Genomic DNA, 55,117 nt, shown 5'->3' on the forward strand with positions numbered 1-55,117 from the left:
CGGGCGCCTCGACGCCGGCGGCCACGTAGACCACCACCGGCACCACCGGACGGCCGAGGACGCGCTGCAGGCGCGCGGCGTTGTCGACCCCGTTCTGCAGGCTCAGCACCACGGCGTGCGGCGCCAGGTGCGGCCGCAGCGCGGCGCCGGCGGTCTCGGTGTCGCCGGACTTGACGCACACCAGCACCACGTCGGCGTCGCGCGCGGCCGCCGCGTCGTCGTCGGCCGCCACGGCGATGCGCTCGTCGAACGCCGCGGTCTGCAGGCGCAGGCCGCCGGCGCGCACCGCCTGCACGAAGGCTGGCCGGCCGATCAGCCACACCGGCACGCCGGCGCGCGCCAGCATGCCGCCGTAGTAGCCGCCGACGGCACCGGCGCCGAACACCGCGAAGCGCGGCCAGGCTCTGGCGTGTGCGGGCGCGGGGGAGGCGGAGTCGGATCGGGTCATGACGGTCGGGGCTGCGGGTGCGACGGGAAAGGATAATCGCGTCGGGCCCCCGGTGCACGCCGGGGTGGCGCGGGAGGCGGCGCCGGTGCGCCGGTGGCCGTGGCAGGACACGAGGAGCGGACGTTGGACACGACGACGATGGAGCCGGATGCGGCGCCGCTGGAGGTGGTGGTGCTGGCCGCCGGCAAGGGCACGCGGATGAAGAGCCGCACGCCGAAGGTGCTGCACCGGCTGGCGGGGCGGCCGCTGCTGGCGCACGTGCTGGCGCGCGCCGCCCGGCTGGGGGCGCGCGCCGTCTGGGTGGTGACCGGTCACGAGGCCGGAGCGGTGGAGGCCGCGCTGCCGGCGCTGGTGCCGGGCCTGGCGGTGCGGCCGGTGCGCCAGCAGCCGCAGCTCGGCACCGGGCACGCGGTGCAGCAGGCCATGCCGCACGTCGGCGACGACGCGGTGGTGCTGGTGCTCAGCGGCGACGTGCCGTTGACCGAGGACGCCACGCTGCGCGCGCTGCTGGCCGCGCGCGCCGATGCCGGCCCGGACGCGCTGGCGCTGCTGACCGTCACGCTGGCCGAACCGACCGGCTACGGCCGTGTGCTGCGCGCGGCGGACGGCACCATCCGCGCCATCGTCGAGGAGAAGGACGCCACCGACGCGCAGCGCGCGCTGAAGGAGGTTTACAGCGGCATCCTGGCCGCGCCGGCGCGCCGGCTGCGGGGGTGGCTGGCGCGGCTGTCCAACGCCAACGCCCAGGGTGAGTACTATCTGACCGACGTCGTGGCGTACGCGGTGGCCGACGGCGTGCCGGTGGTGGCGCACCGCCTCGACGACGCGCTGCAGGTGGCCGGCGTCAACAGCCCGGCGCAACTGGCGGCGCTGGAGCGCGCGTACCAGCGCCGGCTGGCCGAGGCGCTGCTGGCGCAGGGCGTGCGGCTCGCGGACCCCGGCCGGCTCGACGTGCGCGGCGAGCTGGTCTGCGGGCAGGACGTCGAGATCGATGTCGGCTGCGTGTTCGAGGGGCGTGTCGAGCTCGGCGACGGGGTGCGCGTCGGCGCCCATTGCGTCATCGCCGACGCGCGCATCGAGGCCGGGGCCGAGATCCTTCCGTTCACCCACATCGATGGTGCGGGTGGCGCGGTGGTCGTCGGCACGCAGGCGCGCGTCGGGCCGTTCGCGCGCCTGCGCCCGGGCGCGGTGCTCGGGCCCGAGGTGCATGTCGGCAACTTCGTCGAGGTCAAGAACAGCACGCTGGCCGCCGGCGCCAAGGCCAACCACCTGGCCTACCTGGGCGACGCCACGGTGGGCGCGCGCGTCAACTACGGCGCCGGCAGCATCACCGCCAACTACGACGGCGCGCGCAAGCACCGCACCGTGATCGGCGACGACGTGCACGTGGGCAGCAACTGCGTGCTGGTGGCGCCGGTGACGCTCGGGGCGGGCGGGACCATCGGCGCCGGCAGCGTCGTCACCAAGGACACGCCGCCCGGGGCGCTGACGGTGGCGCGCGCCAAGGCGGTCACCGTCGCCGGCTGGCGGCGGCCGTCGAAGGAGGCCGCGCCGCCGGGTGGCGAGCCGCCAGCGGGCGGTTGAGAGGAGGCAGGCCGCGCGGACTCACCAGCCCCACAGGTGCTCGGCCGCGGCCCATACCGGCTGGCCGCCGGGGCCGCGCAGCTGCACCCAGTCGCCGGCGCGGCGCAGCGTGGGCAGCACGTCGCCGTAGCGCGCCACCGCCACCACCGGATGGTCGGTGCCCGGGCCGGCGCGCAGGTTCAGCGTGCGCACGCGCACCACGTGGTGGCGCTGCGGCCCGGTCAGGCGGGCCGCGATCCAGCCTTCGTCGCCCTCGAAGTCGCGCACGCGCAGCCAGTCGCCGTCGCGCTGCAGCACCTGCAGCGGGTAGCCGGCGCGCAGCTGCCACAGCACCTCGCTGGCGGTGCCAGGGCCGGCGCGCAGGTTGGCCACCGCGCCGCGCACGCTGACCAGCTCCTGCGCCGCGGCGCCCAGCGTCAGTCCGGCGAGCAGCCACGGCAGCAGCCAGCGGGTGATGCGGGTGACGACGGGGCCCATCGCGCGTGCCTCCTGCAGGGTCGGTCGGGTGCCCGCATCATACGGCAGCCGGGCCGGCCGTGGGCAGCGGCAGGCGCGGGTGGAACTTGGCGCGCCGCACGCTGAAGTAGGCCTTGACCGCACGCACCTGCAGCGCCGCGGTGAACAGCCGCTGCGCCAGCGCGTGGTAGGCCGGCATGTCGGCCACGGTGAGGATCAGCACGAAGTCCGGCCCGGCGCTGACGCGGTAGCACTGCTGCACCGCGTCCTCGGCGCAGGCGTGGCGCTCGAACGCCTGCAGCGTGGCGGCGTCCTGCCGCTCCAGCGCCACCTCGACGAGGGCCGTCAGGCCGTGGCCGAGCGCGGCGGCCAGTGCCTCGGGGCGCAGGATCGCCACGCGCCGCTCGATCAGCCCGGCGGCCTCGAGCCGGCGCACGCGCCGCAGCGCGGTCGGGGCCGAGACGCCGGCACGCCGTCCGAGCGCCGCCCACGACAGGCTGGCGTCGTCCTGCAGCGCGGCCAGCAGCGCAAGGTCCACGGCGTCGATGGAAGAATCGTTTGTCATCAGGCCTATCATGCAATGAAATGCTGCAACAGGCCAGCACTGCACGAAACGTTCACGTAAAACAAAAAATCAAAAGTCCGTTACATCGACGCCGCGCTAGGCTCACGGCTGCATCGTCATCCGAAGCGAAAGGGCCTTCGATCATGTGCGGCATCGTCGGCGCGGTGGCCTCCACCGACATCGTCAGCGTGCTGCTGCAGGGGCTGCAGCGGCTGGAATACCGTGGCTACGACTCGTGCGGCCTGGCGCTGCACCTGGGCGCGCCGGTGGACGGCGCGCTGCCGCCCGGCGGCGGCCTGTGGCGTGCGCGCAGCACCGCGCGCGTGGCCGAGCTCGCCACCCAGGTGCAGGGCAAGCGCGGCGCCACCGGCATCGCGCACACGCGCTGGGCCACGCACGGCGCACCGACCCCCGCCAACGCCCACCCGCACGTCAGCCACGGACCCGGCGCGCCCGGCGCGGGGCGGCCGCCGCGCGTGGCGCTGGTGCACAACGGCATCATCGAAAACCACGACGAGCTGCGCGCCGAGCTGCTGGCGCGCGGCTACGCGTTCGAGAGTCAGACCGACACCGAGGTCATCGCGCACCTGATCGACAGCCTCTACGACGGTGATCTCGCGGAGGCGGTGGTGCGCGCCGCGCAGCGGCTGCACGGCGCCTACGCGATCGCGGTGCTGCATCACGACGAGCCGCAGCGGCTGGTCGGTGCGCGCGCCGGCTCGCCGCTGGTGCTGGGCATCGGCGCGACGACCGAGGGCGCGCCGGCACCGCTGTTCGTGGCCAGCGACGCGCTGGCGCTGGCCGGCGTGGCCGAGCGCTTCGTCTTCCTGGCCGAGGGCGACGTGGTCGACGTGCAGCTTGGGCGCTGGCGCATTCTCGACGCCAGAGGAGCGCTGCTGGACGCGCAGGCACGCCCGGTGCGCACGCTGGAGCTCGGCAGCCAGGACGTGACGCTGGGCCCCTACCGCCACTACATGCAGAAGGAGATCTTCGAGCAGCCGCGCGCGCTGGCCGACACGCTGGAGGGCGTGGAGGGCATCGTGCCGGAGCTGTTCGACGACCACGGGATCCGCTCGCGCGCGGCCTGGCGCGTCTTCGCCGACATCGACCGCGTGCTGATCCTGGCCTGCGGCACCAGCCACTACGCCGGCTGCGTGGCGCGCTACTGGCTGGAGGCGATCGCCGGCGTACCCACCGTGGTGGAGATCGCCAGCGAATACCGCTATCGCGCAAGCGTCCCTGACCCGCGCACGCTGGTGGTGGTGGTCAGCCAGAGCGGCGAGACCGCCGACACGCTGGCCGCGCTGCGCCACGCGCAGGCGCTGGGCATGCGCCAGACGCTGGCGATCTGCAATGTGGCCACCAGCGCCATGGTGCGCGAGTGCGAGCTGGCCTACGTCACGCGCGCCGGCGTGGAGATCGGCGTGGCCAGCACCAAGGCGTTCACGACGCAGCTGGCGGCGCTGTTCCTGCTGACGCTCGCGCTGGCGCAGGCCAAGGGGCGCCTGAGCCCCGAGGACGAGGCGCGCCACCTGCGCGCGCTGCGCCACCTGCCGGCGGCGCTGCAGGCGGTGCTGGCGCTGGAGCCGCAGGTCATCCGCTGGGCCGAGGACTTCGCCGCCAAGGAGCACGCGCTGTTCCTCGGCCGCGGGCCGCACTACCCGATCGCGCTGGAGGGCGCGCTCAAGCTCAAGGAAATCAGCTACATCCACGCCGAGGGCTACCCGGCGGGGGAACTCAAGCACGGGCCGCTGGCGCTGGTGACCGGCGCGATGCCGGTGGTGACGGTGGCGCCCAACGACGCGCTGCTGGAAAAGCTCAAGAGCAACATGCAGGAGGTGCGCGCGCGCGGCGGCGTGCTGTACGTGCTGGCGGATGCCGGCACGCGCATCGCCAGCGGCGAGGGCCTGCACGTCATCCGCATGCCGGAGCACTACGGCGACCTGAGTCCGATCCTGCACGTGGTGCCGCTGCAGCTGCTGGCCTACCACACCGCCTGCCTGCGCGGCACCGACGTGGACAAGCCGCGCAACCTGGCCAAGAGCGTCACCGTGGAGTGACGCGGCGGTTCGCATGCCGCATCGCCCGGCAGGCGCGGGTGCATCGTCGGTTCGGCGCCGGCACCGAGATGTGCGACCGGTGCGGCCGGCGAAGGGGGCTTGACGGCTTCGCTAAGCTGGAAGCGGGACCGGCGGCGGGCGCGTACCGCGCCCGCTCGCCACCCGGATGTCGCGAACCGTTGCACGAGGAGGACAGCACATGCCGCGATCCGCCATGGATGCCCACCGCCGCCGCGCCCTGCGCGCGCTGCTGGTTGCCGGCGCCAGTGCCTGGGTGTTGCCAGCCGCCCCGACCGAAGCGCCGCTGCCGGTGGTGGCCAGTTTCAGCCTGCTGGCCGACTGGGTGCGTCAGGTCGGCGGCGAGCGCGTCGCGGTGCACGCGCTGGTCGGCCCGGAGGCCGATGCCCATGTGTTTCAGCCGAGTCCGGCCGACGCGCGCCGCGTCGCTGCCGCGCGGCTGGTGTTCGCCCACGGCCTGGGCTACGAAGGCTGGATGGAGCGGCTGCTGCGCAACGCCGCCTATCGGGGGCAGGTGGTGCGCGTGGCCGACGGGCTGCCCGAGCCGCTCAAGGCCGATCATCGCCACGGCCATGGTCACGGCCACGGGGGGCACGACCATGGCGCCTTCGACCCGCACGCCTGGCAGGACGTGCGCAACGTGGTGCACTATGTGGCGCGCATCGAGCAGGCGCTGTGCGCGGCCGACCCAGCCGGCTGCGAGCTCTACCGCGAGCGCGCGGCGCGCTACGCGCGCGAGCTGCAGGCGCTGGACGCCGAGATCCGCGCCGCGTGGGAGCCGATCGCGCCGGCGCAGCGCAAGATCGTGACCTCGCACGAGGCGTTCCGCTACTACGGGCGCGCCTACGGCGTGACGTTCCTCGCGGCGCAGGGCGTCAGCACCGCCAGCGAGCCCTCCGCCGCCGGCGTGGCGCGGCTGATCCGCCAGATCCAGGCCGAGGGCGTGCGCGCGGTGTTCGTCGAGCGCCTGACCGACCCGCGCCTGGTGGAGCGCGTCGCGCGCGAGGCCGGCGTGCGCCCCTCACCGGTGCCGCTGTATTCCGATGCGCTGTCGAAGGCCGACGGCCCGGCGCCGGACTACGTCAGCCTGATGCGCCACAACACGCGCGCGCTGGTGCAGGCCGTCCGCGGGCAGTGAGGCGCGTGCGCCGCGTCAATGCACGCGCAGCGTGGGCGCCGCCGCGGCGGGCGCGGCCATGCGCCCGATCACCCAGCCGGGCTGGCCCTGCGCCTGCGTGAAGGCGGCCTGCACCGCCTCCAGCGCATCGGGCGCGCAGGCCACCAGCAGGCCGCCGCTGGTCTGCGGGTCGGTCAGCAGCGTCTGCCACGTCGCGCGCTCGGGGTCGGGCAGGGCCGCCAGATCGACCTCGTGCCCGTAGCTGGCCCAGTTGCGCGCGGACGCTCCTGTTGCGATGCCCTGCGCGACGAAGGCGCGGCTGATCTCCAGCACCGGCACCGCCGCGGCCTGCACGTGCGCGTCCAGCCGCGCCGCGCGCGCCATCTCCAGCAGATGCCCGGCCAGGCCGAACCCGGTGACGTCGGTCAGGGCGTGCACCTGCGGCAGCGCCGCCAGCGCTGAGCCGGCGCGATTCAGCAGCGTGGTCCAGCGCCGCATCTGCGCGTAGCCGTCGGCGTCCAGCAGGCCTTTCTTCAGCGCCGCCGACAGCACGCCGATGCCCAGCGGCTTGCCCAGCACCAGCACGTCGCCGGGCTGCGCGCCGGCGTTGGTCTTGACCTGCCGCGGGTGCGCGCTGCCGATGGCCACCAGCCCGTAGATCGGCTCGACGGTGTCGATCGAGTGCCCGCCGGCCAGCGCCACGCCGGCGGCGCGGCAGGCCGCCGCGCCGCCTTCCAGCACGCGCGCGATCACCTCGTGTGGCAGCTGGTTGACCGGCATGCCCACCAGCGCCAGCGCCAGCAGCGGCTGGCCGCCCATCGCGTACACGTCCGACAGCGCGTTGGTGGCGGCGATGGCGCCGAAGTCGAACGCGTCGTCCACCACCGGGGTGAAGAAGTCGGTCGTGGCCACCAGCGCCAGGTCGTCGCGCAGCTGCCAGACGGCGGCGTCGTCGCTGGTGGCGGTGCCCACCAGCAGCTGCGGCGGCGCCAGGTGCGGCGGCACCTGCGCCAGCAGCCGCTGCAGCACCGCCGGGGCGATCTTGCAGCCGCAGCCGCCGCCGTGGGCCCATTGCGTCAGTCGGTTCGGGTCGCGTGGGGGTTCGTGCGTCATCGGCTCGTTCCGGGCTAAAGTCGGGTGCATGGCCACCAAGCCCGATATTGTGACGCTGGAGGCGCTGGACGCCTTCGACGCGCTGATCGACGCGCGCAGCCCGAGCGAATACGCCGAGGATCACCTGCCCGGCGCCGTCAGCTGCCCGGTGCTGGACGACGACCAGCGCCGCCTCGTCGGCACGCTCTACAAGCAGCGCGGTCCGTTCGAGGCGCGGCGCATCGGCGGCGTCTGGGTGGCGCGCAACATCGCGCGCCACGTCGAGGCATGGATGCAGGACAAGCCGGCGCATTGGCGCCCGCTGGTCTACTGCTGGCGCGGCGGGCAGCGCAGCGGCGCGTTCGTGCTTTGGCTGCGCCAGATCGGCTGGGCCGCCGCGCAGCTGCAGGGCGGCTACAAGGCGTACCGCCGCTGGGTGGTGCAGCAGCTGGCCGAGCTGCCGCCGCGCCTGGCCTGGCGCGTGCTGGCCGGCCCCACCGGCAGCGGCAAGACGCGCCTGCTGCACGCGATGGCCGCCGCCGGCGCGCAGGTGCTGGATCTGGAGGGGCTGGCGCGCCACCGTGGCTCGATCCTGGGCGCCTGGCCGGATGGCCGGCCGCAGCCGAGCCAGAAGGCGTTCGACACGGCGCTGGTGGCGGCGCTGCGGCGGCTGGATCCGGCGCGCCCGGTATGGGTGGAGGCCGAAAGCCGCAAGATCGGCCTGGTGCAGCTGCCCGAGGCGCTGCATCGGGCCCTGCTGCAGGCCCCGCGCGTGCAACTGCAGGTGCCGTTCGAGGCGCGGCTGGCGCTGGTGCTGCAGGACTATGCGTGGCTGGGCCGCGACCCGCAGGCGCTGGCGCAGCGGCTGCAGGCGCTGCGCGGGCTGCAGCCGGGCGAGGTGCTGCGGCGCTGGCAGGATTGGGCGCGGGAGGGCCGGTTGCCGGAGCTGTTCGCCGAGCTGATGACGCGGCACTACGACCCCCTGTACCAGCGCCACCTGCGCCGCGACGATGCGCGCGTCACGACGCTGGCGCTGCCGGCGCTGGACGAGGCCACGCTGGCGCGGGCGGCCGGGCGGCTGCTGGCGCAGCCGCCCGGCACGGGCTCGCCTTGAGGTTCGTCGCGCTTCAGAAGGTGGTTTGATACGCCAGCCAAAGCGAGCGGCCAGGTCCGGGTACTGCGGTGCCCCACTGCGGCACGTTGGGCGGCGGGGGGTTGGTCATGGTGGTACCTTGGCCCACATACGCCCCGCCAGTGGGCAGGGCATAGAACCGGTCGAACACGTTGTCGATGCCGAACTCCAACTTGCCGCGGCCCAGCCGGTAAGCGGCGCGCACGTTGAGCAGCCCGTAGCCCGGTGTCGGCACTTCATTGCGCACGCTCGAAACATCCGTCTTGGCCTTGACCGCCACCCATTCCACGGTGCTTTCCCATGCGCCCGTTTGGTGCGTCAGGCTCAGGCGGGCATTGAGCGGCATGATGGCGTAGAGCCCGTCGCCGCTGCGGCGGTTGCGGCCCTTGAGGTGGCTGAGCTGGCCGCGCAGCTCCCAGCGGCTGGCGGGGGAGCTGGCCAGCAGTGCGCGACCCGAGAGATCCAATCCATACAGACGGGCTGGCACGTTGGCGTAGCGCAGCAGCACGAAACGCCGCTCACCGGACTGGCCTGGCAGCCGCTCGGCGTCGATGAAGTCGCGCACCTCGGTGACATGCGGCTCGACCTTGATCGCCCAGGCGTCGTCGGCGGCCTTCCACTGAGCGCTGGCCGAGGCGGTGTAAGCGCGCTCAGAGCGCAGGTTCGGGTTGCCGACGTAGCCGTTGCCGTCGCCGACGAAGTTGTTCATCAGCGCCGCCATCTGCCACGTGGACCATGGGTAGAGCTCATACAGGCCCGGGGCGCGCTCTCGACGCGCCAAGCCGAACTCGAGCTCAAACGTGGAGCGCGGCTGGTGGCGCGCCGACAGCACCACATCGTGCGTGTTGAAGCGCCGCCGTCGATCCATTGCGTTGAACGCCTGCGCGTCTTGCGTTTGCCGGCCCATGGCATCGGGCGCGGTGCTGTAGCCTTGCACCGGCCCGGCATCGGTGCGCACGCGCTCGACGCGCAGACCGGCTTGCGCGCTCCACAGCGGTGCAGGGCTCCACTGCACCTCGGCGTAGAGCGCGTGGCGGTCGCGCTGGCCATCGCGGATGTTCCAGAAGGTGCCGGGCCACATGCCGCCGCCCGACGGCGGCCAATAGTCGTCCAACCGGAAGCGGTGCAGCTCGGCGCCGGCGCGCACGACCGTCTGCTCGCCCATGGCCCATTCGGCCTGCACCTTGGCGCCGGTGGTGGTGCTGTCGGTCAGCATCGGCATGCCCGCGGCGCACTGCGGCCCCAGCGGGCTGCACGGGCGACCGTCCACGCTGGAGCTGCCGCCCGAAGCCATGCCATACCAGTAGCGCTTGTCCGGGCCGAAGTCCATGGTGTGCTGCACCTTCTCGTGCCAGAGGCGGGCTTGCCACTGACCCCACGCGGTGCGCTGCTGGTACCGCAGGTTCAGCTTGGTGCTGTCGTTGTCCAGCAGATCCATGCGCTGGTTGGGGTAGAGCTGATACGGCATGTCCTGCACATACAGCTTGGCTTCCCACAGGTGCGCGCCGTCCTGCCAGGCTGCGCCGAGGATGTGGTTGCGCGTGCGGTAGGCGCTGGAGCCCACTTCATCGCGCGGCAGGGTGTGGCCTGCGCGCCCGGTGAAATCGTAGGTTTTGAATGCCCCGCCGGCGCGGTAGTTGTCCGCTTCTGCTGCGGCCAAGCGGTAGCTGAAGTGCCAGTGCTCGCTGGCGTGCTGCGCGCCCAGGCGCAGACCCCAGGCGTGGCCGTTGCTGCGGGCGTAGAGCCCGACTTCGCCGCGGGTATCAGTCTGCCCCGCACCGGCAAACGTGGGCGCGGGCGTCTGCGCCGCCACCACGCCTCCGATAGCGTCGCCGCCGGCCGACACCGGGGCCAGGCCGGCCCACACTTGCAAGCGCTCCACCTGGCCGGGGTCGAGGTAGGACAGCGGTGTGTTCATGTGGTTGGGGCAAGCGGCATACAAATCCATGCCATCGATTTGCAACCGCAGCCGCTCATCGCCCAGGCCACGCAGGACGGGCAAGCGTGACAGGCCGCCGGCTTCCAGCGTGTAGGCGCCGGGCACTTCCGCGAGCGCTTCACTGACGTCGGCGCTGACCGGGCGCGCGCGGCGGGGTTGCACTGCCTGTCCACGGGGCAGGTCGGTCTCGCGCGGCGCATGAACCTGCACGTCGGGCAAAGCCGCATCGGGCTGCGCCTGCGCCCCAGCGGCGGGGCTCCAGGCCAGCGCGGCGCTGGCGACTGCGGACATCAACACCGCCCCGTGCGGCGCTGGCCAGCCGATGGCGTGGGGCTTTGTCGGCACCTTGGTCTCCTCCTTCGCAACACCGAGGGTTGAACGTTTGGCGTGCGAGTGTGCGGCGACCGTGCCGTCGGGTCAAACCCGTTGATTTCGATCAAGTGTTGGCGGGCCGGTTCGGCCCCAGGGTCTCCACCTCGTCGGTGATGATCGCATCCAGCCCCCAGCCGAGCAGCGTCTCGGCGTGTGCGGCGTCGTTGACGGTGTAGGCCAGCGTGCGCCAGCCCGCCGCGCGCTGCTGGGCCAGCAGCTCGGCGCTCCAGAGACGGTGGTTCAACACCACCGCCACGCAGCCCAGACTGCGCGCCACGGCCCAGCAGCCGGGCCACAGGCGATCGAGCAGCAGCCCGCGCGGCAGGTGTGGCGCGGCCTGCCGCGCCGCCTGCAGGGCGGCGGGTTGAAACGACGTCAGCAGCGGCCACGCCGGCCCGCCGGGCTCGCCGGCGCCGTGCGCGCGCCACAGCGCCGCGGCAGCGCGCGCCACTTCGGCCCCGGTGACGGCCTCGGCGCCAGGGCTGGGCTTGATCTCCAGGTTCAGCCACGCCCCGCGCGGCAGCGCCCACTCGGCCAGCCGGTCCAGCCGCAGCAGCGGCTCGCCGGCGTAGGCCGGACTGTGCCAGCCGCCGGCGTCCAGCCGCGCCAGCTCGTCCCAGGTGCGCGCACCGGCTGCGCCGCGGCCGTCGGTGGTGCGCTGCAGCGTCGCGTCGTGCAGCAGGAACGGCACGCCGTCGGCGGAGAGCTTGACGTCGCACTCGAACGCCCGCCAGCCCAGCCGCCAGCCGAGCTCGAAGGCGGCCAAGGTGTTTTCCGGCGCCAGCTTGCCGGCGCCGCGGTGCGCGATCCAGCGCGGGAAGGGCCAGGGGAGGGTTGCGGGGTTCATCGGCGGTGTGGCCGGTGCGTGCCGGGATCGGGAGGGGGCTGCGCGATGGCGCCTTCGCGGCGGCGCGTTACGATCGCGCCGAGCCCGCTTGCGTCGCGGTGCGCCGTCCGTTTTTCGGCGGGTGCGCCGGGTTTGGCGGGAGGCCGGACGACGGACACGATCATGGACCTGCTGCTGGCGCTGGATCAGGGTACCACGAGCTCGCGTACGCTCGCGTTCGACCGTGAGGGCCGCGTCGTCGCGCAGGCACAGCGCGAGATCACGCAGCATTTTCCGCAGCCGGGCTGGGTCGAGCACGATGCCGATGAAATCTGGCAGACCCAGCGCGCCACGCTGGTGGAGGTGCTGCGCCGGCTCGGTCCGGCGGTGCGGCGGGTGCGGGCGCTGGGCATCACCAACCAGCGCGAGACCACCCTCGTGTGGGAGCGAGCCACGGGCCGGCCCGTGCACCGCGCCATCGTCTGGCAGGACCGCCGCGCGGAAGAGGCGTGCGCGCGCTGGCGGGCGCAAGGTCTGCAGCCGCGCGTGCAGGCGCTGACCGGGCTGCGGCTGGATGCCTATTTTTCGGCCGGCAAGCTGCGCTGGCTGCTGGACCACGTGCCGGGGTTGCGGGCGCGCGCCGAGGCGGGGGAACTGGCCTTCGGTACGGTGGATGCGTGGTTGCTCCACCGCCTCACCGGCGGGCGGGTGCATGCCACCGACGTCAGCAACGCCGCGCGCACCCTGCTGTGGGATCTGCGCGCCGGATGCTGGAGCGAGGAGCTGCTGCGGTCGTTCGAGCTGCCGTCCGCCTGGCTGCCGACGGTGTACCCGCCCAGTCATCCGTTCGGTGAGCTCGACCCCGCGGTGCTGCAGGCGTCCGATCTGGACCTGCCGCCGCTGCCGATCGCGGGCATGGCGGGCGACCAGCAGGCCGCGCTGTTCGGACAGGCGTGCTTCGAGGCCGGGCTGGCCAAGAACACCTACGGCACGGGCTGTTTCATGCTGCTGCACACCGGGGCGCGGCCCGCGGCCTCCCGGCACGGTTTGCTGACCACCGCCGCGGCGCAGCCGCCGGGACAGGGCGCCGCGTTCGCGCTGGAGGGCAGCGTCTTCGTCGGCGGCGCGGTGGTGCAGTGGCTGCGCGACGGGCTGCGGGCGATTCGCGCCAGCGCCGAGGTGCAGGCGCTGGCCGAGAGCGTGCCGGACGCGGGCGGCGTGGTGCTGGTGCCGGCCTTCACCGGGCTGGGCGCCCCGCACTGGCAGCCGCACGCCACCGGCGCGCTGGTGGGGCTGACCCGCGGCACGACGATGGCGCACATCGCGCGCGCGGCGCTGGAGTCGATCGCGTTCCAAAGCGCCGAGCTGCTGCAGGCCATGCATGCCGACGCCCAGGCCGACGGCGCCACGGCGGTGCGCGAGCTGCGCGTGGACGGCGGGGCGGCGGTCAACGACCTGTTGATGCAGTTCCAGGCCGATCTGCTCGGCATCCCCGTGTTGCGACCTGCGGTGACCGAGACCACGGCGCTGGGCGCGGCGTGGCTGGCGGGCCTGCAGGTGGGCGTCTACGCCGGGCTGGACGAGCTGCGCGCGCTGTGGCGGCTGCAGCGCCGTTTCGAACCGCGGCGCAGCCGCGATTGGGCCGAGGCGGAACTGGCGCGCTGGCGGCGTGCGGTGCGGCAGGTGCTGGCCGGCGTCGAGCCCGCCGCACCGGGCGCCGGCGCCTGAACGCCGCGGCCGGCCGCTGCGCTACCATCCCTGCACCACCCGGCCCGCCTGGCTGCCATCCGTTCATCCACCGCCGTATCGCCATGCCCCGCTTCGCCGCCAACGTCTCGATGCTGTTCACCGAGCGTCCGCTGCTGGAGCGCCCGGTCGCGGCGGCGCGCGCGGGCTTTGCGGCGGTGGAGGTGCAGTTTCCTTACGATGCGTCGGTGGAGGACTGGCGGGCTGCCTTGCGCGAGGCCGGCGTGCCGCTGGTGCTGCACAACCTGCCGGCCGGCGACTGGGCCCGCGGCGAGCGCGGCATCGCCTGCCACCCGGATCGGGTGGCCGAGTTCCGCGACGGCGTGGCGCGCGCGCTGGACTGCGCGCGCTCGCTTGCGGTGCCGCGCCTGAACGTCATCGCCGGCCTCGCCCCGCCGCACGTGCCGGCGGTGGAGGCGCGCCAGGTGCTGGTGGACAACCTGCGCTGGGCGGCGCGCGCGCTGCAGCCGCACGGCATCCAGCTGCTGCTGGAGCCGATCAACACCTTCGACGTGCCCGGCTTCTTCATCCACCGCACCGCGCAGGCGCTGGAGGTGCTCGACGCCGTCGGTGAACCCAACGTCGCGCTGCAGTACGACGTCTACCACGCGCAGCGCATGGAAGGCGAACTCATCGGCACGCTGCGGCGCCACCGGGTGCGCATCGGCCACGTGCAGATCGCCGACAACCCGGGCCGCCACGAGCCGGGCAGCGGCGAGATCGCGTGGGAGGCGGTGCTCGGCGAGCTGGACCGGCTGGGCTACGACGGCTGGGTCGGCTGCGAATACCGCCCGCGCACGACGACCGAGGAGGGGCTGGGATGGCGGGCGCGCTGGGCCTGAGCGACGCGCAGGCGCGCGCGCTGCTGCGGCGCCTGTTCGACGCCGCGGTGCGGCGCGCGCAGCCGCAGGCGCTGCTGCCGGCCTGGCTGCCGGCGCCGCCGCGCGGGCGCACGGTGGTGGTCGGCGCCGGCAAGGCCAGCGCGGCGATGGCCGCGGCGCTGCAGGCGCACTGGCCCGCCGACCGGCCGCTGCACGGACTGGTGGTGACGCGCTACGGCCACACCCCGCCTGGTGCTGCGGGCGGGCGCATCGAGATCGTGGAGGCGGCGCACCCGGTGCCGGACGAGGCCGGCTGGCACGCGGCGCAGCGCATGCTCGCGCTGGTGCAGGGGCTGACCGCCGACGATCTCGTCATCGCGCTGATGTCGGGCGGCGGCTCGGCGCTGCTGCCGCTGGCGCAGCCGGGCGTGACGCTGGCGGACGTGCAGGCCATCGCCCGCGCGCTGCTGCGCAGCGGTGCCACCATCGACGAGATGAACGGCGTGCGCAAGCACCTGTCGGCGATCCAGGGCGGGCGGCTGGCGGCGGCGTGCGCGCCCGCCAAGGTGGTGACGCTGGCCATCAGCGACGTGCCGGGCGACGACCCGGCGGTGATCGCCAGCGGGCCGACGGTGCCGGACCCCACCACCTGCGCCGACGCGCTGGCGGTGGCGCGCCGCTACGGCGTGGCCCTGCCGCCGGCGGCGGAGCAGGGGCTGGCCAGCGGCGCGTGGGAGACGCCCAAGCCGGGCGATGCGCGCCTGCGCGGCCACGAGGTGCACGTGATCGCCACCCCGCGCGCCAGCCTGCAGGCCGCTGCCGAGGCCGCCCGCGCGGCCGGACTGGCCGCGCACGTGCTGGCGGACGACCTGGAGGGCGAAAGCCGCGTCGTCGGCCAGCTGCACGCGGCGCTGGCGCGCTCGGTGGCGCGCCACGGCACGCCGTGGGTGGCGCCGTGCGTGCTGCTGTCGGGGGGCGAGACGACGGTGACGGTCCGCGGCGCCGGCGGCCGCGGGGGCCGCGCCACCGAGTTCCTGCTCGGCGCCGCGCTGGCGCTGCGCGGCGAGCCGGGGGTGTGGGCGCTGGCGGCCGATACCGACGGCATCGACGGCAGCGAGGACAACGCCGGCGCGTTCGTGGCGCCGGATACGCTTGCGCGCGCGCAGGCGCTGGGCCTGTCGGCGCGCGCGCACCTGGACGGCCACGACGCCTACACCTTCTTCGCGCGGCTGGGCGACCTGCTGGTGACGGGGCCGACCTACACCAACGTCAACGACTTTCGCGCGCTGCTGGTGAGCCCGGCGCGCTGAGGTGCCCGCGCCCGGGTGCCGGCGCACCTTCCTTCATTACCTTGGGCGATAAGAAAACGACAAAAAAGTCGTTTGGGTTTCGAGCAAGGCCGCCTACATTGCGGGCCCATGACGATCGAATGGGCCTACATCCTCGGGGGTGCGGTGGTCGGTTTCATCGTCGGGCTGACCGGCGTGGGCGGCGGCTCGCTGATGACACCGCTGCTGATCTACGGTTTCGGGGTGCAGCCGCACCTGGCGGTGGGTACCGATCTGCTGTTTGCGGCCTGCACCAAGGGCGCCGGGGCGGTGTCGTTCGCCCGCCATGGCCTGGTGCCGTGGCGGGTGGTGGCGCAGCTCACCGGTGCCGGCGTGGCGGGCGCCGGCCTGATGCTGCTGCTGCTGGCGCGCGTGGGCACGGCCGACCCGGCGGTGCACGCGGCGATGAAGGTGACGCTGGGCATCATGCTGTGGCTGACCGCTGCGGCCACTGCCTACAAGGTGCTGCGCGCCGGCTGGTGGTGGCGCAGTTCGGCCGGCCCGCAGCGTGCCGTCGTGCACGCCGACGTGCCAGAGGATGAGCAGCAGCGCCCCCGCTGGCGCTGGGCGCCGCTGGTGCTGGGCGCCCTGATCGGCGCGCTGGTCACGCTGACCTCGGTGGGGGCCGGCGCGGTGGGCGTGGCCGTGCTGATGCTGCTCTATCCGCACCTGCCGCTGGCGCGCCTGGTGGCCGCCGACGTCACCTACGCCGTGCCGCTGACGCTGGTCGCAGGCCTGGGCCACGCGACCCTCGGCTCGGTGGACTGGGGGCTGCTCGCCTGGTTGCTGGCCGGCTCGCTGCCGGGCATCTGGCTGGGCAGCCGGCTGGTGCAGTGGGCGCCGGTGACACTGGTGCGTTCGCTCCTGTCGCTGCTGCTGACCTGGGTCGGCTTCAAGCTGGTGCTGGCCTGAGCGTGGCCGCGCGGCGGCGGCCGGGATGCGCTAAGGTAGGCGTGGCGGCCGCGTGCTGCCGCGATCGACATCCCAGGAGACGACCGTGCATCTCGCCCAACAGCTGGTGCGGCAGGCCCGTCTGGCCGGCGACATCGGTGCGCTGGACGAGGACGGCTTTCTGACGCTGAAGGACCGCAGCAAGGATCTGGTCATCAGCGGCGGCTCCAACATCTACCCGCGCGAGGTGGAGGAGGTGCTGCTGACCGACCCGGGCGTGGCCGAGGTCGCCGTGGTCGGCGCCCCCGACCCGGAGTGGGGCGAGGTGGTGGTGGCCTTCGTCGTCGCGCAGCCCGGCGCGGTCCTGAGCGCCGAGGCGCTGGATGCGCACTGCCTGGCGCACATCGCGCGCTTCAAGCGACCCAGGCGCTATGTCTTCCTCGACGCGTTGCCCAAGAACCACTACGGCAAGGTGCTCAAGACCGAATTGCGGGCGCGGCTGCGCGGCGCCGCCTCAGTCTGAGCCGCCTGGTCGGTGCACGACGGTGTGGTGGTGCCTTCGGCGGCACCGGCGCCGACCACCACCACGGTCGGGCGGCCGCCGTGCCAGACGCTGGCCTGCGCCAGCGTCGCCAGCGTGTGCTGGGAATGGAGGGCATCGGGCCAGCCGGCGCGCGAGACCACCAGCACCGGCGTGGCCGCCGGCCAGCCGGCGGCCCGCAGGCGCCGCGCCAGTGCCGGCAGCTGGCGGCCGGCCATGTAGAACACCTCGGTGTCGGCGTGGCATCCCGCCTGCAGCTCATGCTCGCGCGTCATCGCCGTGGTCAGGGCCACGCTGCGGCCGTGTCCGCGCCGCGTCAGCGGACGCTGCGCGTCGGCGGCGGCGGCCAGCGCCGCGGTGACGCCGGGCACGACCAGGGTCGCGTGGCCGGCGGTGCGCACCACCGCCAGCTCTTCCTCCAGCCGCCCGAAGACGCTCGGGTCGCCACCCTTGAGCCGCACCACCAGCCGGCTGCGCGCCGCGTGGCGCAGCAGCAGCGCGTGGATCACGTCCTGCGCGGTGGCGCGACCGAAGCCGCGCTTGCCGACGTCCAGCCAGCGCGCCTGCGGCGCCAGCTCGCGCAGCGCCGGGTCGGTCAGCGCATCGGCCAGCACCACGTCCGCCTGCGCCAGCAGGCGCGCCCCGCGCAGCGTGATCAGGTCGGCGGCGCCGGCGCCGGCGCCGACGAAGGCCACGGTGCCCATGGCCTCATGCCACCAGCAGCGCCGCCAGCGTGCGGTGCGTGCCGGGATCGACCATCAGCAGCGCGCCGTGCTCGGGCCCGTCGCTGGCAAACGGGCGCAGCGGCAGCGGCTCGGCAGCCTCCACGACGATGCGGCCCAGGTCGTTGACCGCCAGCTGCGCATCCTGCGCCGGCTGCAGGGTGTCCAGATCGAGCCGGTGCTCGATGGCGGCGATGCGCGCCTGCACCCAGCGGTGGCCGTGGCGCAGCCAGGCGCGCTGCCCCACGGCGGCCGGCTCACCATCCAGCCACGCCGCGGTGGCGGCAAAGCGCCGCTGCCCTTGCAGCGCCTGCGGCGCCCCCAGCCAGTCGCCGCGCGAGACGTCCAGCGCCCGATCCAGCACGACGCCGACCGACTGGCCCGCGTGCGCCTGCTGCAGCGCCACGCCGCCGTGGTGCCACAGCGCCGCCACGTGCGCGCGCTGCCCGCCGGGGTGCACCTGCACCGCGTCGCCCAGGCGCACGGTGCCGGCGGCCAGCCGCCCCCAATGGATGCGGGCCTGCTGCCCGGTGCCGTCGCCGTCGCGCTGCACCCACTGCACCGGCAGGCTCCAGGGGCCGTCGCGCCGCGGCTGCGGCACCGGCAGCGCCTCCAGCAGCTCCAGCAGCGCCGGGCCCCGGTACCACGGCACCTGCAGGCGGCGCGTGACGTTGTGGCCGTGCAGCGCCGAGATCGGCAGCACGGCCGCTGGTTCGAGCCCGGCCTGGGCGCTGAAGGTCTGCAGCGCCTCGGCCACGGCGTGGAAGGTGGCGGCCGGGTCGGCCACGGCGTCGATCTTGTTGACCGCCAGGATCAGGTGCGCCACGCCCAGCCGGTGCGCCAGCAGCAGGTGGCGCCGCGTCTGCGGCAGCAGCTGCAGCGGCCGCCGCGTCAGGTCCAGCTTGGTGGGGTCCACCAGCACGATGGCGGCGTGGCTGCCGGCGGCGGCGGTGACCATGTTGCGCGTGTACTGCTCGTGGCCCGGCGCGTCGGCCAGGATGAACTTGCGCCGCGGGGTGGCGAAGTAGCGGTGCGCGACGTCGATGGTGATGCCCTGCTCGCGCTCGGCCTCCAGGCCGTCGGTCAGCAGGGCCAGTTCCAGCGCGTCGCTTGCGGCGCTGCGGCGGTGCAGCGCGTCGAGCTGGTCGGCCATCAGCGCCTGGGCGTCGAGCAGCAGGCGCCCGATCAGGGTGCTTTTGCCGTCGTCGACGCTGCCGGCGGTCAGCACGCGCAGCGCGGCGTGGGTGGCAGGGGTCGGTTCCTGGGGCATGGCGGTCAGCGTTCTCAGCGATGAGGGTTCAGAAGTAGCCTTCGCGCTTGCGCCGCTCCATGGCGGCGTCGCTGGCGCGGTCGTCGATGCGGGTGGCGCCGCGTTCGCTGATGCGGCTGGCCAGCGTTTCGCGCACGATGGCCTCGGCGTCGGCGGCGCGGCTTTCCACCGGGCAGGTGCAGCTCATGTCGCCGACGGTGCGAAAGCGCACCGACAGCGTCTCCACGGTCTCGCCTGGCTGCGGCGGCGTCAGCGGCGTGACCGGCACCAGCAGGCCGCCGCGGCGCACCACGGCGCGCTCGTGCGCCCAGTACAGGCTGGGCAGCGCGATGCGCTCGCGCGCGATGTAGGCCCACACGTCCAGCTCGGTCCAGTTGCTGATCGGAAAGGCGCGCATGTGCTCGCCCGGGTGCAGCCGGGTGTTGAACAGCGTCCACAGTTCGGGCCGCTGGGCCTTGGGCTGCCACTGGCCGAAGGCGTCGCGGTGACTGAACAGCCGCTCCTTGGCGCGCGCCTTCTCTTCGTCGCGGCGCGCCCCGCCGATGAGCACGTCGAGGCGGTGCGCCTCGATCGTTTCCAGCAGGGTGACGCTTTGCGCGGCGTTGCGCGAGGCGTGCGCATCGGCCAGGCGCACGCTGCCGCGGCGCAGGGAGTCCTCCACGTGACCGACGATGAGCGCATCGCCGTGCTCGGCCACCAGCGCGTCGCGAAAGGCGATGACCTCCGGGAAGTTGTGCCCGGTGTCGATGTGCAGCAGCGGCAGCGGCAGCCGGCCCTGCCAGCGGCCGTCTGCGCCGCGGCGCTGAAACGCCTTGCGCGCCAGGTGCAGCACGACGCAGGAATCCTTGCCGCCGGAAAACAGCAGCGCCGGGCGTTCGAACGCCGCCACCGCCTCGCGCAGCAGGAAGATGGCCTCCTCCTCCAGCGCATTCAGGTGGCGCCAATCGAGGGCGGGTTGCAGGGTTTGCGGATGGACGGGGGCGTTCATGGCTGGCTCTCGGCAACGGAAAGGGGCAGGGGGGTGGCGGCGGCGCCGCTCAGGTGCAGGCCGCACTCGCGCCGTGGGTCGTCTTCCCACCACCAGCGGCCGGCGCGAAAGTCCTCCCCGACGGCGATCGGCCGCGTGCACGGCGCGCAGCCGATGCTGGGCATGAAGGCGTCGTGCAGCGGGTTGTAGGGCACGCCGTGCGTCTGCAGGTAGTGCCACACATCGGCCCAGCGCCAGTCGGCCAGCGGGTTGACCTTGGCGCGGCCGGTCTCGTCAAGGTCCAGCAGCGACACCCCGGCACGCTGGCCGGACTGTTCGCGCCGCAGCCCGGTGATCCAGGCCGTGCGGCCCGCCAGCAGGCGCCGCAGCGGCTCCACCTTGCGCAGGCCGCAGCAGGCGTGGCGCAGCGCCGGGCTGCGGTACATGGCATCGGCGCCGTGCTCGGCCTCGAAGGCGCGCACCTCCGCGGTGTCGGGCTGCCACACCTCCAGGGCGATGCCCCAGTGCGCCATGGCGCGCTGGCGCAGCGCCAGCGTCTCGGCATGCAGGCGGCCGGTGTCGATCACCGCCACCGCGACGGGCAGGCGGTGGCGCACGATCAGGTCGGTGATGACCATGTCTTCGGCGCCGAGGCTGCTGGCCTGCACGATGCGGCCGGCGTGCGCGCACGCGGCCTGCTGCAGCGTGGCCACGGCCTGCTGCAACCGCTCCTCGTAACCGGGCAGGCGCTGCGCGTACAGCGCAAACGCCCGTCCCGGCAACGGCGGCTCGATGCGGATCGGGGGGATGCGGGTCTCAGCCATGCCGCAGCTCTCCTTCGGGCTGACGCACGTCGGGTTGAGGGATGGTGTCGAACCAGCGCAGCGCCGCCTGCGCCACCACCGGAGACTGGCCAGGCCGCAGCTCGGCGGCGTCGAAGCCGCAGCGCCACAGCTGCAGCACCTGGTCGGCCAGCACGTCGCCGACGGCGCGGATCTGGCCACGGAAGCCCCAGCGGCCGCGCAGCAGCCGCGCCTGGCTGTAGGCGCGTCCATCGGTCCAGACCGGAAAGTGCAGCGCCACCAGCTCCAGCCGCGCCAGATCCGGCCGCAGCGGCTCCACCGGTTGGTCGTTGGGCCACAGCACGCCCACCGGCAGCTCGGCCGGCCAGCGTGTGCGCACCGCCTGCCACTGCGCGGCCTGCAGCAGCAGGCCGGCGCGCGGCGCGGGCGCCGGATCGTCGGGGGCGGCGCGGCGCCACGGATCGTGGCGCGGGTCGACGAGGTGAAAGACGGGTTCGGTCTTCATGCCAGGGAAGCCTCCAGCGAAGCGGCGCTGCGCTGGCGCACCGCGTCGGTGGCGGCGCGAAACGGCGCCAAGCCCACCCGTTGCACCGTGTCGAGCAGCCGCTCGTGCGGCAGCCGCAGCTCCAGATAGGTGTCGAGCACCGCCTGCAGCGCGTCGGCGATTTCGTCGGCGGCAAACGCCGGGCCCACCACGCGTCCGGGCCGTGCCGGGCCGTGGCGCGTCTGGCCGTCGGAGCCGCCCAGCGTCAGCTGGTACCACTCCTGGCCGTCCTTGTCGACGCCCAGGATGCCGAGGTGGCCGCTGTGGTGGTGGCCGCAGGAGTTCATGCAGCCGCTGATGTGCAGCGCGATGTCGCCCAGCGCTTCCAGCTCGTCGGGATCCTGGTAGCGCTGCAGCACCTGCAGCGCGATCGGCGTGGTGCGCGCGTTGGCCAGCGCGCACAGGTCGCCACCGGGGCAGGCGATCAGATCGGTGAGCAGCCCGTGGTTCGGCTGCGCCAGGCCCAGCGCCCGCGCGGCCTGCCAGAGCTGGGGCAGGTCCTGCTCGCGCACCCAGGGCAGCAGCAGGTTCTGCTCGTGCGTGACGCGCGCTGCGCCGGCGCTGAAGCGGTCGGCGAGGTCGGCCACGGCGTCGAGCTGCTCGGCGCTGACGTCGCCGGGCGCCCAGCCGGGGCGCTTCAGCGACAGCGTCACCGCCGCCATTCCGGGCAGGCGGTGCGCGTGCACCTGGCGGGCGCGCCAGCGCGCGTAGGCGGGGTCCGTGATCGCCTCCTCGCGCGCAGGCTGCGCCGAGGCGACCCAGTCGCGCGGCGGCTCGAACCACGCGGCCACGGCCTCCAGATCGCGCTGGCGCAGGCGCAGCGCCGCGCCGAGCGCGTCGTCGTCGCGCAGCGCCCGGTACTCGGCGTGCACGGCGTCGACGAACGCCTGACCCTCGGCCTTGACCAGGATCTTCAGCCGCGCCTTGTAGAGGTTGTCGCGCCGCCCGTAGAGGTTGTAGACGCGCACGATGGCCTCGAGGAACAGCACGATGTCGGTCCACGGCACGAAATCGGCCAGCACGGGCGCGATCAGCGGCGTGCGCCCCATGCCGCCGCCGGCGCGCACGCGAAAGCCCACCGCGCCTTCGGCATTGCGGTGCAGCTGCAGGCCGATGTCGTGCCAGGCAAGGGCGGCGCGGTCGTCCGGGCTGCCGGTGACGGCGATCTTGAATTTGCGCGGCAGGAAGGCGAATTCCGGGTGCAGCGTGCTCCAGCGCCGCAACAGCTCGCAATACGGCCGCGGATCGACCTCCTCGTCCGGGGCGATGCCGGCCAGCGCGTCGCTGGTGATGTTGCGGATGCAGTTGCCGCTGGTCTGGATGCCGTGCAGGCCGGCTTCGGCCAGCACGTCCATCACGTCGGCGGCGCGCTCCAGCGGGATCCAGTTGAACTGGATGTTCTGTCGGGTGGTGAAGTGGCCGTAGCCGCCGCGACCGGCATGGGGGCCGTCGGTGGTGCGGTCGAACTCGCGTGCCACGCGCGCCAGCGTGCGCAGCTGGTGGCTGTCCAGCTCGCCGTAGGGGATGGCCACGCGCAGCATCGGCGCGTGGCGCTGCAGGTACCAGCCGTTCTGCAGCCGCAGCGGCTTGAAGTCCTCGGCGCTCAACTCGCCGCGCAGGTGGCGCTGCAGCTGGTCGCGGAACTGCGCGGCGCGCTGGCGCAGCAGGGTCAGGTCGGCGTCGCGGTGGGGCTTCATCGGGGCGGATCGGCAACGATGCGTCAGGCCCCGGATTGTGATGCTTGGTTATGAAAAAACAAACGAAAAGATTGTTTTATATCTATAACGGGCGGTCATGAGGCGCCCGGATCAGCAGTCGGCCCGCCAAGGTGCTGCAGCGCGATCGTCGCCAGCGCCCGCACCAGCCGCTCGTCGTCGCCGATGGCCGGCGCCAGCGTCCAGCGCACCGCCGGGTGGGCGGCGGTCAGCGCCGCCAGCTGCGCCGGCACGTCGCGCCGCACATGGCCGCCGGTGCCGAGGAAGAGCGGCAGCACCACCACATGGCGGCAGCCGTTGGCGGCCAGCGCGGCGCCGGCTCCCGCCAGATCCGGCGCCATGCCTTCGAGGAAGGCCAGCGCGACCGCCGCCTGCGGGCGGGCCGCGCGCACCAGGGCGGCCACGCGCTCGAACGGCCGGGCCCAGGCGGGGTCGCGCGCGCCGTGGGCCAGCAGGATCAGGCCGTCGACCGCCGCCGCTGGTGCGCCGGCCTGCGTGGGGGATTCCGTCAGCGCCGTCATGGCGCGCATAATGGCACGAGTGGCGCACCGCCCGGAAGCCGACGCGGCGCGGGCGCACCCCGCCGAGGCGCATCGCCTGCGGCCCGGCCCTTCGTCCCGATGCGAGAGGTAGCGATGAACCTGTCCGACACTCCGGCTGGCGTGCCCGCCGCGCACGCCACCCCGACCAGCGCCGAGCTGCAGCCCGGTGGCGCCGACTGGATGGCGGCGCACTGGATGCCGTTCACCGGCAACCGCCAGTTCAAGGCCGACCCGCGCCTGATCGTCGCCGCCGACGGCGCCTACCTGATCGACCGCGACGGGCGGCGCGTCTTCGACGGCCTGTCGGGCCTGTGGTGCACGGGGCTGGGCCACGGGCGGCGCGAGATCGTCGAGGCCGTGCAGCGCCAGGTCGCCACGCTGGACTACTCGCCGGCGTTCCAGTTCGGCCATCCGCTGTCGTTCGAGCTGGCCAACCGCATCGTCGAGCGGCTGCCGGCCGGGCTGGACCGCGTGCTGTTCACCGCCTCGGGCTCGGAGGCGGCGGATACGGCGCTCAAGATCGCGCGCGCCTACTGGCGGCTGCGCGGCCAGGCCGGCAAGACGCGGCTGATCGGGCGCGCCAAGGGTTACCACGGCGTCAACTTCGGCGGCATCGCGGTGGGCGGCATCGTGGGCAACAGGAAGCTCTTCGGCGCGACGCTGGAGACCGACCACCTGCCGCACACCCAGCCGCCGGCGGGCGCGTTCTTCCGCGGCCAGCCGCCGGCCGACGGCGGCGGGCTCTACCCCGGCGCGGCGCTGGCCGACGAGCTGCTGCGCCTGATCGAGCTGCACGACGCCTCGACGATCGCGGCGGTGATCGTCGAGCCGTTCTCCGGCTCGGCCGGCGTGGTGGTGCCGCCGGCGGGCTACCTGCAGCGGCTGCGCGAGATCTGCACGCGGCACGACATCCTGCTGATCTTCGATGAGGTCATCACCGGCTTCGGGCGCTGCGGCGCCTGGACCGGGGCGCAGGCCTTCGGCGTCGTGCCGGACATGATCAACTTCGCCAAGCAGGTGACCAACGGCGTGCAGCCGCTGGGTGGCGTGGCGGTGCGGCGCGAGATCCACGACACCTTCATGGCCGCCGGCGGGCCCGAGTACGCGCTGGAGCTGCCGCACGGCTACACCTACTCGGCGCACCCGGTGGCCTGCGCGGCGGCCCTGGCGTCGCTGCACCTGCTGCAGCAGGATGCGGCGATCGAGCGCGTGCAGGCGCTTGCCCCTGTCTTCGAGGCCAAGGTGCACGGCCTGCGCGGGGCCAGCCCCCACCTGCTCGACATCCGCAACTACGGTCTGGCGGCGGGGCTGACGCTGGCCGCCGTGCCGGGCGAGCCGCTCAAGCGCCCGTTCGAACTGGCGATGCGGATGTGGGCCAAGGGCTTTTACGTGCGCTACGGCGGCGACACCGTGCAGCTGGCGCCGCCGTTCATCAGCACCGAGGCGGAGCTCGACCGCCTCATCGATGCGCTGGGCGAGGCGCTGCGCACGCTGCCGTAAGAGGCGCGGCGGGCGGCAGGCGGCGCCGCAGCACGGCGAACGGTCGGCCCAGCAGCGGCGCCAGCAGGGCCGACCATGGATCGGGCCACGGGTCGGGGCGGGCGGCGGAGGCCGAGGTGGCGGTGGCCGGACGGGACGGCGTGATCGCGGGCAGACGCATGATCGCTCCTCCTTCCTGAAGGGGCGCCCGACCTCGTTCGGGGGCGCGCTGCCATGATCGCGCGGGGGGCGGGGCGCCGGTGCGCCGATCAGCGGCGGAGGTGGCCGCCAATTCCGCGTTTGCCGGCCTCGATCAGCGCTGCGTCAGCTTGAACACCGCGGTGCTGGCCAGCAGGTTGGGCCAGCGCCGCACCACGCGGCCGTCGTCGTCGATGCCGAAGGCATCCTCCACGTGCAGGCCCAGGCGCTGCGCCAGCACCTCGAAGTCCGCGAACGTGCCGACGCGGATGTTGGGCGTGTCGTACCACTGGTAGGGCAGCCGCTTGGTCACCGGCATGCGCCCGGCCAGCACGCGCAGGCGGTTGGGCCAGTGCGCGAAGTTGGGAAAGGCGACGATCGCGCTGCGGCCCACGCGCGCGGTCTCGCGCAGCATCGTCTCGGCGTTGCGCAGGTGGGGCAGCGTGTCGATCTGCAGCACGACGTCGAAGCTGTCGTCGGCGAACATCGACAGCCCTTCCTCCAGGTTGAACTGCAGCACGTCCAGCCCGCGCTTCAGGCACGCGAGCACCAGGGCGTCGTCCAGCTCGATGCCGTAGCCGTGGCAGCCGCGCGCCTCGCGCAGGTGCGCCAGCAGCGCGCCGTCGCCGCAGCCGAGGTCGAGCACGCGCGCACCGTGCGGCACCAGGCCCGCGATCAGGTGCTGGATCTGGCGGTCGCTCATGCGGCACCTCCGGCGGTGGGCGTCGGCAGACCGGCGCCGACGCGGTGCTCGAAGTAGGCGCGCACGGCGGCGTGGTAGCGCGCGTCGTCGAGCAGGAAGGCGTCGTGCCCGTGCGGCGCGTCGATCTCGGCGTAGCTGACGGCGCGCCGGTTGTCCAGCAGCGCCTTGACGATCTCGCGGCTGCGCGCCGGCGCAAAGCGCCAGTCGGTGCTGAACGAGACGACCAGGAAGTCGGCCTGCGCCCGCGCCAGCGCCGCCGACAGGTCGCCGTCGAACTCGCGCGCCGGGTCGAAGTAATCGAGCGCGCGCGTGATCAGCAGGTAGGTGTTGGCGTCGAAGTATTCGCTGAACTTGTCGCCCTGGTGGCGCAGGTAGCTTTCGATCTCGAACTCGATGTCCTGCGTCGTGTAGCGGTAGGCCAGCCGCTCGGCGGCTTCCGTGTCGCCCGCGCGCAGCGCCTGCGCGAGCGGGCGCAGGCGGCGGCCGAACTTGCTGTTCATCACGTCGTCGCTCAGGTAGGTGATGTGGCCGATCATGCGCGCGATGCGCAGCCCGCGCCGCGGCTTGGTGCCGTGGCGCAGGTAGTGCCCGCCGTGGAAGTCCGGGTCGCTGACGATGGCGCGGCGCGCCACCTCGTTGAAGGCGATGTTTTCCGCCGTCAGGTTGGGCGCGCTGGCGATGACGATGGCGTGGCGCACGCGCTGCGGATACTGCAGCGTCCAGCTGAGCGCCTGCATGCCGCCGAGGCTACCGCCCATGACGGCGGCCAGCCGCTCGATGCCCAGCGCATCCAGCAGCCGCGCCTGCGCCTCGACCCAGTCCTCCACCGTCACCACGGGGAAGTCCGCCCCCCACGGCTGCCCGGTGGCGGGGTTGACGTGCGTCGGCCCGGTGGAGCCGAAGCACGAGCCGACGTTGTTGATGCCGATGACGAAGAAGCGGCGCGTGTCCACCGGCTTGCCGGGACCGACCATGTTGTGCCACCAGCCTTCGCTCTTCGGCAGCGGCTGGCCGCGTTCGTCGGCGTACTGCCCGGCGACATGGTGGCTGGCGTTGAGCGCGTGGCAGATCAGCACCGCGTTGTCACGCGCGGCGTTGAGCTGACCGTAGGTCTCGTAGACGAGCTCGAAGGACGGCAGCACGCCGCCGCTGCGCAGGCGCAGCGGCGAGTCGAAACGGTGGCGCTGGGGGGTGACGATCACGGTGTCGATCCTCTGGGCGCGCCGCGACCGCGAACCTGTGGAGCCGGCGCGGCCACCGACCCCTCCTCTTTAGCGGCATTTGTCAAGCGCCCGCAAGCGGGACCCAAATCGGCGCTGGTCACAGTATAAAGGCATCCGATCCCCAACGAGAGCGGAGGTCCCGATGTCCGAACTGTATGGCTCCGACGCCTACGCCCCGCGCGAAGTCGCCCAGCGCATCGAGACCGTGGGCGTGGCCAAGGCGCGGCTGGCCACCGTGCCGCTGCTGATGCTGGGGGTGCTGGCCGGCGCCTTCATCGGGCTGGGCTCGCTAGCCTTTCTCGTCGTACGTGCCGACGCCTCGCTCGGCTGGGCCGCGGGCCAGTGGCTGGGCGGCGGGGTGTTCGCGCTCGGCCTGCTGCTGGTGGTGGTGGCCGGCGCCGAACTCTTCACCGGCAACAACCTGCTGGCCATGGCCTGGGCCGACGGCCAGATCGGCACGCGCGAGGTGCTGCGCAACTGGGGCTGGGTGTGCCTGGCCAACTTCGTCGGCGCGGCGGGGCTGGCGCTGCTGGTCTTCCTGAGCGGGCAGACCGCGCTGCACGGCGGTGCGCTCGGGCAGGCGGCGGTCAAGGTGGCGCTGGCCAAGCAGGCGCTGCCGTGGCACGAGGCGTTCTTCCGCGGCGTGCTGTGCAACGTGCTGGTGTGCCTGGCGGTGTGGATGGCGATGGCGGGCCGCAGCGTGGTGGACAAGGCGGTGGCGATCGTGCCGCCGGTGGCCACCTTCGTGGCCGCCGGCTTCGAGCACAGCATCGCCAACATGTTCTTCTTCCCGCTGGCGATGCTGGTGCAGGCGAGCGAGGCCGCACCGGCGGCGTCCGTCACCTGGGGCGGGATGCTGGGCAACCTGCTGCCGGTCATCGCCGGCAACCTGCTGGGCGGCAGCGTGCTGGTGGGGCTGACCTACCACGTGATCTACCGCCGCGAGCGCTGAACGCTGCGGTGTTGTTTTTCCACACTTGCGGGCTGGCGCGGTGCGCGCCGTCACACACGCTCGGCGCAATCGGCGTATGATGCGCGCAGCCTCCGTCATGCGCGACGGGGGCGGCAGTCAGGTGATCGGTTGGTTTCGCGCGCAGCAGTTGGTTGGTGTGCCGTCGGGGCTCCGTCGCTCGAGTCAGTGTGTTTTTGTCAAGGAGTCCCGTGATGGGCAACAAGTTGTACGTCGGCAACCTTCCGTATTCGGTGCGCGACGGTGACCTGCAGCAGGCCTTCAGCGCCTACGGCCAGGTGGCCAGCGCCAAGGTCATGATGGAGCGCGACACCGGCCGCTCCAAGGGTTTCGGCTTCGTCGAGATGGGCAGCGACGCCGAGGCGCAGGCCGCCATCGCCGGCATGAATGGCCAGTCGATGGGGGGCCGCAACCTGGTCGTCAACGAGGCGCGTCCGATGGAGGCCCGTCCGCCGCGCAGCGGCGGCTTCGGGGCCGGCCGTCGTGAAGGCGGCTTCGGCGGTGGCGAAGGCCAGTTCCGCAGCCCCTACGGCGGTCCGCGCCGCCGCGAGGGGGGCGGCTACGGCGGCGGCTACTGAGTCGATCGCGCCCCGGCCGGGCGCGGCGCCAGCGTGGCGCGCACCCGGCCCTCGAATTCGGCCAGCCCCAAGCGCTCGTCGTAGCGCATGCGGTTGGCCGTCAGCACGTCCGCGTCCCGCGTCAGCCGTACCGGCGTGTCGCTGACGAGCAGCTGGCGCTGCGCGTCCCACACGAGGCGCTCGGCTTGCAGGGTGAGGCGCGCACCACGCCGATCCGCCAGCGGCACGCGCTCATAGCGCGCATCGCCCTCGAAGGTATAGTGCTGGCGCTCGTCGTCGGCGCGCAGCCGTGCCGCCTGCCCGGTGCTGCGCCACCCGGTCTGCGGTTCGATCCGCACCAGATGGGCCTGCCGCACTTCGCTGAGGCCGTCGGCCGGGTAGTGGGCCAGCGTGTCCCCACGCAGCTCCTGCACCAGACGGCCCTGCGGGTCGTGCCGCCGCAGCACGAAACCGTGCAGCGTGTAGTCGGCCTCCCCGGCGGCGAGTGACCGCGCGCGGGGGGACGCCGGCTCGAGCGGACGCTGCACGATGGTCCAGGTCACCAGCGCCAGGGCCGCCATCAGCGCCACCGGCAGGTACAGCGAGACGGCGTCCCAGGCGCGTGCCCACCACGGCAGCGGTGCGGCCTGCGCGGGGCGGCTGGCGGCCGCGGTCTTCACGCCAGCGCCTCCTGCAGCAGCGCACGGTAGCGCCCGGCGGCCACCAGCAGCAGGTCGCAGAATTCGCGCGCCGCCCCGGCACCGGCCGGTGCGCGCGTGACGTGGTGCACGCGCGCACGCACTTCGGCATGGGCCCCGGGCGGCGCGGCGCTGAAGGCGCAGCGGCGCAGCACCGGCAGGTCCGGCCAGTCGTCGCCGATCGCGGCGGCCTGGCTCCAGTCCAGCCCCAGCTCGGCCAGGATGGCCTCGGCGGCTGGGCGCTTGTCCTCGGTGCCGAAACGTGCGTGGCGCACGCCCAGCGCCTGCAGGCGCGCGCGCAGCGCCGGCGCGTCGCGGCCGGTGACGACGGCGGGCTCGATGCCGCCGCGGCGCAGCAGCTTCAGGCCGTGGCCGTCCAGCGTGTGGAAGCGCTTGAGCTGCTCGCCGTCGGGGCCGTAGAACAGACCGCCGTCGGTCAGCACGCCATCGACATCGAAGAAGGCCACGCGCACGTCCTGCGCGCGCAGCAGCAGTTCGGGCGTGAAGTCGAGCACCGGCGTCGTCATCGTCAGATCACCTTGGCCCGCATCAGATCGTGCGAATTGAGCGCCCCGGTCAGCCGCCCCTCGTCGTCGACCACCAGCACGCTGGTGATGCGGTGGCGCTCCATCAGCTCGGCCGCCTCCACCGCCAGCGCCTGCGCGCGCACGGTGTGGGGCCGCGGGTGCATCACCTCCGCGGCGGTCAGCGCCCGCAGATCCGCGCCCGGACGCGCCTCGATCAGGCGGCGCAGGTCGCCGTCGGTGAAGATGCCGGCCGGCCGGCCATCGTCGCCGACGACGGCCACCGCGCCGAGCCCGCCGGCGCTCATCGCGTGCATCATCTGCGGCAGCGTGGCCGCTGCCGTGACGCAGGGGGTACGCTCCAGCGGCCGCATGACGTCGCGCACCAGCGTCAGCAGCCGCCGCCCCAGTGCGCCACCGGGGTGCGAGCGCGCAAAGTCGTCCGGCTGGAAGCCGCGCGCGCTCAGCAGCGCCACCGCCAGCGCATCGCCCATCGCCAGCTGCGCCGTCGTGCTGGCGGTGGGGGCCAGGTTGTGCGGGCAGGCCTCGCGCGGCACGCCGGTGTCCAGCACCACGTCGGCGTGCCGAGCCAATGTCGAATCGGGGCGGCCGGTCAGCGCCACCAGCGGCACGCCCATGCGCTTGATCAGCGGCAGGATGGTGGTCAGCTCCTCGCTTTCGCCGCTGTTGCTGATGCCCAGCACCGCGTCCGCGGGGGTGATCATGCCGAGATCGCCGTGGCTGGCCTCGGCCGGGTGGACGAAGAAGGCGGGCGTGCCGGTGGAGGCCAGCGTCGCGGCGATCTTGCGGCCGATGTGGCCGCTCTTGCCCATGCCGGTGACGACGACCCGGCCCCGGCAGGCCAGCAGCAGCCGCACCGCCTGCGCGAAGCGGACATCCAGCCGCGCGGCCATGGCCTGCAGGCCGGCGATCTCGATGGTCAGCGCCTCCCGCGCCAGCGCGATCAGGCCGGCGTCATCGGGGGCGGGGGAGGAAGGTGGTGCGGTCGTGGTCATTCAGCTTCCATCCATCATCGGATGCGGCGTGCGCGCCACCTCCCACCCCACGATCTGGTGCTTGGCGCGGCTGAACTCGACGCCGAGCTCGATCACTTCCGTGATGCCCGGCGCGCCGCGGTGCTTGGCGGCGTAGTCGCGGGCCTTGAGCTGCCGCATGGCCTCGCCGGTGGGAGATTCGCCGTCGATGACCTTGAACTCGATCACCCAGGCGCGGCCGGCATGGCGGATGACGAGGTCGCATTGCCCCGGGTTGGAGACTTCCTCCGGCACGATGTCCAGGCCGAGGCTGGCCAGGTGGCTGTAGAAGACACTGGCGTAATAACCCTCGTACTGCGCGATGGGGTTGTTGCGATACCAGTCGTGGGGAATGCTGGCGTAGAGACGCTCGAAGTGCGCGCGCAGGCGCTCGGCCTGGCCGTCGGTGAGCAGGTCGTACAGGTCGCTGGCCAGACGGCTGACCAGCGAGGCATCGGGCATCCAGGCCTTGAGCAGCCGGTCGTTGAGGGCGTAGCGCACCTCCATGTTGGGCACGCGCAGCGTGTAGACGGTGCGGCTGGCCTTGCGCTGCTGGCTCTCGATGGTGAGATAGCCGGTCTGCCACAGCAGCGCCTCGGGCTCGATGCGCTCCACGTCGAAGGCGGAGAGCAGGTCGTCGTCCGCGATCAGCCGCTCCAGCTGCGGCGTGAAGAAGCCGCGGCTCTTCAGCCACTCCACCAGGAAGGTGGGCGTGCCGGTCTCGAACCAGTGCGCGCGGAACTGCCGCTCGGCCAGCAGCAGCAGCACGTCAAAGGGGTTGTAGACGCTGGTGGGCCCCCAGCGGTAGCCGTTGTACCAGCGGCGGATCTCCTCCCGATCCAGCGGCTGGCCCTCGGCTGCGGCGGCCTCGAGCTCCGCCGCAAACACCGTGTCGATATCGCCGTCGGTGTAGCCGCAGAGCGTGCCGTACTCGGGGGAAAGGGTAATGTCGCGCAGGTTGTTCAGGCCCGAGAAGATCGAGACCTTGCTGAACTTGGACACGCCGGTCAGCAGCACGAAGCGCAGGTCGGCGTCTCTGCCCTTGATGACGCTGTAGAGGTTGCGCAGGCCCTCGCGCATGGCGCGGGCGATCTCAGGCGCTTCGAGGTTGTCGAGGATGGGCTTGTCGTATTCGTCGACCAGCACCACGGCCTGCCGGCCGTGGGCTGCGGCGCTGCGGCCGATCAACTCGGTGAAGCGGATGTGCGGGTCCTCACGGGCCGGCGGCAGGGTCACCCCCAGCCGGGCGGCGTTGGTGTCGAGCTGATGGTGGATGTGGGCTTCGAGCTTGGCGCCTTCGGCCAACCGTCCTTCGGCAAAGCTCAGGCGAATCACCGGGTGCGGCCTGGCCCAGTCCCAGTGGTCGGCCAGGAACAGTTTCTCGCGCGGGGCGCTGCCATCCGCGCCGTCGTGGGCGTCGAACAGGTGGCGCTTGGCCTCGAACGCGCAGGCGATGGTGTCCAGCAGCAGGCTCTTGCCGAAACGGCGCGGGCGCGAGAGGAAGTAGTGCTTGCCGCTGTCGACCAGGCGCGCGATCAGCGGCGTCTTGTCGACATAGTAGTAGCCGCCCTCGCGGATGTCGCGCAGGGTCTGGATGCCGATGGGCAGCTTGCGGCGGGGCAGGGTCGGAGGGAACATGGGCTCAGGCGGGGCGGACGGCCGTCGGCGCCCCGGTGCCCGCAAGCCTAGCATGAACGGGGCCGCGCGGCGTGCGCCGGCGCGGCAAGGGGCTGAACGGACCGGCAGCCCGCCGCGGCAATCCGCCCGATAAGATCACAGGCCGTGAATGCGCTCGACCTTGCCCTGCTGTTCCTGCTGGCCGCCGTGCTGGGCGTGGTGGGGTGCCGGCTGCTGAAGCTGCCGCCGCTGATCGGCTACCTGGCGGTCGGGGTGCTGATCGGGCCGCATGCGCTGGCGCTGGCGCAGAACTCCGCCGGGCTGCGCTACCTGGCCGAATTCGGCGTCGTGTTCCTGATGTTCGCGATCGGGCTGGAGTTCAGCCTGCCCAAGCTGCGCGCGATGAAGCGCTTCGTCTTCGGGCTGGGCACGGCGCAGGTGAGCCTGACGGTGCTGCTGACGACGCTGGCGTCGCTCGCGCTGGGGTGGCTGCTGCCCGGCTGGTGGGGCCTGGAGTGGCCGATGGCGGTGGCGATGGGCGGCGTGATGGCGATGAGCAGCACCGCCATCGTGATGAAGCTGATGGCCGACCGGCTTGAGCTGGAGACCGAACATGGCCAGCGGGTGGTCGGCATCCTGCTGTTCCAGGACCTGGCGGTGGTGCCCCTGCTGGTGCTGATTCCGGCGCTCGGGGCGCCGGGCGAGCAGCTCGCCTGGGCGCTGACGCTGGCGCTGCTGAAGGCGGCGGCGCTGCTGGCGCTGCTGCTGACCGGTGGGCAGCGGCTGATGCGCTGGTGGCTGACCCTGGTGGCGCGGCGCAAGAGCCAGGAGCTGTTCATGCTGAACCTCTTGCTGGTGACGCTCGGGCTGGCGTGGCTGACGGAGCACGCCGGGCTGTCGCTGGCGCTGGGCGCGTTCGTCGCCGGCATGCTGATCGCCGAGACCGAATACCGTCATCAGGTCGAGACCGACATCCGGCCGTTTCACGACGTGTTGCTGGGCCTGTTCTTCATCACCATCGGCATGATGCTGGACTGGCGCATCGTGCTGGAGCGCTGGCCGCTGGTGTTGCTGCTGCTGGTGCTGTCGCTGGCGTTCAAGACGGCGCTGATCACGCTGCTGGTGCGCGCGTTCGGCGCCAGCCCCGGCACGGCGCTGCGCACGGGGCTGTACCTGATGCAGGCCGGCGAGTTCGGGCTGGTGCTGCTGCAGCTGGCCAACCAGCACGGGCTGGTGCCGCCGGCGCTGTTCAACCCGACGCTGGCGTCGATGATCCTGTCGATGCTGCTGACCCCGCTGGTGATCCAGCACAGCAACGCCCTCGTCACGCGCCTGGTCGGCAGCGACTGGCTGCTGCAGTCGGTGCAGATGACGCAGATCGCGCGCAAGGCCATCGCCGCCGACAGGCATGTGATCATCTGCGGCTACGGCCGCTGCGGGCAGAACCTGGCGCGGCTGCTGGAGGCCGAGGGCATCCCGTACATGGCGCTGGACCTGGATCCGGACCGCGTGCGCCAGGCCGCCGCCGCCGGCCACTCGGTGGTGTTCGGCGACGCGGCGCGGCTGCAGGCGCTGATGGCCGCGGGGTTGGCGCGCGCCAGCGCGGTGGCGGTCACCTACCTCGACACGCCCAGTGCGCTGAAGGTGCTGCACCACGTGCGCGAGCACGCGCCGCAGGTGCCGGTGGTGGTGCGCACGGTGGACGACGCCGATCTCGCCCGGCTGCAGGCCGCCGGCGCCGCTGAGGTGGTGCCGGAGGCCATCGAGGCCAGCCTGATGCTGGCCAGCCATGCGCTGGCGCTGGTCGGCGTGCCGCTGCGGCGCGTGGTGCGGCTGGTGCAGCAGCAGCGCGAGGCACGCTACCAGCTGCTGCGCGGCTATTTCCACGGCGCCGACGACGACGGTGCCGACGAGCAGGCGCAGGCGCGGCTGGCCACCGTGGTGCTGCCGCCGGCCGGTCCCACCGCCGGTGTGCGCCTGGGCGACCTGGCGCTGCACGCGGTGGGCGTGCAGGTCATGGACGTGCGCCGCGCCGACGGCCGCCGCGTCGGCCCCGCCGACGACCTGGTGCTGCAGGGCGGCGACGCGGTGGTGCTGTACGGTGTGCCGGAGGCGCTGGCGCTGGCCGAAAGCCGCCTGCTGGCCGGATAATCGGCCGCCATGGACACCGCCGCCTACCTTCGCTCGCACATCCGCACCGTGCCCGACTGGCCCGCCCCGGGCGTGCAGTTCCGCGACATCACCCCGCTGCTGCAGGACCCCAAGGTCTTTCGCGTGCTGATCGACGCCTTCGTGCACCGCTACATGGACCGTGCGCTGCGTCCGGACGTGGTGGCGGGGCTGGACGCGCGCGGCTTCATCATCGGCTCGGTGGTGGCCTATGAGCTCGGGGTCGGGTTCGTGCCGATCCGCAAGAAAGGCAAGCTGCCCTTCACCACGGTGGAGGAGACCTACGAGCTGGAGTACGGCAGCGCCACGGTGGAGCTGCACACCGACGCCGTCAGGCCCGGCGACCGTGTGCTGCTGATCGACGATCTGATCGCCACCGGCGGCACGATGATGGCCGGCAAGAAGCTGCTGGAAAAGCTCGGCGCCACGGTGATGGAGGGTGCCGCGATCGTCACGCTGCCGGAGCTGGGCGGAGAGCAGCGCCTGCGCGAGGCCGGCCTGCCGCTGTTTACGCTGGTGAGCTTCGCCGGCCACTGAAGGCCGACATCCCCTGACATCCGTCACTGCCGCGGTGGCTCCCCCGGGGTTGGCCGGGGTGGCGCAGACGGCGTTTTGGTCGATACTAGGGATTTGGAGTCGACGACGAGGAGCCGAGCATGACCGCAACTGCCGCCGCCCACGACCACCACGCCACCGCCGCGCGCGCCAGCGCCGAGTACCTGACGTTCCGGCTGGGGGAAGAGGAGTACGGCATCGACATCCTGCGCGTGCAGGAGATCCGCTCCTACGAGCCCCCCACCCGCATCGCCAACGCGCCGCCGCACATGCTCGGCGTGGTCAACCTGCGCGGCGTCATCGTGCCGGTGGTGGACCTGCGCATCAAGCTCGGCTGCGACAAGGTCGAGTACAACGGCCTGACGGTGGTCATCGTCCTCAACGTGAAGGGACGCGTGGTCGGCGCGGTGGTCGATTCCGTCTCCGACGTGCTGGAGCTGCCGCGTGACCAGATCCGCCCGGCGCCCGAGATGGCCTCCAGCACGGTCGACACCGCCTTCATCACCGGGATCGCCAGCGTCGGCGAGCGCATGCTGATCCTGATGGACATCGAGGCCCTGATGGCCGCCCCCGACATGGGCCTGATCGACACCTGAGCCGGCCGCGCGTCTGACGAAGGAAAGCGCCATGACTGGAGTGGAATGGATGCGCGCCTGGAGCGTGCGGGCCCGCATGCTGGGCGCCGTCGCCGTGGTGCTCGCGCTGATGCTGGCGCTGATGGGCGTGGGCGTGTGGGCCGTGCACCACATGCAGATCGCCCAGCACGAGGCGCTGACGCTGGCGTGGATTGCCGCCGGCGACGGTGCGAACGAGGCGTTCGCGCAGCAGATGATCGAGCTGACCGAGCACGGCGAGCAGATCCGCGCCCAGGCCCTGTGGGCACTGGGCGCGGCGCTGCTGGTGGCGATGGCCATCGTCGCCCCGACCACATGGTTGAACCTGCGCAGCATCGTTCACCCGGTGCAGCAGGCGCAGGCGCTGGCGGTGGCGATCGCGCGCGGTGACCTCACCACGCGTGCCGACACCGGCGGGCAGGATGAGCTGGCCGAGCTGATGCGCAGCCTCGCGGACATGCAGGCGTCGCTGGCCCGCACGGTCGGCGAGGTGCGTGCCACCGCCGAGCGCATGCGCGCCACGGCCGAGTCGGTGGCCGGCGGCAGCCAGGATCTGGCCCGGCGCACCGAGCAGACCGCCGAGCACCTGCGCCAGACCGCCACCGCGATCGACGACCTGACGCGCCACGTGGCCGCCAGCAGCGAGGCGGCGCAGTCGGCGATCGAACTGGCGCGGCGCAACGCCGAGGTGGCCGACCGCGGCGGGCAGGCCGTCGGACAGGTGGTGGCGACGATGGAGGGCATCCAGGCCGCCAGCCGCAAGATCGCCGACATCATCGGCGTCATCGACGGCATCGCGTTCCAGACCAACATCCTGGCGCTCAACGCCGCGGTGGAGGCCGCGCGCGCCGGCGAGGCCGGCCGCGGCTTTGCCGTGGTGGCGGGCGAAGTGCGCCAACTGGCGCAGCGCAGCGCCCAGGCGGCCAAGGAGATCAAGACCCTCATCGAGGCCAGCGTCGCGCAGGTCGGCGCCGGCACCGCGCAGGTGCACGCGGCCGGTGCCACCATCCGCGACATCGTCGCCAACGCCGAGCAGGTCTCGGCCTTCATCCGCGAGATTTCCGCCGCCACCCAGCAGCAGGCGCAGGGGCTGGCGCAGATCAACGCCGCGGTGGCCGAGGTCGACCAGATGACCCAGCAGAACACGGCGCTGGTGGCGCGCAGCACCGACACCGCCACCCACGTGCGTGCGCAGGCCGAGCGCATGACCAGGATGGTCGCGGTATTCCGCCTGCCGGGCGAGGCCGGTGAGCACGCGCCGCTGGTGCCGGCGCAGGTGCGCGGACATGGCGACCCCTCGACCTACCACGGGCCGGAGCGGCGCCGGCTGGGCGCGTCGTGATGCGGTTGGCGAGAGGCCCGCGAAGCAATGCGATGAAGCTCAACGATCGTCGTCAGGAGATGCGAGCATGAAATTGGACAACATGCGCTTGGCCGTGCGCCTGCCCCTCGGCTTCGCCATTCTGCTGGTGCTGCTGCTTTTCGTGGCGGGGGTCGGCCTGCGGGAGATGCTGCGCGTGGAGGCCGAGCTGGCCGAGGCCAAGGCCTTCGAGCGCCGTGCCGTGGCCACCGCGCGCTGGGCGGCGCTGAGCGAGCTCAACGCCCAGCGGGTCATGGCGATCATCAAGTCCGGGGGTGAACCGTCGGTCAAGGCGTATTTCGAGCCGTTGATCCAGGCCACCAGCGCGGAGATCAGCGAGCTGCAGAAGGAGCTGGAGGCTTCGGTGCGGCATCCTCGGGCGCGCCAGGCCCTGGAGCAGCTCGCGGGGCTGCGCAAGGCCTACGTCGACGCGCGCCAGCAGGCGCTGCAGGCCATCGCCAACGGTGCCACCGAGGAGGCCGCCCAGCTGGCCGACGCCAAGGTGTTGCCGGCGCTGCAGGCCTATCAGCGGGCGCAGGCCGAGCTCGTGGTCCTGCAGAATGAATTGTCCGACCAGGTCAAGGCCGAGGCGGCCGCCGCCGTGGTCATGTCGGAGCGCATCGTCGCCGGGCTGACGCTGATCGCCTTGGTTCTGGGCGGGTTCATCGCCTGGAGCGTGACGCGCTCGATCGTGCGGCCGGTGCGGGAGCTGGTCGAGCTCAACGCCCGCATCGCGCAGGGCGAGCTCGATCACCGGCTCGACACGGCACGCGGCGACGAGATCGGCGAGTTGCTGCGCAGCAAGGAGCAGGTGCTGGCCAACCTGCGCCGCGTGGTGGGCGACATCCGCCGCGCCAGCGTGCAGATCGAGGCTGCCAGCCGCGAGATCGCGGCCGGCAACCAGGATCTGTCCAGCCGCACGGAAAGTGCCGCGGCCAGCCTGCAGCAGACCTCGGCCAGCATGCAGCAGCTGACCGACGCGGTGCGCCACAGCGCCGATGCGGCGCGCACCGCCAACCAGGTGGCGCAGCAGGCCTCCGACGCGGCGCAGCGCGGCGGCGCGGCGGTGCGCGAGGTCATCGGCACCATGCAGGGCATCGAGGCCAGCAGCCAGAAGATCGCCGACATCATCCAGGTGATCGACGGCATCGCGTTCCAGACGAATATCCTGGCGCTCAACGCCGCGGTGGAGGCGGCGCGCGCCGGCGAGGCGGGCCGCGGCTTTGCGGTGGTGGCGGGCGAGGTGCGCGCGCTGGCGCAGAGGAGCGCCCAGGCCGCCAAGGAGATCAAGGCGCTGATCGAGGAAAGCGTGGCGCGCGTGCAGCAGGGCGGCCAGCAGGTGGACGCCGCCGGCCGCACGGTCGAGGAGATCGTGCAGGCGATCCAGCGCGTGGCCGACATGATCGGCGAGGTCACCGCCGCCACCACCGAGCAGAGCGACAGCATCGTGCAGGTCAACGCCGCCATCGGCCAGCTGGACCAGGCCACGCAGCAGAACGCGGCGCTGGTGGAGCAGTCCGCGGCCGCCGCCGAGAGCCTGCGTCAGCAGGCCGCCGAGCTGCTGCAGGTGGTGGCGCAGTTCCGCACCGGCGATGCCCTGCCCGCCGCCGCGCCGGCGCCGGCGGCGCGCCCGACGCTGCCGCGCGCGGCCGTGCGCAAGCCGGCCGCCGCGCCCAAGCCGTTGCCGGCCGCGCCGCGGCGGGAGCCGACGCTGCCCAAGCCGGCCGCCGCCGCGGCCAAGCCGGCGCCGGCGGCGCGCCCGGCGCCACCCGCCGCCGCGCCCAAGCCCGCCGACGACGGCGACTGGGAAACCTTCTGACCGCGGCTGACGGCGCGCGATGACCCATGATTTCACCGCCACCCTGCCCGGGATGGCCAGCGCCGCCGCCGACGAGGCCGCGCGCGCCGGCCGGCTGTCGGTGGCGGAGCTGCTCGACCATCTGCAGCACGCGCTGGTGGTGCTGGATGGCGAGGGGAGGGTCATCGGCTACAACGCCAGCGCGCTGACGCTGCTGGAGCTGCCCGAGGAACTGATGGCGCGCGCGCCGCTGATCGACGAGGTGGTGCGCTGGCAGGCCGCGCGAGGGGACCTGAAGGGCGATCCGGAGCATCTGCTGCAGCGCGTCTGGCACCACCTGCGCGCCACGCAGGGCAGCGGCCAGCCGCACGTCTACACCTATACCACCGCCAGCGGCCGCACGCTGCAGGGTTCCACCATCGCGCTGCCCGGCGGCGGCTGGGCGCGCGTCTACACCGACGTCTCGCGGCACGCGCAGGCGCTGGCGGCGCTGCGCGACAGCGAGGCGCGCTTCCGCAGCCTGACCGAGCTGTCGGCCGACTGGTACTGGGAATGGGACGCCGAAGGCCGCTACACGCGGCTGGAGGGGCGCGTGGTGCGGGAGCACGACATCGCGTCGCTGTTCCTGGGCCGGCGGCCGTGGGACGTGCCGGCGCCCAACCGCCCGCGGCCGCAGGATTGGCGCGCGCTGCTGGACAAGGTCGAGCGGCGCGAGCCGTTTCGCCGCTTCGAGGTGCAGCGCGTGCTGCCCGATGGGCGCAGCTACTGGTTCGCCCTGAGCGGCGAGCCGGTGTTCGACGCGCACGGCGTCTTCGTCGGCTACCGCGGCATCGGCCGCGACGTCACCGCGCGCAAGGAGGCCGAGGCCACCATCGAGCGCCTGGCGTACTACGATGGTCTGACCGGCCTGTGCAACCGGCGCTCGTTCCAGGACCGGGTGGTGCAGGCGCAGGCCAGCAGCGCGCGCAGCGGCCAGTGGGCGGCGCTGTGCTTCATCGACCTGGACAACTTCAAGGACATCAACGACGCCTACGGCCACGCCGCCGGTGACGCCCTGCTGCGCGAGATGGCGCAACGCCTGCGCGAGGCCGTGCGTGCCGAGGACACGGTCGGGCGGCTGGGCGGCGACGAGTTCGTCGTGCTGCTGGAGGACTTGCGCGACGACGAGGAGCAGGCCGCCTGGCGCGCGCAGCACGTGGCCGAGAAGCTGCGCCAGGCGCTGGAGCGGCCGATGGTCATCGACGGCCATGACCTGCAGGCCACGCCCAGCATCGGCATCACGCTGTTTCGCGGCCAGACCGACACGGTGGAGGAGATCCTGGGCCGCGCCGACCTGGCGATGTACCACTCCAAGGCCGCCGGACGCAACGCGGTGCGCTTCTTCGACCCGGCGATGCAGGCGCGCGTGGTGCAGCGCGCCACGCTGCAGCGCGAGCTGCGCCATGGCCTGCGCGACGGCGAGCTGCTGCTCTTCGGCCAGCCGATCGTCGACATGCGCGCGCAGGTGTGCGGGCAGGAGGCGCTGCTGCGCTGGCGCCACCCGGTGCGCGGCATGGTGCCGCCGGCCGAGTTCATCCCCGTGGCGGAGCAGACCGGGCTGATCCTGCCGATCGGCCAGTGGGTGCTGCGCGAGGCCTGCCGCGTGCTGGCGCGCTGGGCCGCCGACCCGGCGCGCGCCGGCTGGACGCTGGCGGTCAACCTGAGCGCGCGCCAGCTGCGTCAGCCGGACTTCGTCGACGGCGTGCGGCAGGCGCTGCATGCGGCCGGGGCCGACCCGCGGCGGCTGAAGCTGGAGCTGACCGAAAGCCTGCTGCTGCACGACGTGGAGGACACCATCGCCAAGATGGAGGCGCTCGCCAGCCTCGGCATCCAGTTCGCGCTGGACGACTTCGGCACCGGCTACTCGTCGCTGAGCTACCTCAAGCGCCTGCCGCTGACGCAGCTCAAGATCGACCGCAGCTTCGTGCGCGACCTGCTGACCGACCCCAACGACGCGGCCATCGCCCGCACCATCCTGCAGCTGGCGCAGAGCCTGGAGATGGAGGTGGTGGCCGAGGGCGTGGAGACGGCCGAGCAGTTCGAGGTGCTGCGCGCGATGGGCTGCCGGTTGTTCCAGGGCTACCATTTCGGCCGGCCTGCGCCGCTGGAGCCGGCCCACCTGTCGCCCGAGCTAGCGCCGCCCGCCTGATCGGCTGGCCTGTCTCTTGCTTCATGTTCCGTCCACCGACCCCGCACCCATGAACGCCCGCCTGCCCGATCCTGCCCAGCCCGTGCTCGATGCGCCCGCCACCCGCGCCCGCGTGGACGAGCGCTGGCAGCGCGACATCCTGCCGGCACTCGAGCGCTACATCGAGATTCCCGCCAAGTCGCCGATGTTCGACCCCGACTGGGCCGCGCACGGCCACCTGGAGGCGGTGCTGCGCGACGCCGCCGACTGGGTGGCGCGCCAGCCGGTGCAGGGGCTTCGGCTCGAGATCATCCGGCTGCGCCGCCCGGACGGCACGCCCCGCACGCCGGTGCTGCTGTTCGAGGTGGCCGCGCGCGCCGGCGCCGACGGCACGCCCGCGCCGGCCAGCGGCCAGACCGTGCTGATCTACGGTCACCTGGACAAGCAGCCGGAATTCGCCGGCTGGCGCACGGGCCTGGGGCCGTGGACGCCGCGCCTGATCGACGACCGCCTCTACGGCCGCGGTGGCGCCGACGACGGCTACGCGGTCTATGCGGCCCTGGCCGCCGTCGAGGCGCTGCAGGCCGCCGGCCAAGCGCACCCGCGCATCGTCGGCCTGATCGAGACCGGCGAGGAAAGCGGCTCGCCGGATCTTCCGGCCACGCTGGAGGCGCTGCGCGCGCGGCTGGGCGACGTCGGGCTGGTGGTGTGCCTGGACAGCGGCGCCGGCAACTACGACCAGCTGTGGCTGACCACCAGCCTGCGCGGCATGGTCAGCGGCGTGCTGCGCGTGGACATCCTGACCGAAGGCGTGCACTCCGGCGACGCCTCGGGGGTGGTGCCGTCGTCGTTCCGCATCCTGCGCCACGTGCTGGAGCGGCTGGAGGACAGCGCCACCGGCCGCCTGCTGCCGGGCTTCTTTCACTGCGAGATCCCGGCCGAGCGCATCGCGCAGGCGCGCGCCACCGCCGCGATCCTTGGCGACGAAGTCTGGCGGCGCTTTCCGTGGGCGCACCACGACTGCGGCGGCAGCACGGCGGTGGCGCTGCCGGTCACGACCGACCCGGTGGAGGCGCTGCTGAACCGCACCTGGCGCCCGACGCTGTCGGTGACCGGCGCCGAGGGGCTGCCGCCGCTGCGCGACGCCGGCAACGTGCTGCGCCCGTACACCGCGTTCAAGCTCAGCCTGCGCCTGCCGCCGTTGATGGACGCGGCCGAGGCGGCGCAGCGCCTCAAGGCGCTGCTGGAGGACAACGCCCCCTACCAGGCGCGCGTGACCTTCGAGCCGGAGGGCGCCGCCAACGGCTGGAACGCCCCGGCCAGCGCCCCGTGGTTCGAGCAGGCGCTGCAGGCCGCCAGCCAGGCGCACTTCGGCGCGCCATGCGCCACGCTCGGCCAGGGCGGCACGATCCCGCTGATGAACATGCTGAGCGCAGGCTTCCCGCGCGCGCAGATGATGGTCTGCGGCGTGCTCGGGCCGCAGAGCAACGCCCACGGCCCGAACGAGTTCCTGCACGTGCCCTACGCCCGCCGCCTGACCGCAGCGGTGGCCGAGGTCATCGCGCGGATGCCGTGACGGCAGGCGGCGGGGTCTCGGCCGTGGGGGCCTGGGTTCAGGTCTCGCCCGTCCTTGGCACGGCCTGCCGCACCGCCTGCACGAAGCGCCGCGCCTGCCCCACCAGTTCCGCGGCCTCGGCCATATCGATGGATTCCCCGGTGTAGTCCGCCAGCTGGCGCAGCTCCAGCGCGCGGTTGAGCTGGCGTCCGCACTCGCGCGGCATGCGGCCCGGCTTGACGACATGAAGGCCGAACGCGGCGATCAGGCCGCTGTGGGTGCGCGCCGCGGCCCCCGCTCCCCCCGCCCAGGACCACGGTCAGCGTCGCGCGCGGCATCGAACATCGCGTAGTAGGCGCGGTTGACGGCGCCGTCGGGGTCCCCCCGTTCCAGCAGGGCTTGCGCCGAGGCCGCGGCCACCTCGGCCTTGGCCAGCAGGTCGGTGGCGTTCATGGTGGTTCGAGGGGCCAGACCGCGCGGCCCTCGTCGGCGATGCGCTGCAGCAGCGCCGGGTTGGGGTGACGCTGCGGCTGCGCCCACTCGTCCTGCCACACCGGTAGCGGCGAGATGCGCACCCCATGCTCCAGCAGGACGTCGAACGCGGCATCGGCCAGCTCCAGCGCCACCGGCGCGCGGCGCGGCTGACGCGGCAGCAGCAGCGCCACGTCCACGTCGCTGTCGGGGCGGTGATCGCCCCGTGCGCGGCTGCCGTACACCCAAGCGGCCTGCAGCGGGTGGCGGGGCGCGATGCGCGCCAGAAAGGCACGCACGGCACGTGCCGTCGGCGCGTCGAGCGCCGTGTCGCTGCGGGCAGGGGTCGTGAGCGCGGCGGCGGACATGGCCTCAACGGTATGGTGCGAGAACCTATCGTAGCGAAACCGGCGCCGCCGCGCCACGGTTGCGCTCCCGCCACGCCAGCGCCAGCAGCGCCAGGCCCATCAGCGCCACCGGCACCGTGGAGCCGAGGTTGAGCCACCACCAGCCCTGCGTCGTCACCAGCGCGCCGGAGGCGAACGACGTCAGCGCCATCGTCGCGAAGACGCCGAAGTTGATCGCCGCCTGCGCGCGGTCCTTCTCCTCCGCGCGGTAGGCCTGCATCGCCAGCGTGGTGCTGCCGGTGAACAGGAAGTTCCAGCCGACGCCGAGCAGGAACAGTGCCACCAGGAACTGGTGCAGATCCTGCCCCGACAGCGCAATCGCGATGCAGGCGGCGTTGAGCAGCACGCCCACGCCCATGATGCGCAGCACGCCGAAGCGCTGGATCAGGTGCCCGGTGACGAAGCCCGGCGCGAACATGCCGATCACGTGCCACTCCAGCACCAGCGCCGCATCCGAAAACGGCAGGCCGCAGGTCTGCATCGCCAGCGGGGTGGCCGCCATCAGCAGGTTCATGACGCCATAACCGAGTGCCGCGCCCAGCGCCGCCACCGCAAAGCGCGGCTCCTCGCGCAGCAGCTGCACCACGCTGCGCCCGCCGGCGGCGCGGCCACTCGAGCGTGGCGGCTCGGCCGGAAAGCGGATGCCGGCCATCACCGCCATGCCCAGCAGCGCCACCCCGGCCAGCGCCAGGTAGGCCCCGAGGAACGGCGTGCCGAGCACGTCGCGCGTGTGGTTGGCCAGATTGGGCCCGACGATGGCGCCGATCAGCCCGCCGGCCAGCACCAGCGAGACGGCCTTCTCGCGCTGCGACGGCGCGGCCAGCTCCCCGGCGGCGAAGCGGTAGAGCTGCCCGTTGGCGCTGTAGTAGCCCGCCACCACCGTGGCCGTCACCAGCAGCGCGAAGCTGCCCAGCCACAGCGCCAGCGCCGCCAGCAGCGCCGAGGCCAGCGCCACCGCCAGGCCCACCTGGAACGCCACCCGCCGCCCCCAGCGCGCCTGCGAGCGCGCCACCAGTCCGGTGGACAGCGCCCCGCCGACCACGTAGCCCATCACCGGCAGCGTGGCCATCCAGCCGACCGGCGCCAGGCTCAGGCCCACCAGCCCGTTGATCGCGATGAAGACGACGTTGTTGGTCAGGAACAGGCCTTGGGCGATGGCCAGCAGCCACAGGTTGCGGTTCATGCGGTGCGGTTATACCGCATACCGTTCGGGGTGTCGTGCGTGCGCCAGCCGCGCACCCCTCCCGGGTGTTCCGGCGTCATGCCGCCTTCCTACAATCGGCGCATCGCCCCCCGGTGCCGCCGGGGGCTCTCATGCAACCGCGGAGGGCGCACCCATGGTCCCGCATCTGGTCACCGCGCTGACCGGCCCGATCAACGAGCTGGAGCAGCGCATCCTCGAATCCACCCCGGTCATCGAGCGCTGGTTCCGGCTGGAGTGGATGGAGCACACGCCGCCGTTCTACACCTCGGTGGACATCCGCAACGCCGGCTTCAAGCTCGCGCCGGTGGACACCAACCTGTTTCCCGGCGGCTGGAACAACCTCACCGCCGAGATGGTGCCGCTGGCGGTGCAGGCCGCCATGGCCGCCATCGAGAAAATCTGCCCGGAGGCCAAGAACCTGCTGCTGGTGCCGGAGAACCACACGCGCAACACGTTCTACCTGATGAACGTGGCGCAGCTGCAGCGCATCTTCTATTCGGCGGGGCTCAACGTTCGCATCGGCTCGCTCAACCCGGAAATCAAGGAGCCGACCACGATCGACCTGCCCGGCGGCGAGCGCATCGTGCTGGAGCCGATCATCCGCCAGGGGCGCCGCATCGGGCTGAAGCATTTCGACCCCTGCACCATCCTGCTCAACAACGACCTGTCGGCCGGCGTGCCGGGCATGCTGGAGGATCTGCACGAGCAGTACCTGCTGCCGCCGCTGCACGCCGGCTGGCACGTGCGGCGCAAGAGCAACCACTTCCGCGCCTACGAGGAGGTGGCCAAGCGCTTCGGCAAGCTGATCGGCATCGACCCATGGCTGATCAACCCGATGTTCACGCACTGCGGCGAGGTCAACTTCGCCGAGGGGCAGGGGCTGGAATGCCTGCAGACGCAGGTGGACGCGCTGCTGGCGCGCATCCGGCGCAAGTACAAGGAATACGGCATCCAGGAGCGGCCGTTCGTCGTCGTCAAGGCCGACAACGGCACCTACGGCATGGGCGTCATGATGGTGCGCGACGCCGCCGAGCTGGCCCAGCTCAACCGCCGCACCAAGAACAAGATGAACATCATCAAGGACGGCCGCCAGGTCACCGGCGTGCTGATCCAGGAGGGGGTCATCACGCACGAACAGATCAACGACGCCGTGGCCGAGCCGGTGGTCTACATGATGGACCGCTACGTGGTGGGGGGCTTTTACCGCGTGCACGCCGAGCGCGGCGTGGACGAGAACCTCAACGCCCCGGGGGCGAGCTTCGTGCCGCTGGCGTTCGAGAAGAGCGCGCTGCAGCCGCAGCCGGGCCGCCCGCCGGGGGCGAGCGTGCCCAACCGCTTCTACATGTACGGCGTGGTGGCGCGGCTGGCGATGCTGGCCGCCGCCTACGAGCTGGAGGCCACCGACCCGGAGGCTGAGCATGGCGTCTGAGCTCGCCGGGGCGGGCGCACCGCTGCGGCGCGTGCTGGTGGTGGCCGACCCGCTGCACACCTTCGCCACCTGCAAGGACAGCACGTACGCGATGATGCGCGAGCTGGCGCGCCGCGGCGTGGCGCTGTGCGCCTGCGAGCCGGCGCATCTGCACTGGCGCAGCGGCGAGCCGGTGACGGCGTGGGTGCGCGAGATCGAGCTGACCGGCGCGGCCGACGACTGGTTTCGCGTGGTGGACCAGCGCCGCGAGCCGCTGCACGCCTTCGACGCCGTGCTGATGCGCAAGGATCCGCCGTTCGACGCCGAGTATTTCTATGCCACGCACCTGCTGCAGCAGGCCGAGCGCGAGGGCGCGCGCGTCTTCAACCGCCCGGCGGCGCTGCGCGATCATCCGGAGAAGCTGGCGCTGATGGAGTTCGCCGAGTGGGCGCCGCCGACGCTGGTGACGCGCTCGGCGCAGGCGATCCGCGCCTTCCACGCCGAGCACGGCGACATCATCCTCAAGCCCCTGGACGGCATGGGCGGGCGCGGGATCTTCCGCGTCGGCCCGGACGGGCTCAACCTCGGCGCCGTGATCGAGACGCTGACGCAGCACGGCCACACCACCATCATGGTGCAGCGCTTCCTGCCGGCCATCGCGCAGGGCGACAAGCGCGTGCTCGTGATCGGCGGCGAGCCGGTGCCCTACTGTCTGGCGCGCATCCCGCAGGGCGGCGAGGTGCGCGGCAACCTGGCCGCGGGCGGGCGGGGCGTCGCGCAGCCGCTGTCGGAAGCCGACCGGGCCATCGCGCGCGCGCTCGGGCCGCGGCTGGCCGCGCGCGGGCTGCTGCTGGTGGGGCTGGACATCATCGGCGAGCACCTGACCGAGGTCAACGTCACCAGCCCGACCTGCTTTCAGGAGATCACGCAGCAGACCGGCTGGGACGTGGCGGCGCGCTTCGTCGATGCGCTGCAGGCGGCGCTGGCCGGCGCCTGGGCGGAGAAAGGGGCGTGAGCGCGCGGCCGTGGCGGCTGGCGTTCCTGGCGGTGCTGGGCGGCGTGACGCTGCTGTCGCTGCTGCCGCCGCGCCATCTGCCGGAGGTCGCCTTCGACGTCTGGGACAAGGCGCAGCACGCGCTGGCCTACGCCGCCCTGGCGCTGCTGGCGCGCCTGGGCTGGCCGCGGGCGCCATGGCCGGCGCCGGCGGCCGCGCTGCTCGCCCACGGCGCCGCCATCGAGCTGGCCCAGCAGGCCAGCGGCTGGCGCCAGGGCGACCCGCTCGACTGGCTGGCCGACGCGGTGGGCGTGGCCGCCGCCATGGCCGTGGTCAGTGCCCGCCGCCGGCGCGCGACCACAGGTTGAGCACCAGCACCCCGGCGATGATCAACCCCATGCCGAGCAGGCCGACGGCATCGATGCGCTGGCCGTACAGCCACCACGCGGCCAGCGTGATCAGCACGATGCCGAGCCCCGACCACACCGCGTAGGTGACGCCGACCGGGATGTGCCGCAGCACCAGCGACAGGCAGTAGAACGACAACCCGTAGCCCGCCACCACCACCAGCGACGGCAGCGCGCGCGTGAACCCGTCGCTGGCCTTCAGCGCCGTCGTGCCGACGACCTCCGCGACGATGGCCAGCGCCAGCAGCAGCCAGGGGTTCATCGCGTGCCGCTCCGAGGGGTCACAGCTTTTCGGTCTCGCCCGCCTTGGGCTGCCAGGTCAGCAGCCGTCGCTCGAGGCGGCCCACCAGCGCATCCAGCACCAGTGCGAACGCCGTCAGCACCAGGATGCCGGCCATCACGGTGTTGATGTCGAAAGTGCCCTCGGCCTGCAGGATCAGGTAGCCCACCCCCTGGCTGGAACCGAGGTATTCGCCCACCACCGCGCCGACGAAGGCCAGCCCCACGCTGGTGTGCAGCGAGCTGAACACCCAGCTCGTGGCGCTGGGCAGGTAGACGTGGCGCAGCAGCTGCCGCGGGCTGGCCCCGAGCATGCGCGCGTTGGCCAGCACCACCGGGCTGACTTCCCGCACGCCCTGGTAGACGTTGAAGAAGACGATGAAGAACACCAGCGTCACGCCCAGGGCGACCTTGGAGCCGATGCCCAGCCCGAACCAGACCGAGAAGATCGGCGCCAGGATGATGCGCGGCATCGAGTTGAGCGCCTTGATGTAGGGCTCCAGGATCGCCGAGGCCATCGGCGACAGCGCCAGCCAGAGTCCGGCCGCCAGCCCCGTCATCGAGCCGATGCCGAACGCCAGCAGCGTCTCGGCCAGCGTCACGCCCAGGTGGCGGTAGATGTCCGCATCGGTCACGAACCAGGCCCAGATGCGCTGCAGCACCTTCAGCGGCTCGCCGAAGAAGAACGCGGCCTGCCGGTCGTTGTCGAACAGGAAGGGCGGGATCAGACCCGGCTTCGTCAGCACGTGCCACAGCACGAACAGCGCCGCCAGCAGGCCCAGTTGCCACAGCCGCAGGTTGCCCGGTCGGGGTTGGAGGCGTTGCCACATGGTGGAGAGCAAGTCTTCAGGCGGCCTGTCGCAGCTGTTGCTGATAGCCCTTGAGCACCTCGTCGCGCAGCACGCCCCAGATGGCGGCGTGCAGCTCCAGGAAGCGCGGGGTCATCTTCACCTCGGCGACGTCGCGCGGGCGCGGGATGTCGATGGCGAACTCACCGATCGGGCGCGAGGCCGGCCCGGCGCTCATCACCACCACGCGGTCGCTCATCGCGATGGCCTCGTCCAGGTCGTGCGTGATGAACAGCACCGCCTTGCGCTTGGCCTGCCACAGCGCCAGCACCTCGTTTTCCATCAGCTGCCGGGTCTGGATGTCCAGCGCCGAGAACGGCTCGTCCATCAGGATGATGTCCGGATCCAGCGCCAGCACCTGCGCGAGGCTGGCGCGCTTGCGCATGCCGCCGCTCATCTGGTGCGGGTAGCGGTCGCCGAAGGTCCCCAGGCCGACGCGGCGCAGCCACTCCTCGGCCAGCGCGCGCGCCTCGGCCGGCGGTGTGCCGCGGAATTCCAGCCCCGCCATCACGTTGCCCAGCGCCGTGCGCCACGGCATCAGGCTGTCGGCCTGGAACATGTAGCCGGCGCGCGTGTTGATGCCGGCCAGCGGCGCGCCGAAGATGCGCACCTCACCGCGGCTGGGCGCCAGCAGCCCGGCCGTGACGTTGAGCAGCGTACTCTTGCCGCAGCCGGTGGGGCCGACGACGCTGACGAACTCGCCTTCGGCCACCGTCAGCGTCACCCCCTCCACCGCGGTGTAGCGCCGCTGTGGGGCGTCGCGGCTGACGAAGGTGCAGGTGACGTCACGCAGCTCGATCGCGGCGGCCACGGCGGTTCAGCCCTTCGGATACTTGGCGTTGGCCTTCTGCACGAAGGTGTTCGTATAGGTGGCGGTCAAGTCCAGCTTGGCCGCGGCCAGTTTGTCGTCGACGCTGGCCAGCGCGCGCAGCGCGGTCTCCGGCCCCTTGGGCGGGATCACGCCGTCCGGCGACAGCGCGGGCTTGGCCGCCAGGAAGCCGTCGATGTAGACCGCGCGGTCGCCCAGCAGGTAGCTTTCCGGCACCACCTTGATGATGTCGCCGGGGCCGGCCTGCTGGATCCACTTGTTGGCGCGCACGATGGCGTTGGTCAGGGCCTGCACGGTGTTGGGGTACCGCTCCACGAACGGCACCGGCGCATACAGGCAGCCGGCCGGCATCGGGCCGCCGAAGACGCGCTCGGCCTCGGCCGGCTTGCGCGTGTCGACGACGACGCGCAGGTCGCCCGAGCGCTGCAACAGCGTGATGACCGGGTCGAGGTTGCTGATGGCGTCGATCTGGCCGGAGCGCATCGCCGCCACCGCGCCGTTGCTCGCTCCCACGCCGATGACGCTGACGTCGCTGGGCTTGAGCCCCGCCTTGGCCAGCACGAAGTTGAGCATGATGTGCGTCGAGCTGCCCGGTGCGGTCACGCCGATCTTCCTGCCCTTGAGGTCGGCGATCGACTGGAAGTTGGGCAGGGTCCTGGGGTTGACGCCGAGCACGATCTGCGGCGCCAGCCCCTGCAGCACGAAGGCGCGCATCGGCTGGCCCTTGGCCTGCATGTTGACCGTGTGCTCGAACGCGCCGGAGACGACGTCGGCGCTGCCGCCAACCACGGCCTGCAGCGCCCGCGCGCCGCCCGCGAAATCGACGATGTTGACGTCCAGCCCCTCGGCCTTGAAGTAGCCGAGCTGCTCGGCGATGGTCAGCGGCAGGTAATAGAACAAATTCTTGCCGCCGACGGCGATGGTGACCTTGGTTTTCTCCAGCGCCTGGGCGCGCACCCAGGGGGCGGCGGTGGTGGCCGTCAGGGCCGCGGCGGCGGCCAGCCATTGACGTCGTTGCATCGCGTGTCTCCTCGTCGTCTCGATGGTGTTGGTCAACGGACACTGTAGCGCAAAAGCGCCCGGCCTCGCGGGCCGGCCGGGCCCCGGGGCCGGGATCGGCGGCTCATCCGGCCCGCAGGGCGGCGAGCATCCCCAGCACCGCCAGCGCCAGGAGGTTGAGCACGAGGCCGGCGCGCGCCATCGTGCCGGGGCGGACCACGCCCGCGCCGTAGACGATGGCGTTGGGCGGCGTGGCCACCGGCAGCATGAAGGCGCACGAGGCCGCCAGCGCCACCGATGCGGCCATCGCCGCCGCCGGCAGGCCCAGCTCGGCGCTGAGCGTCAGCACGATCGGCACCAGCAGCGCGGCGCTGGCGGTGTTGCTGACCAGCTCGGTCAGGAAGATCACGAACGCGATCAGCGCCAGCCCGATCCACCACGGCGACCAACCGTGCAGATGCGCCAGCAGGGCCTGCACCAGCCAGGCGGTGGCGCCGGTGCGCGCCATCACCTCGCCCAGCGCCAGCCCGCCGCCGAACAGCAGCAGCACGCCCCACTGCGCGTGGCGCTCCAGCGCCTCGAAGCGCAGCGCGCCGCCGCCCACCAGCGCCACGATCGCGGCCAGCGCCACCAAAGCGTCGGCGTCGCCGGCGATGCCGAGCCGGCGCAGCAGCGGAGCACCGACCACCCAGCCCAGCGCCGTCAGCGCGAAGATGAGCGCCGTCAGCACACGTGCCCGCGTCCAGACGAAGGGGGGCTCGGCGTCGGCTTCCGGCGCGGCGACGGCGGGGCCGCCATCCGCGGCGGAGGCGGCGGCGCTGCCGGGGGCGATGTCCGGGCGGTGGAACGCCGGGCGCAGCAGCAGCGCCAGCGCCAGCCCCATCAGCGGCCACAGCAGCAGCGCGGCCGGCAGCCCGTAGGCCAGCCACGCCGCGAAGTCCAGCCCCGCCTGCGCCGCGGCGATGGCGTTGGGCGGGCTGCCCACCAGCGTGGCCATGCCGCCGATGCTGGCGCTGTAGGCCACGCCCAGCAGCACGAAGGCCGCGGTGCGCGTCGCGGCGGCGTCGCTGGGGGCGGTCGGCGCGGGCGGTCGCGCTGACCCGTCGCCGGGGGCGGCCGGCGCCGCGGGCCACCAGCCGCCGCGCTGCAGCAGGCCGATGGCCAGCGGCAGCATCATCGCCGTGGTGGCGGTGTTGCTCAGCCACATCGACAGCAGCGCCGTCGTGCCCCACAGGCCCAGCACGGCGGGCCACGGCCGCCCGCGCGCCAGCCGCAGCAACTGCCGCGCCAGCGCCCGGTCCAGCCCGTGCTGCGTCAGCGCCGCTGCCAGCGCAAAGCCGCCCAGGAACAGAAAGATCACCGGCTGCGCGAAGGCCGCCAGCGCCTCGCGCAGCGGCAGCAGGCCCAGGCCCGCCGCCAGCAGCGGCACCAGCAGCGCCGTCGCGCTCAGGTGCAGCGCCTGCGTCAGCCACAGCAGGCCGACGGCCGCCAACAGCGCCAGCCCGCCGCGCGCGGCGGCCGGCGCGTCCACGCCCGTATGTACCGCCAGCGCCGCCACGGCGGCGGCCGCCAGCCCCAGGGCGGCGCGCCCCGTCACCGCTGCCCCTCCGGGCGGCGGGGTGGCCGCAGCGCCGGCGCGCTCAGCAGCGCCAGCGCGCACACCCCGGCCAGCAGCCAGAACGTGTCGGCGAAGGCCGCCAGCCGCGCCGCAGCCGTGCCGGCCAGTGCTGCCGCGTCGGCCGGCGCCCCCGGCCCGATCGCGGTCACCCCGTGGGCCGCCAGCCGCCATTCCAGAAACACCCCGCAGACGCTCACCCCCGCCGCGCCGCCCAGCATGCGCAGCAGGTTGATGGCGCTGGAGCCGTGCGGCAGCTGCGCCGCCGGCAGGCCCCGCATCGCCCCCAGATTGAGCGACGGCAGCACGAAGCCCAACCCGACGCGCCCGAGCACCGCCAGCGCCACCAGCAGCACGAGCGGCGCGCCGGCCGGCGCGAGCGCGAAGGCGACGAACGACAGCGTCAGCAGCGCCAGCCCCACGGCGACCAGCCGGTGCGCCGGCTGGCGATCGGCCAGCCGCCCGACGACGGCGATGGTCAGCGCCAGCACCAGCCCGGCCGGCAGCAGCAGCGCGCCCACCCACGACGCCGACAGCCCCAGCCCGAGCTGCAGGTAGACCGGAAACAGGTAGGTGGAACCGAACAGCGCCGCGCCGTAGATCAGCGACACCACGCTGCCGGCGGCGAACGCCCGCTGGCCGAAGACGCCCAGGTGCATCAGCGGCTCGGGCCGGCCCCGGCGCGCGCGCCGCCGCTGCCATGCGACGAAGGCCGCCAGCAGCACGCCGGCCAGCCCCAGCAGCGCCGCGGCGCGGCCGGGCGGGCCGGCGTGCAGCGCGGTCAGCCCCAGCAGCAGCGCCAGCGTCGCCGCCGCCGCCAGCGCCAGCCCCGCCACGTCCAGCGCCAGCCCGGGCCGGGCGGGCACGCCGCCCGGCGCCGTCACCGGCACGTAGCGCCGCGCCAGCGCCCACGACACCAGCCCGAACGGCACCACGAGGAAGAAGATCGCCCGCCAGCCCCAGGCGTCCACCAGCAGGCCGCCCAGGCTCGGCCCCAGCGCCGGGGCCAGCACCACGCCCATGCCGAACAGGCCGCTGGCGCGGCCCTGCTCGTCGGGCCCGAAGGCGCGCAGGATGACGATCGCCGGAATCGGCTGCACGATGCCGGCGGCCACCCCCTCGGCCAGCCGGGCCGCCAGCACCAGCGCGTAGTGGTCGGCCACGCCGCCCAGCACGCCGCCGGCGATCAGCGCCGCCATGCACAGCACGTAGGTGCGCCGAAAGCCGAAGCGCGCCAGCATCCACGGTGTGGCCAGCATCGCCACCACCGACGCGGCCATGAAGCCCGAGGTGACCCACTGCGCCGCGTCCTGCCCCAGGCCGAAGTGGTGGCTGAGGTCCGGGATGGCGACGTTGACGACGGTGGAGGACACCAGCGCCGCCATCGCGCCCAGCATCACCGACAGCAGCAGCCGCCAGCGGTAGCGCGGCCCGTAGCGCGCCTGCAGCGCCTGCAGGCTGCCGGGCACGGCGGGGGCAGGGGCGGCCGGGACGGTCATGGCGGCATGGTAGCGGCTTCTACAATGCCGGCATGAGTTTCGTCGACATGCTGCTGCGCGCCGAGGCGCGCCACCGCTCGCGCCTGTGCGTCGGGCTGGACCCGGACCCGGCGCGCCTGCCCGGCCGCTGGCGCGGCCGCGTGGAGCACCTGTACGACTTCTGCGCCGCCATCGTCGACGCCACCGCCGACCTCGTCTGCGCCTACAAGCCGCAGATCGCCTACTTTGCCGCGCACGGCGCGGAGGCGCAGCTCGAGCGCCTGATGGCGCACATCCGCGTGGCCGCGCCCGAGGTGCCGATCATCCTGGACGCCAAGCGCGGCGACATCGGCAGCACCGCCGAGCAGTACGCCAGGGAGGCGTTCGAGCGCTACGGGGCGGACGCGGTGACGCTGTCGCCGTTCATGGGCTTCGATTCGGTCGAGCCCTACCTGCGCTACCCCGGCAAGGGGGTGTTCCTGCTGTGCCGCACCAGCAACCCCGGCGGCGACGACCTGCAGGCGCAGCGCCTGGCCGACGTGCCGGGGCAGCCGCGCCTTTACGAGCACATCGCGGCGCTGGCGCAGGGGCCGTGGAACCGCCACGGCCAGATGGGGCTGGTGGTGGGCGCCACCTACCCGCAGGAGATCGAGCGCGTGCGCGCGATCGCGCCCACCGTGCCGCTGCTGATCCCGGGCGTCGGCGCGCAGGGGGGGGATGCCGCCACCACGGTGCGCGCCGGCTGGCGCGGCGACGCGCAGGGCCGCACCACGGGGGCGGTGATCGTCAACTCCTCGCGCGCCATCCTGTACGCCAGCGCGGGCGAGGACTTCGCCGCCGCCGCGCGCGCCGAGGCGGAGCGCACGCGCGCGGCGCTGTGGCCGGCGCCCTGAGCGACGGCGCGGCTCAGGCGCCGCAGCGGCGCGGCGGCGCCACGACGGCGGGCTGCTCATCCGCCGGGGCGCAGTGCACCAGCGCCACCGAGACGTTGTCCCGGCCGCCAGCGGCATTGGCGGCCTGCACCAGACGCTGCGCCGCTTCCTCCAACGGGCCGCCCTGGCACAACAGGCGGGCCAGCTGCGCGTCGGTGAGCAGATCGGTCAGCCCGTCCGAGCACAGCAGCAACGTGTCGCCCGGCTGCAGGTCGATCGTGCCGATGTCGACTTCCACGCGCGGCGCGATGCCCACCGCGCGCGTGACCAGGTTGCGGTAGTCGGTGGCGCGCGCCAGCGAGGCGTCCAGCAGCCCGGCGTCGATGTGCTCCTGCACCAGCGAGTGGTCGCGCGTCAGCGGTGCCAGCTGTCCCTGGCGCAGGCGGTACAGGCGCGAGTCGCCGACGTGCGCCACCGCGGCGCGCGCCCCCTCCACCAGCACCGCCACCACGGTGGTGGCCATGCCGCGCAGCGACGGCTCCAGCAGCGCGCGCTCGAACACCGCGCGGTTGGCCGCCCGCACCGC

At 73.2% G+C, this 55,117-nt stretch carries 52 protein-coding genes, 1 pseudogene and 1 riboswitch (2 of these 54 cut by a window edge); of the genes and pseudogenes, 23 read left to right on the top strand and 30 right to left on the bottom strand.

Annotation, left to right across the window (positions count from 1 at the left end):
- On the bottom strand, positions 1–448 hold the beginning of the coding sequence (locus Tsedi_RS02200; RefSeq protein WP_143893163.1) for a ketopantoate reductase family protein. The gene continues 509 nt to the left of window position 1, outside the view; the window shows 448 of its 957 coding nt (coding positions 1–448); it begins with the start codon at positions 446–448; its stop codon lies beyond the left edge, outside the window.
- A 138-nt stretch (positions 449–586) separates the two neighbouring features.
- On the opposite strand from Tsedi_RS02200, the gene glmU reads away from it, so the two are divergent.
- Positions 587–2,032 carry a bifunctional UDP-N-acetylglucosamine diphosphorylase/glucosamine-1-phosphate N-acetyltransferase GlmU gene (gene glmU / locus Tsedi_RS02205; protein ID WP_143893544.1) on the top strand — a complete coding sequence of 482 codons (1,446 nt, stop codon included), beginning with the start codon at positions 587–589 and terminating at the stop codon, positions 2,030–2,032.
- 21 nt (positions 2,033–2,053) lie between these two features.
- On the opposite strand, the gene Tsedi_RS02210 is transcribed toward glmU, so the two are convergent.
- Together Tsedi_RS02210 and Tsedi_RS02215 are read right to left on the bottom strand one after the other, a co-directional pair.
- The gene (locus Tsedi_RS02210; RefSeq protein ID WP_143893165.1) at positions 2,054–2,509 is read right to left on the bottom strand and encodes an SH3 domain-containing protein; all 456 of its coding nucleotides are present in this window, start codon (positions 2,507–2,509) and stop codon (positions 2,054–2,056) included.
- 37 nt (positions 2,510–2,546) lie between these two features.
- On the bottom strand, positions 2,547–3,053 hold the full coding sequence (locus Tsedi_RS02215) for an Lrp/AsnC family transcriptional regulator (RefSeq protein WP_143893167.1): 507 nt from the start codon (positions 3,051–3,053) through the stop codon (positions 2,547–2,549).
- 143 nt (positions 3,054–3,196) lie between these two features.
- On the opposite strand from Tsedi_RS02215, the gene glmS reads away from it, so the two are divergent.
- Positions 3,197–5,113, top strand: a complete 1,917-nt coding sequence (gene glmS, locus Tsedi_RS02220; protein WP_143893169.1) for a glutamine--fructose-6-phosphate transaminase (isomerizing) — start codon at positions 3,197–3,199, stop codon at positions 5,111–5,113.
- 199 nt (positions 5,114–5,312) lie between these two features.
- Positions 5,313–6,269 (top strand): metal ABC transporter solute-binding protein, Zn/Mn family, encoded by a 957-nt coding sequence (locus Tsedi_RS02225; protein ID WP_246099144.1) that lies wholly within the window; start codon positions 5,313–5,315, stop codon positions 6,267–6,269.
- A 15-nt stretch (positions 6,270–6,284) separates the two neighbouring features.
- Here Tsedi_RS02225 and selD read toward each other — a convergent pair whose 3' ends face one another.
- Complete coding sequence (gene selD, locus Tsedi_RS02230) at positions 6,285–7,361, bottom strand: selenide, water dikinase SelD (RefSeq protein WP_143893171.1); 1,077 nt, start codon at positions 7,359–7,361, stop codon at positions 6,285–6,287.
- Between the two features lie 28 nt (positions 7,362–7,389).
- Between selD and mnmH the strand changes: the two genes are divergently transcribed.
- Positions 7,390–8,454 carry a tRNA 2-selenouridine(34) synthase MnmH gene (gene mnmH, locus Tsedi_RS02235; RefSeq protein ID WP_143893173.1) on the top strand — a complete coding sequence of 355 codons (1,065 nt, stop codon included), beginning with the start codon at positions 7,390–7,392 and terminating at the stop codon, positions 8,452–8,454.
- A 13-nt stretch (positions 8,455–8,467) separates the two neighbouring features.
- On the opposite strand, the gene Tsedi_RS02240 is transcribed toward mnmH, so the two are convergent.
- Both Tsedi_RS02240 and ugpQ read right to left on the bottom strand, forming a co-directional pair.
- Positions 8,468–10,621 (bottom strand): TonB-dependent receptor, encoded by a 2,154-nt coding sequence (locus Tsedi_RS02240; RefSeq protein WP_246099154.1) that lies wholly within the window; start codon positions 10,619–10,621, stop codon positions 8,468–8,470.
- Positions 10,622–10,847: 226 nt separating this feature from the next.
- Positions 10,848–11,630, bottom strand: coding sequence for a glycerophosphodiester phosphodiesterase (gene ugpQ / locus Tsedi_RS02245; protein WP_143893175.1), 783 nt, complete (start codon positions 11,628–11,630; stop codon positions 10,848–10,850).
- Positions 11,631–11,792: 162 nt separating this feature from the next.
- Here ugpQ and glpK point away from each other — a divergent pair, with 162 nt between their 5' ends.
- The 5 genes and pseudogenes from glpK to Tsedi_RS02270 all read left to right on the top strand — a co-directional run.
- A complete protein-coding gene (glpK, locus tag Tsedi_RS02250) occupies positions 11,793–13,337 on the top strand; it encodes a glycerol kinase GlpK (protein ID WP_143893177.1) in 1,545 nt (514 codons plus the stop codon).
- Positions 13,338–13,420: 83 nt separating this feature from the next.
- Complete coding sequence (gene hyi, locus Tsedi_RS02255) at positions 13,421–14,197, top strand: hydroxypyruvate isomerase (RefSeq protein WP_143893179.1); 777 nt, start codon at positions 13,421–13,423, stop codon at positions 14,195–14,197.
- Positions 14,176–15,486: a glycerate kinase type-2 family protein gene (locus Tsedi_RS02260; RefSeq protein WP_143893181.1), complete on the top strand. Its 1,311-nt coding sequence runs from the start codon at positions 14,176–14,178 to the stop codon at positions 15,484–15,486. The genes hyi and Tsedi_RS02260 overlap by 22 nt, the downstream gene beginning before the upstream one ends.
- A 108-nt stretch (positions 15,487–15,594) precedes the next feature.
- The gene (locus Tsedi_RS02265) at positions 15,595–16,416 is read left to right on the top strand and encodes a sulfite exporter TauE/SafE family protein (RefSeq protein WP_143893183.1); all 822 of its coding nucleotides are present in this window, start codon (positions 15,595–15,597) and stop codon (positions 16,414–16,416) included.
- A 127-nt stretch (positions 16,417–16,543) separates the two neighbouring features.
- Positions 16,544–16,918, top strand: a pseudogene (locus Tsedi_RS02270) (class I adenylate-forming enzyme family protein); the annotation flags it as partial.
- Here Tsedi_RS02270 and cobA read toward each other — a convergent pair.
- From cobA to Tsedi_RS02305, 7 genes are all read right to left on the bottom strand, one after another.
- Complete coding sequence (gene cobA, locus Tsedi_RS02275; protein ID WP_143893185.1) at positions 16,858–17,640, bottom strand: uroporphyrinogen-III C-methyltransferase; 783 nt, start codon at positions 17,638–17,640, stop codon at positions 16,858–16,860. The pseudogene Tsedi_RS02270 and the gene cobA sit on opposite strands and share 61 nt — an antisense overlap.
- A gap of 4 nt (positions 17,641–17,644) precedes the next feature.
- The gene (locus tag Tsedi_RS02280) at positions 17,645–18,928 is read right to left on the bottom strand and encodes a sulfate adenylyltransferase subunit 1 (RefSeq protein WP_143893187.1); all 1,284 of its coding nucleotides are present in this window, start codon (positions 18,926–18,928) and stop codon (positions 17,645–17,647) included.
- 28 nt (positions 18,929–18,956) lie between these two features.
- On the bottom strand, positions 18,957–19,916 hold the full coding sequence (gene cysD, locus Tsedi_RS02285) for a sulfate adenylyltransferase subunit CysD (protein WP_143893189.1): 960 nt from the start codon (positions 19,914–19,916) through the stop codon (positions 18,957–18,959).
- The gene (locus Tsedi_RS02290) at positions 19,913–20,719 is read right to left on the bottom strand and encodes a phosphoadenylyl-sulfate reductase (protein ID WP_143893191.1); all 807 of its coding nucleotides are present in this window, start codon (positions 20,717–20,719) and stop codon (positions 19,913–19,915) included. Before Tsedi_RS02290 ends, cysD begins: the two co-directional genes overlap by 4 nt.
- The gene (locus Tsedi_RS02295) at positions 20,712–21,203 is read right to left on the bottom strand and encodes a DUF934 domain-containing protein (protein WP_143893193.1); all 492 of its coding nucleotides are present in this window, start codon (positions 21,201–21,203) and stop codon (positions 20,712–20,714) included. The genes Tsedi_RS02290 and Tsedi_RS02295 overlap by 8 nt, the downstream gene beginning before the upstream one ends.
- Positions 21,200–22,939: a nitrite/sulfite reductase gene (locus Tsedi_RS02300; protein ID WP_143893195.1), complete on the bottom strand. Its 1,740-nt coding sequence runs from the start codon at positions 22,937–22,939 to the stop codon at positions 21,200–21,202. The genes Tsedi_RS02295 and Tsedi_RS02300 overlap by 4 nt, the downstream gene beginning before the upstream one ends.
- Positions 22,940–23,034: 95 nt before the next feature.
- The gene (locus Tsedi_RS02305) at positions 23,035–23,478 is read right to left on the bottom strand and encodes a sirohydrochlorin chelatase (protein WP_143893197.1); all 444 of its coding nucleotides are present in this window, start codon (positions 23,476–23,478) and stop codon (positions 23,035–23,037) included.
- 120 nt (positions 23,479–23,598) lie between these two features.
- On the opposite strand from Tsedi_RS02305, the gene aptA reads away from it, so the two are divergent.
- Positions 23,599–24,999 carry an omega-aminotransferase AptA gene (gene aptA, locus Tsedi_RS02310; protein ID WP_425472714.1) on the top strand — a complete coding sequence of 467 codons (1,401 nt, stop codon included), beginning with the start codon at positions 23,599–23,601 and terminating at the stop codon, positions 24,997–24,999.
- A 292-nt stretch (positions 25,000–25,291) separates the two neighbouring features.
- Here aptA and metW read toward each other — a convergent pair whose 3' ends face one another.
- Positions 25,292–25,879, bottom strand: coding sequence for a methionine biosynthesis protein MetW (metW, locus tag Tsedi_RS02315; protein ID WP_143893201.1), 588 nt, complete (start codon positions 25,877–25,879; stop codon positions 25,292–25,294).
- Positions 25,876–27,081 (bottom strand): homoserine O-succinyltransferase MetX, encoded by a 1,206-nt coding sequence (gene metX / locus Tsedi_RS02320; RefSeq protein ID WP_143893203.1) that lies wholly within the window; start codon positions 27,079–27,081, stop codon positions 25,876–25,878. Before metX ends, metW begins: the two co-directional genes overlap by 4 nt.
- A gap of 48 nt (positions 27,082–27,129) precedes the next feature.
- Positions 27,130–27,206, bottom strand: a riboswitch (SAM riboswitch).
- Positions 27,207–27,244: 38 nt separating this feature from the next.
- Between metX and Tsedi_RS02325 the strand changes: the two genes are divergently transcribed.
- Positions 27,245–28,054 carry a formate/nitrite transporter family protein gene (locus tag Tsedi_RS02325; RefSeq protein WP_143893205.1) on the top strand — a complete coding sequence of 270 codons (810 nt, stop codon included), beginning with the start codon at positions 27,245–27,247 and terminating at the stop codon, positions 28,052–28,054.
- Between the two features lie 212 nt (positions 28,055–28,266).
- Positions 28,267–28,650 (top strand): RNA recognition motif domain-containing protein, encoded by a 384-nt coding sequence (locus tag Tsedi_RS02330; RefSeq protein WP_143893207.1) that lies wholly within the window; start codon positions 28,267–28,269, stop codon positions 28,648–28,650.
- Here Tsedi_RS02330 and lptC read toward each other — a convergent pair.
- From lptC to Tsedi_RS02350, 4 genes are read right to left on the bottom strand one after another with little or no spacing between them, the layout of a single operon-like run.
- Positions 28,644–29,309 carry an LPS export ABC transporter periplasmic protein LptC gene (gene lptC / locus Tsedi_RS02335; RefSeq protein ID WP_143893209.1) on the bottom strand — a complete coding sequence of 222 codons (666 nt, stop codon included), beginning with the start codon at positions 29,307–29,309 and terminating at the stop codon, positions 28,644–28,646. The genes Tsedi_RS02330 and lptC overlap by 7 nt on opposite strands.
- The gene (locus tag Tsedi_RS02340) at positions 29,306–29,854 is read right to left on the bottom strand and encodes a KdsC family phosphatase (protein ID WP_143893211.1); all 549 of its coding nucleotides are present in this window, start codon (positions 29,852–29,854) and stop codon (positions 29,306–29,308) included. The genes lptC and Tsedi_RS02340 overlap by 4 nt, the downstream gene beginning before the upstream one ends.
- 2 nt (positions 29,855–29,856) lie before the next feature.
- Positions 29,857–30,867 carry a KpsF/GutQ family sugar-phosphate isomerase gene (locus Tsedi_RS02345; protein WP_143893213.1) on the bottom strand — a complete coding sequence of 337 codons (1,011 nt, stop codon included), beginning with the start codon at positions 30,865–30,867 and terminating at the stop codon, positions 29,857–29,859.
- Complete coding sequence (locus Tsedi_RS02350; RefSeq protein ID WP_221934188.1) at positions 30,868–32,523, bottom strand: ATP-binding protein; 1,656 nt, start codon at positions 32,521–32,523, stop codon at positions 30,868–30,870. It abuts the gene before it with no gap.
- Positions 32,524–32,667: 144 nt separating this feature from the next.
- Here Tsedi_RS02350 and Tsedi_RS02355 point away from each other — a divergent pair, with 144 nt between their 5' ends.
- The 7 genes from Tsedi_RS02355 (at position 32,668) to Tsedi_RS02385 (ending at position 42,741) form a co-directional block, all read left to right on the top strand.
- Positions 32,668–34,653, top strand: a complete 1,986-nt coding sequence (locus Tsedi_RS02355) for a monovalent cation:proton antiporter family protein (protein ID WP_143893215.1) — start codon at positions 32,668–32,670, stop codon at positions 34,651–34,653.
- Positions 34,654–34,662: 9 nt separating this feature from the next.
- Positions 34,663–35,208, top strand: a complete 546-nt coding sequence (locus tag Tsedi_RS02360) for an adenine phosphoribosyltransferase (RefSeq protein ID WP_143893217.1) — start codon at positions 34,663–34,665, stop codon at positions 35,206–35,208.
- A gap of 119 nt (positions 35,209–35,327) precedes the next feature.
- Positions 35,328–35,822, top strand: coding sequence for a chemotaxis protein CheW (locus Tsedi_RS02365; RefSeq protein WP_143893219.1), 495 nt, complete (start codon positions 35,328–35,330; stop codon positions 35,820–35,822).
- 31 nt (positions 35,823–35,853) lie between these two features.
- Complete coding sequence (locus tag Tsedi_RS02370) at positions 35,854–37,182, top strand: methyl-accepting chemotaxis protein (RefSeq protein WP_143893221.1); 1,329 nt, start codon at positions 35,854–35,856, stop codon at positions 37,180–37,182.
- Positions 37,183–37,249: 67 nt separating this feature from the next.
- Positions 37,250–39,019: a methyl-accepting chemotaxis protein gene (locus Tsedi_RS02375; protein WP_185970552.1), complete on the top strand. Its 1,770-nt coding sequence runs from the start codon at positions 37,250–37,252 to the stop codon at positions 39,017–39,019.
- Positions 39,020–39,038: 19 nt separating this feature from the next.
- Positions 39,039–41,186, top strand: coding sequence for a putative bifunctional diguanylate cyclase/phosphodiesterase (locus Tsedi_RS02380; RefSeq protein ID WP_143893225.1), 2,148 nt, complete (start codon positions 39,039–39,041; stop codon positions 41,184–41,186).
- Positions 41,187–41,235: 49 nt separating this feature from the next.
- A complete protein-coding gene (locus Tsedi_RS02385) occupies positions 41,236–42,741 on the top strand; it encodes a M20/M25/M40 family metallo-hydrolase (protein WP_143893227.1) in 1,506 nt (501 codons plus the stop codon).
- 37 nt (positions 42,742–42,778) lie between these two features.
- On the opposite strand, the gene Tsedi_RS12320 is transcribed toward Tsedi_RS02385, so the two are convergent.
- From Tsedi_RS12320 to Tsedi_RS02400, 4 genes are read right to left on the bottom strand one after another with little or no spacing between them, the layout of a single operon-like run.
- Positions 42,779–42,946, bottom strand: a complete 168-nt coding sequence (locus Tsedi_RS12320; protein ID WP_246099145.1) for a hypothetical protein — start codon at positions 42,944–42,946, stop codon at positions 42,779–42,781.
- Positions 42,947–42,984: 38 nt separating this feature from the next.
- Positions 42,985–43,173 (bottom strand): HEPN domain-containing protein, encoded by a 189-nt coding sequence (locus Tsedi_RS12325; protein WP_246099146.1) that lies wholly within the window; start codon positions 43,171–43,173, stop codon positions 42,985–42,987.
- Entirely contained in the window at positions 43,170–43,559 is a 390-nt protein-coding gene (locus Tsedi_RS02395) for a nucleotidyltransferase domain-containing protein (protein ID WP_143893229.1), read from the bottom strand. Before Tsedi_RS02395 ends, Tsedi_RS12325 begins: the two co-directional genes overlap by 4 nt.
- A 25-nt stretch (positions 43,560–43,584) precedes the next feature.
- Positions 43,585–44,781, bottom strand: a complete 1,197-nt coding sequence (locus tag Tsedi_RS02400; RefSeq protein WP_143893231.1) for an MFS transporter — start codon at positions 44,779–44,781, stop codon at positions 43,585–43,587.
- A gap of 154 nt (positions 44,782–44,935) precedes the next feature.
- Between Tsedi_RS02400 and gshA the strand changes: the two genes are divergently transcribed.
- From gshA to Tsedi_RS02415, 3 genes are read left to right on the top strand one after another with little or no spacing between them, the layout of a single operon-like run.
- Entirely contained in the window at positions 44,936–46,231 is a 1,296-nt protein-coding gene (gshA, locus tag Tsedi_RS02405) for a glutamate--cysteine ligase (protein ID WP_143893233.1), read from the top strand.
- Positions 46,221–47,225, top strand: coding sequence for a glutathione synthase (gene gshB / locus Tsedi_RS02410; RefSeq protein WP_143893235.1), 1,005 nt, complete (start codon positions 46,221–46,223; stop codon positions 47,223–47,225). The genes gshA and gshB overlap by 11 nt, the downstream gene beginning before the upstream one ends.
- Complete coding sequence (locus tag Tsedi_RS02415; protein ID WP_143893237.1) at positions 47,222–47,572, top strand: VanZ family protein; 351 nt, start codon at positions 47,222–47,224, stop codon at positions 47,570–47,572. Before gshB ends, Tsedi_RS02415 begins: the two co-directional genes overlap by 4 nt.
- Here the strand turns inward: Tsedi_RS02415 and Tsedi_RS02420 are convergent.
- The 6 genes from Tsedi_RS02420 to Tsedi_RS02445 all read right to left on the bottom strand — a co-directional run bounded on the left by Tsedi_RS02420 (position 47,538) and on the right by Tsedi_RS02445 (position 53,680).
- Entirely contained in the window at positions 47,538–47,873 is a 336-nt protein-coding gene (locus Tsedi_RS02420; protein WP_143893240.1) for a DMT family transporter, read from the bottom strand. The genes Tsedi_RS02415 and Tsedi_RS02420 overlap by 35 nt on opposite strands.
- Before the next feature lie 19 nt (positions 47,874–47,892).
- A complete protein-coding gene (locus tag Tsedi_RS02425; RefSeq protein WP_143893242.1) occupies positions 47,893–48,720 on the bottom strand; it encodes an ABC transporter permease in 828 nt (275 codons plus the stop codon).
- Positions 48,721–48,736: 16 nt separating this feature from the next.
- Positions 48,737–49,549 (bottom strand): ABC transporter ATP-binding protein, encoded by an 813-nt coding sequence (locus Tsedi_RS02430; RefSeq protein ID WP_143893245.1) that lies wholly within the window; start codon positions 49,547–49,549, stop codon positions 48,737–48,739.
- 6 nt (positions 49,550–49,555) lie between these two features.
- Positions 49,556–50,587, bottom strand: coding sequence for an ABC transporter substrate-binding protein (locus tag Tsedi_RS02435; RefSeq protein WP_143893247.1), 1,032 nt, complete (start codon positions 50,585–50,587; stop codon positions 49,556–49,558).
- A gap of 103 nt (positions 50,588–50,690) precedes the next feature.
- On the bottom strand, positions 50,691–52,163 hold the full coding sequence (locus Tsedi_RS02440) for an SLC13 family permease (RefSeq protein ID WP_143893248.1): 1,473 nt from the start codon (positions 52,161–52,163) through the stop codon (positions 50,691–50,693).
- Positions 52,160–53,680 (bottom strand): MFS transporter, encoded by a 1,521-nt coding sequence (locus tag Tsedi_RS02445; protein ID WP_143893250.1) that lies wholly within the window; start codon positions 53,678–53,680, stop codon positions 52,160–52,162. The genes Tsedi_RS02440 and Tsedi_RS02445 overlap by 4 nt, the downstream gene beginning before the upstream one ends.
- Positions 53,681–53,712: 32 nt before the next feature.
- Between Tsedi_RS02445 and pyrF the strand changes: the two genes are divergently transcribed.
- Entirely contained in the window at positions 53,713–54,552 is an 840-nt protein-coding gene (pyrF, locus tag Tsedi_RS02450; RefSeq protein WP_143893252.1) for an orotidine-5'-phosphate decarboxylase, read from the top strand.
- Positions 54,553–54,565: 13 nt separating this feature from the next.
- On the opposite strand, the gene Tsedi_RS02455 is transcribed toward pyrF, so the two are convergent.
- On the bottom strand, positions 54,566–55,117 hold the 3' portion of the coding sequence (locus Tsedi_RS02455; protein WP_143893552.1) for a Stp1/IreP family PP2C-type Ser/Thr phosphatase. Its footprint extends 246 nt past the window's final position; the window shows 552 of its 798 coding nt (coding positions 247–798); its start codon lies beyond the right edge, outside the window; the stop codon is at positions 54,566–54,568.

This window comes from Tepidimonas sediminis, assembly GCF_007556605.1.
Classification (GTDB): domain Bacteria; phylum Pseudomonadota; class Gammaproteobacteria; order Burkholderiales; family Burkholderiaceae_C; genus Tepidimonas; species Tepidimonas sediminis.

What these genes read in the sequence shown, in the direction of transcription:
- glmU (WP_143893544.1), top strand. Translation starts at nt 587, where the DNA reads ATGGAGCCGGATGCGGCGCCGCTGGAGGTGGTGGTGCTGGCCGCCGGC.
- Tsedi_RS02210 (WP_143893165.1), bottom strand. Translation starts at nt 2,509, where the DNA reads ATGGGCCCCGTCGTCACCCGCATCACCCGCTGGCTGCTGCCGTGGCTG.
- Tsedi_RS02215 (WP_143893167.1), bottom strand. Translation starts at nt 3,053, where the DNA reads ATGACAAACGATTCTTCCATCGACGCCGTGGACCTTGCGCTGCTGGCC.
- glmS (WP_143893169.1), top strand. Translation starts at nt 3,197, where the DNA reads ATGTGCGGCATCGTCGGCGCGGTGGCCTCCACCGACATCGTCAGCGTG.
- Tsedi_RS02225 (WP_246099144.1), top strand. Translation starts at nt 5,313, where the DNA reads ATGCCGCGATCCGCCATGGATGCCCACCGCCGCCGCGCCCTGCGCGCG.
- selD (WP_143893171.1), bottom strand. Translation starts at nt 7,361, where the DNA reads ATGACGCACGAACCCCCACGCGACCCGAACCGACTGACGCAATGGGCC.
- mnmH (WP_143893173.1), top strand. Translation starts at nt 7,390, where the DNA reads ATGGCCACCAAGCCCGATATTGTGACGCTGGAGGCGCTGGACGCCTTC.
- ugpQ (WP_143893175.1), bottom strand. Translation starts at nt 11,630, where the DNA reads ATGAACCCCGCAACCCTCCCCTGGCCCTTCCCGCGCTGGATCGCGCAC.
- glpK (WP_143893177.1), top strand. Translation starts at nt 11,793, where the DNA reads ATGGACCTGCTGCTGGCGCTGGATCAGGGTACCACGAGCTCGCGTACG.
- hyi (WP_143893179.1), top strand. Translation starts at nt 13,421, where the DNA reads ATGCCCCGCTTCGCCGCCAACGTCTCGATGCTGTTCACCGAGCGTCCG.
- Tsedi_RS02260 (WP_143893181.1), top strand. Translation starts at nt 14,176, where the DNA reads ATGGCGGGCGCGCTGGGCCTGAGCGACGCGCAGGCGCGCGCGCTGCTG.
- Tsedi_RS02265 (WP_143893183.1), top strand. Translation starts at nt 15,595, where the DNA reads ATGACGATCGAATGGGCCTACATCCTCGGGGGTGCGGTGGTCGGTTTC.
- cobA (WP_143893185.1), bottom strand. Translation starts at nt 17,640, where the DNA reads ATGGGCACCGTGGCCTTCGTCGGCGCCGGCGCCGGCGCCGCCGACCTG.
- Tsedi_RS02280 (WP_143893187.1), bottom strand. Translation starts at nt 18,928, where the DNA reads ATGCCCCAGGAACCGACCCCTGCCACCCACGCCGCGCTGCGCGTGCTG.
- cysD (WP_143893189.1), bottom strand. Translation starts at nt 19,916, where the DNA reads ATGAACGCCCCCGTCCATCCGCAAACCCTGCAACCCGCCCTCGATTGG.
- Tsedi_RS02290 (WP_143893191.1), bottom strand. Translation starts at nt 20,719, where the DNA reads ATGGCTGAGACCCGCATCCCCCCGATCCGCATCGAGCCGCCGTTGCCG.
- Tsedi_RS02295 (WP_143893193.1), bottom strand. Translation starts at nt 21,203, where the DNA reads ATGAAGACCGAACCCGTCTTTCACCTCGTCGACCCGCGCCACGATCCG.
- Tsedi_RS02300 (WP_143893195.1), bottom strand. Translation starts at nt 22,939, where the DNA reads ATGAAGCCCCACCGCGACGCCGACCTGACCCTGCTGCGCCAGCGCGCC.
- Tsedi_RS02305 (WP_143893197.1), bottom strand. Translation starts at nt 23,478, where the DNA reads ATGACGGCGCTGACGGAATCCCCCACGCAGGCCGGCGCACCAGCGGCG.
- metW (WP_143893201.1), bottom strand. Translation starts at nt 25,879, where the DNA reads ATGAGCGACCGCCAGATCCAGCACCTGATCGCGGGCCTGGTGCCGCAC.
- Tsedi_RS02325 (WP_143893205.1), top strand. Translation starts at nt 27,245, where the DNA reads ATGTCCGAACTGTATGGCTCCGACGCCTACGCCCCGCGCGAAGTCGCC.
- Tsedi_RS02330 (WP_143893207.1), top strand. Translation starts at nt 28,267, where the DNA reads ATGGGCAACAAGTTGTACGTCGGCAACCTTCCGTATTCGGTGCGCGAC.
- Tsedi_RS02340 (WP_143893211.1), bottom strand. Translation starts at nt 29,854, where the DNA reads ATGACGACGCCGGTGCTCGACTTCACGCCCGAACTGCTGCTGCGCGCG.
- Tsedi_RS02345 (WP_143893213.1), bottom strand. Translation starts at nt 30,867, where the DNA reads ATGACCACGACCGCACCACCTTCCTCCCCCGCCCCCGATGACGCCGGC.
- Tsedi_RS02350 (WP_221934188.1), bottom strand. Translation starts at nt 32,523, where the DNA reads ATGTTCCCTCCGACCCTGCCCCGCCGCAAGCTGCCCATCGGCATCCAG.
- Tsedi_RS02360 (WP_143893217.1), top strand. Translation starts at nt 34,663, where the DNA reads ATGGACACCGCCGCCTACCTTCGCTCGCACATCCGCACCGTGCCCGAC.
- Tsedi_RS02365 (WP_143893219.1), top strand. Translation starts at nt 35,328, where the DNA reads ATGACCGCAACTGCCGCCGCCCACGACCACCACGCCACCGCCGCGCGC.
- Tsedi_RS02370 (WP_143893221.1), top strand. Translation starts at nt 35,854, where the DNA reads ATGACTGGAGTGGAATGGATGCGCGCCTGGAGCGTGCGGGCCCGCATG.
- Tsedi_RS02375 (WP_185970552.1), top strand. Translation starts at nt 37,250, where the DNA reads ATGAAATTGGACAACATGCGCTTGGCCGTGCGCCTGCCCCTCGGCTTC.
- Tsedi_RS02380 (WP_143893225.1), top strand. Translation starts at nt 39,039, where the DNA reads ATGACCCATGATTTCACCGCCACCCTGCCCGGGATGGCCAGCGCCGCC.
- Tsedi_RS02385 (WP_143893227.1), top strand. Translation starts at nt 41,236, where the DNA reads ATGAACGCCCGCCTGCCCGATCCTGCCCAGCCCGTGCTCGATGCGCCC.
- Tsedi_RS12320 (WP_246099145.1), bottom strand. Translation starts at nt 42,946, where the DNA reads ATGCCGCGCGAGTGCGGACGCCAGCTCAACCGCGCGCTGGAGCTGCGC.
- Tsedi_RS12325 (WP_246099146.1), bottom strand. Translation starts at nt 43,173, where the DNA reads ATGAACGCCACCGACCTGCTGGCCAAGGCCGAGGTGGCCGCGGCCTCG.
- Tsedi_RS02395 (WP_143893229.1), bottom strand. Translation starts at nt 43,559, where the DNA reads ATGTCCGCCGCCGCGCTCACGACCCCTGCCCGCAGCGACACGGCGCTC.
- Tsedi_RS02400 (WP_143893231.1), bottom strand. Translation starts at nt 44,781, where the DNA reads ATGAACCGCAACCTGTGGCTGCTGGCCATCGCCCAAGGCCTGTTCCTG.
- gshA (WP_143893233.1), top strand. Translation starts at nt 44,936, where the DNA reads ATGGTCCCGCATCTGGTCACCGCGCTGACCGGCCCGATCAACGAGCTG.
- gshB (WP_143893235.1), top strand. Translation starts at nt 46,221, where the DNA reads ATGGCGTCTGAGCTCGCCGGGGCGGGCGCACCGCTGCGGCGCGTGCTG.
- Tsedi_RS02420 (WP_143893240.1), bottom strand. Translation starts at nt 47,873, where the DNA reads ATGAACCCCTGGCTGCTGCTGGCGCTGGCCATCGTCGCGGAGGTCGTC.
- Tsedi_RS02425 (WP_143893242.1), bottom strand. Translation starts at nt 48,720, where the DNA reads ATGTGGCAACGCCTCCAACCCCGACCGGGCAACCTGCGGCTGTGGCAA.
- Tsedi_RS02435 (WP_143893247.1), bottom strand. Translation starts at nt 50,587, where the DNA reads ATGCAACGACGTCAATGGCTGGCCGCCGCCGCGGCCCTGACGGCCACC.
- Tsedi_RS02445 (WP_143893250.1), bottom strand. Translation starts at nt 53,680, where the DNA reads ATGACCGTCCCGGCCGCCCCTGCCCCCGCCGTGCCCGGCAGCCTGCAG.
- pyrF (WP_143893252.1), top strand. Translation starts at nt 53,713, where the DNA reads ATGAGTTTCGTCGACATGCTGCTGCGCGCCGAGGCGCGCCACCGCTCG.